Here is a 57,671-nt window from a genome sequence, read left to right on the forward strand (position 1 = left end):
TTAGTCACCTCGTCACGCTGGGTTTTCTTGGTGCCCCAACTCCCCTTCTTCTTCATGTCATACAGCGAATAATCGCTGTCTTCTGCCGACAGCAGCGCCAATTTACCGCCAGCAACCAGGTATGCCTCGTCCCCCGCAGTGATCCGGCTGGCAATCATCGCCAGATCCTTACCCGCACCCAGCGATACATCCTCACCCGCACTCAGCGCGGTCGAAACCTGACTGACATGATCTTCCTGACGTTTCTCCTTTTTGCTTTTGCGGGAGGAATGTTCCTCATCTGCAGCCGAAGCCAGAATCAAATCACCGCCAGCACGCATGTTGATGTCGCGCTTGGCATCGATCTGACTGGCGATCGCTGCGATGTCTCGTCCCGCCTTGACATTCACATCGCGCCCGGCATCCACATCGGAGCCGTGTTGTGTGGCGCTGCTGGATTGCAGGCGCTTGCCCATATCCATCGCATTGCGTTCTTCGGCGGCGACTAAGCTGGCATCGCGCCCAGCGACAATGGTCGTGTCGCGACCGCTTTGCAGAGCACCACCGACACTGGCAAAGTCTCGCCCGGCGCCGATGTCCAGATCATTCGCCGCCTCAACCCGCGCAGCGCTGTCCACATAATCGCGATGCTGCGAATACCCTGCCCCTTTGTCATCCCAACCGGTCACGCTGCGCTCGTTGATCACATCGCCATTGATGGCGGTCAGCGTCACATCGCGCCCTTTGATGATGCCGCCGGCTTTGTTGACGATGTTGTTGCCCGCCAGCAGGTCCAGGCGGTTGCCTGCTTCGATCAGCCCGCTGTTGGTCACATCATTGGCGGCCTTGGCCGACAGGTTGTTGGTGGCGCGCAGGGTGCCGGCGTTGACCAGGTTTTCACCGGCAATCAGGTTCAGGTCGTTACCGGCGATCAAGGCGCCGGTGGGGGCAAGACGGTTATTGGCCTGGGCCAGGTACAGCACCGGCACCAGGACTTTTTCACCGTTCACTTCGTGCTCTTCCAGCCACACGATGTCATGCGTCAGGGCTGCGACCTGTTGTGAGGTGAGGCTGACGCCCATCGACAGGTTCAGCTGCTGCTTGCTGCTGATGGCGTTGTCCATCAAGTACTTGAACAGTTTTTCGTCGGTGGTCTGGCCGTCGATAAAGCGTTGCCCGGTGCGCGCTTGCGCGGCCTGCTGAACCAGACGCTGTTCGTACAGGCCATCGCCCAGGCGCTTCCAGCTTGTGTCTGGGTTGTAGCCCAGGCCTTGCAGCAGGTAGTCCGAGCTCATGAATTGCTTGAGGTCGGTGAGTACCGGGTTGGTTTCGATCAGGTATTTGTGCGGCTGCGAGACGGCACGGCTGTCCGGCAGGCCCTGGACGCGGCTGATGGTTTGGCCGGCCAATGCCGTGGGCTGGCTGACGACGGGTGGTTGTACCTGACCGGCAGGCAGTACGTCCTGGGCAGCCGGGGTAAGGCCCGGCAGTTGGGTATCCGGCGCAGCGATCGCCGCAACGTCGGTACTGCGCGTGATGGTCGACAAGCCCGGCACACTCAGATCAGGGAGAGCCCCGTCTGACGACGTATGCACAACCCTATCGCCTGGCGTGACGGCAGGCAGGTCGATGCCCGGCCGCGAACCATCGACCGCAGGCTGGGAAACACCCGCGGGATTGCGCGCATCAATGCCCTCAACGCGGGTGATGTCGGCACCGTTGGTGCGGCCCGGTAACCGGGTTTGCACATCGGCGCTGCCTACACCGCCGGTATCGATGGCACTGGCGACCGCATTAAGCAAACCCGCTTCACGGGCAGCCACGGCGACCTGACGCGTGCTGGTGGCGACTTGCGCCGCTTCGCCGACTTGAATCACGCGGCCATGGGTGGATGGCAGCGCTTGCTGACGCTGGCTCGGATCGAGGCTGGCGCTGCCCAGCGTCCAATTCTGATTAACAGTGCCCGCCTGCCCCGTCGTGCCGCTTTGGCCACTTAAACGAAACAATCCGTTCTGCCCGCTGGGCAAACCGAAGCCCGGCAGGGTCAGGGGGTTGACCTGCTGTTGGGCAAGGTCGGGTGGCAACTGTGCATTGAGCACAACCACCTGGGTTTTATTGGCGCCTACGCCGGTGTCCAGCGAACGCCCACCCACCGCCTGCGCGGTCTTGATCACGTTGATGTTGTTGATGCTTTTACTGGCGGTGAGCGCAGCGTTGCCACCGGCCTGAATAATCGCCGGGGCCACCACTTGGGTGCCGCCTTGTACGGCGATGGGCTGGTTGATACCGGGAAACAGCGACGGACTGAACCGCGCCATCAAGTCCGCAAACGCCGCCTCATCCACTGGCGAGCCCTGCGGGTGCGCGCGGTTATAGGCCTGCACCGCGGCGACCATCTGGTTGTACTGGCCCTTGGAGATTTTGGTAATACCGCCGTATTCCTGGCTCTGAGAACCGGAACCACCGGTAGCTGCCTGGTTGAGGATGTTTTCGCCAGTAATCGATAGGTCATTGGCGGCCGACACCACGCTGTAGCGGTTGGTGAAGTTCTGCCCGGTAACCACCATGTTGCGCCCGGCGCTAAGGGTGGCCGAAGGCGAGTCGATCTCAAGCACACTCGACACGGTACGGCTCAAGGTCACCGCAGGGCGTCGGTCACTCCAACCGCCGCTGCAATGCTGGGTGCACCGAATGCCCACGCCCACGGACGTCAACTGCTGGTTGAGCTTGAATTTCTCGCGCTCGTTGACCACGTCGTTGGCCGCGATTCGGAGGTCGCCCATGCTCTCGATGCTGGCGGAAACGTTACGCACGCTCTGCGCCTGGGTTCCACCGGCTACCCCCGCTACCGTGAGGTTGCCCAGGCTGTAGATGTCCGAATAGTTGTTGGTCAGGCTGCCCAGGTTGAAGGTCGAGTCCTGGCCGCTGAACAGGAATCCGCGTGCGCCGACACCGCTTGCAGCGTGATCGTTGAGCAGGCTTTGGGCCGTCAGCACCAGGTTCTGTGAAGCCCCCAACGTGCCGGTGTTCACAATGCTGCCAGCGTTGATGCGCAAGTCGCCGCTGGAGGTCAAACGCCCACGGTTGAGCAGTTGGCCCCCGGTGGTCAGTTGGGAAGTGCCACCGCCAGCCACGCTGGCGGTTTCATTCACGGTTATCTGCGCAGCGCTCAGGCCCAGGTTGCCCAGGCTGCTATAGCGCCCGTTACCGCCGTAGCTACCGGCCAGCGTCAGATTGGCCGTGCCGTCACTGGCGATCAGGCCGTCGTTGTTCCAGTTGCCGCCGTTGCCCGTCAGGCTGTCGGAGGCGAGTAACTGGCCGCTGGCGGTCTGGCTCAGGGTATTGACGTTGACCGTCAAGCGTCCGGCCTGGATCACGCTGCTGTTGGTCCAGCTGTCTGCGGCCAGGGTCAGGCCACCACGGGTCACCAGGTTGCCGCCAGCATTGATCAGGTTGGCGGTGGCGATATCAAAAGTGCCGGTGCCGCCGTGCAACAGGCTCCCGCCCTGGTTCAGGAAGCCGCCGGCATTCAGGGTCAGGTCAGCGTTGGAGGTTTCCAGTCGACCATTTCGGTTATCGAATGCACCGCCGAGATGGAAGTTGGTTTTGCCGCTGCGGCCCAGCGCGCGCAGTTGCCCGCCTTGGTTGTCGACGCTGCCGCCCGTCACGCTCAGGGTACTGTCGCTTTCAATCACACCGCTGCGGTTGATCAGTGCGCTACCGGCGTTCAGCTCAACCGCACGACCTGCAATCTGCCCGGCGCTGTTGTCCAGTTGCACACCGCTGACTCGCATCAAGCCGGTGGCATACATCCCACCATTGGCATTGGCAAAGTAGTTGGCGTTGACCACTGCATCGCCGGTCTGCGCAGCGATGAAGCCGCTCTGGTTGTCGAGGCGGTTGGCATTCAGGTTCAGGCTATGGGCCTGGAGCGTGCCGCCTTGGTTATTGAGGTCGCCGCTGATGTTCAGGCCCAGGCCGGTTTGACCCTGCACCTTGCCTCTGGCGTTGTTCAATCCCACCGCGGTCAACTGCACATCGGCGTCCTGGCTGTAGATCAGACCGTCGCTGTTGTTCTGCACGATACCGCTGCTGGTGATCGCTACGCGGTCTTTACCAGCGAGGGTGCCGCTGCCGCTGTTGTTCAGGCCACCGCTGAACAACGTCAACAGACTTTGGCTGATGATTTTACCCTTGGCGTCGTTGTTGACCTGCATCGCCCGTTGCAGCAACAAGGGGCCGGAACTGGCAATGCTGCCGCCGCTGTTGTTGAGGGTGCCGAGCAGGTTGAGGGTCAGGCGGCCGTTGGTGGCCAACGTGCCGCCGTTGTTGTTCAGGTCGGTGCCGACGACAGTCATCGCTTGTTGTGCGTTGATCGTGCCTTGGTTGGTCAGCGTTGCCGCCTGCAGATCCAGCGTGTTGCCGCTTTCGATCAAACCGCCATCGACGTTGGTCAACGCACCGGCCACGGTGAGCGTTTGCCCGTCGCCACTGGACAGCACGCCTTTGCCACTGTTATCCAGACTGGCGGCACTGACGCCCAAACGGCCTTGGCTAACCAGCGCGCCTTCGTTGTTGTTCTGCAGCGCGCCACTCAGGCGCACGTCAATTGCACCGCTGCGGCTGGAGAGCGTGCCGTTGTCACGGTTGTCGAGGTTGTCACCCCTGACGTTCAGACCTTGCCAGCCGGACAGCAGGCCTCTTGCGGTGTTGTTCATCGTGGACGCGTTGACAGTCAGCACTTGGCTGCTGATCAGCTTGCCGGCGCTGTTGTCCAGGCTGCGCGCCGTCAGAGCGAAGCTTTGCTGGCTGGAGATTTCGCCGCCTTGGTTATTCAGGTCACGCAGGTTTTTCAGGGTCAGCGGGCCGTTAGTCAGCAGCAGGCCGTTGCGGTTGTCCAAGTCGCTGTTGTTGAGGTCCAGGGTCATCCCCTGCTCGCCCACCACGCGGCCGCCCGCCAGTGCCAGAGCGTTGAGGTTCGCGGTCAACGCGCCTTTGGCCGAGACTTCACCGCCATTGCCCGTGTTGAGGCTGGCAGCGTTGAGGTTCAAGGATTGCTTGGCACTGATCAAGCCTTGGTCCTGGTTGCTCAACAAGCCATCGCTGGTCAGTTGCAAGTCGCTGCGGCTATTGAGCGTGCCGCCACGGTTGTCGACGGAACCTGCGTGAGCGTCGAGGCTGGCGCCGCCGATCAGGCCTTTCAGGTTAGCCAGGGTTTGATTGACGCGCAGGGTCAGGTCCTGATTACTCAGCAGCTTGCCGTTGCTGTTATCCAGACTTTGCGCGGCCAAGGTGAAGGCTTGGGCGCTGGAGATTTCACCGCCCTGATTATTGACGCTACTGAGGTGGTTGAGCGTCAGTGGGCCAATAGCGTTGATCAATCCGCCTTGGTTGTTCAGTTGAGCGTTGTTCAGGTCGAGACTCAAACCCGCGTTGCTGAACAGCTTGCCGCCCTGCTGATCCAAACCGGTGACGCTGGCGGTCAGCGCCTTGGCGCTGCCGATGCTGCCGCCGTTGTTCAACTGTGCGGTGGTCAAGTCCAGGGTATCGCCGCTGTTGAGGCGGCCGTTTTGGTTGTTCAGCTCTCCGGTGCTAACCGTGACCGGGCCTTTGCCGCTGATGATGCCTTGCTGGTTACCCAGATTGGCGCTTTGCAGGGTCAGGCCGCCGTCGGTAACCAGTTTGCCTTCGCTGTTGTTGAGGCTGTCGGTGACGGAGACGCTCAAGCCCTTGGCGCTGGACAGGCTGCCTTTGCTGTTGTTCAGGCTACGGGCCTTGACGGCCAACGCATCTTCACTGCTAAGCACACCTTGGCTGTTGTCGAAATCACCTGCGAGATCCAGCTTCAGCGATTCCTGGCTGAGCAGCTTGCCGCCGTTGTTATCCAGCGATGTGCCAGTCAGGATCAAGCGTTGGCCGTTGAGTTCGCCGAGGGTGCGGTTGATGAGTTGATCAACGGCAAGGTTCAACGTACCGCCTGCGAACACCACGCCCTTGTCGCTGTTGTTGAGTTGTTGGCCGGTGACGCTGACGTCGGCGTTGCCGGTCAATTCGCCGCTGCGGTTATCGACAGTCGCCACGTCGAGTTTCAGCGCTTTTGTGGCGCCTACCAGACCGTTGCGGTTATCGAGATTTGCGCCGCGCAGGTTGAGGGCGTCGGTGCTGATCAGCTTGCCGTTCTGGTTGTCGAGTTTGCTCGCGTTGATCATCGCAAGCGCCTTGCCCGCGATCTCGCCATTGCGGTTGTCCAGCGCTGCGCTGGTCAGCAACAAGGCACCGTCGGCGATCACGCTGCCACGTTGGTTATCGAACCATTCGCTGGCGCTGAGGGCGACATCGCCACGGCCACTGAGCAGGCCTTCGGTGTTGTCCAGGCGAGTGCTGCGGGCATCAAGGCTGGCGGCGTTGATATGGCCTTTGAGGTTGGCCAGCAGTTGCTCCACACGCAGGGTCAGTGCCTGGTTGCTGATCAGTTTGCCATTGCTGTTATCGAGGTTTTTTGCGACCAAGGTGAAGGCGTTTTGGCTGGAGATTTCGCCGTGCTGGTTGTTGACAGTGGCGAGGTTGTCGAGTGTCAGCAGGGGTGCGTTGATCACCCCTGCGTTGACCAGTTCGCCATTGTGCAGGTCAAGGTTGAGTTGCGTGGTGCTGACCAGTTCGGCGCCGCCCAGCTGCGTCAGGCCGGTAAGGCTGGCATTCATGGCGCCGACGCTGCCGATATGCCCGCTGTTGTTGAGCTGGGTGGCGCTGAGGTCGAGCTTGTCGGCGCTGATCACGCGGCCTTCGACGCCGTTGGTGAACAGTCCGGTGTTGACCGTCGCCAGGCCTTGGCTTTTGAGCAGGCCGTTGGTGTTCTCCAGGCTGGCACTGGTCAGTGTGAGGTTTTGGCCGCTTTCGACGGTGCCACCTTGGTTGATTAGCGCCGCTGCGCTCGCAAGGGTCAGCGGTCCTGCGCTGGATATCTTGCCGCGGGTGTTGTCGATGCGCTGGCCTGCCAGCTCCATGGAGCCTTCGCTGGTGAGCTTGCCGCCGGTGTTGTCCAGGCCTGCCTTCAGTTGAAGTGCCAAAGCACGCTGAGCGCCAACAGTGCCATCGGTGTTATCTAGAGCAGTGCCGGTAAGCCGAGCGTCCTGGGCAAAGATCAAGCCTTTGGCCTGATTGATCACCTCGGCCATGACCAATTCCAGCCCAGTACCGGCCAACAACTTGCCGCCGCTGTTATTCAGACGCGTGCCGCTGAAGTCGATGCTCTGCTGGCTGGAGATTTCCCCGCTGCGGTTGTCGGTACTGCCGACCTTGAGTTTCAGCACTTTTGTCGCGGCGAGCAGGCCGCCATCTCGGTTATCCAAGGTGTCAGCGTTGAGGCTCAGATTGCCCTGGGCGACCCACTGACCGCCCTGCTGATTCAGCACGCCAACCGTGGCGTCCAGATCATCCTGGCTGGCAATGCGTCCCTTGGCGTTTTCGACGGTATCGAGGGTCAGGCGTACCGGGCCAATCGCGCTGGTCAGGCCGTTCTGGTTGTTCAAGGACTGGCCGGCAAGCACCAGCGCCTGCTTGCTGTTTAGCACGCCTTCGCGGTTGTCGACTTGGCCGACATGCAGGTTCAGGCCCTGATTGGCGCGCACCGCTCCGCCACGGTTGTCCAAGCTATTGCTGCGCAGGGTCAGCAGGTTCTGTCCGGACAGGCGACCGGTGCGGTTGTCCACACTCCCAGCCTGGATGTCCATCACGCCTTTGGCGAGCACAGCACCTTTGGCTTGGTTATCAAGCAGGCCATCGACCTTCAGCGTCAGGCTGCCATCGGTCGCCAGGCTGCCGGACTGGCTGTTATCCAGGCTGGCCGCGGTCACGTTCAAACGCTGGCCGGCACCCAAGGTGCCGCCTTGGTTGGACAGCGCGCCGGTGGTTGTCAGGTCGAGGCTGATGTCGCCCATCACATGACCGTCGTTGCGGTTGTTCAGGGTCATCGCGTTGACCACTGTGGCGCCGCTGCTGGAGACTTCGCCGTCATCGTTAAGCAGGTCGGCCCCCAACGTTAACGCCAGGTCTTTGGAACTGCTGAATACGCCGCTGGTGTTATCCAGTCGCTCTGCTTGCACAGTCAGGCCTGCGGCAGCAATGACGCCCTTGAGGTTGATCAGCGCTTGGTCGACTGTGAGGGTCAGCGCCTGGTCACTGAGCACATGGCCGTCGCTGTTATCCAGACTTTTCGCAGCCAGGACAAAGCTACGCTCGCTGGAAATTTCGCCGTGCTGGTTGGCGACGGAGGCGAGGTTTTTCAACAGCAATTGCCCTGGCGCGTGGATCAGGCCACCGGCGTTGTTGAGAACGCCGAGGTTCATGTCCAGGCTTAAATCGCGGGTGCTGTAGAGCTGGCCACCGTTGCGCTGATCCAGGCCGGTGAGGCTGGCGGTCAGTGCCTTGTTACTGGCGATATGGCCGTCAAAACGGTTATCCACCTGCCCTGCCGTCAGGTCCAGGAGATCGGCACTGGTGAGGCGCCCGCCGCTCTGGTTATTCAACGCGCCGGTCGTGATGCGCACCGCGCCGTCACCGATCATTTTGCCGCCGCTGTTGTCGATGCTGGCGCTGCTCACGGTCAACGCCATCGCGCTAAGCAGCTCGCCGCTGCGGTTGCTCAGAACGCCGTTGGCGGTCAGGTTCAACGCCGCGCCGCTGCTGAGGCGGCCGCTGTCGTTGTTCAATGTGGTGGTTTGCAGGGTTAGGCGCTTGTCACTGCGCACGGTGCCTTGCTGGTTGTTCAGTTGGTCGAGTTCCAGACTCAGTGCGCCGTTCGCCAGAAGGCGACCTTTGTGGCTGTTGTCGAACTGCCTGCCGTTAAATGACAGGTCGGAGAGGCTGGAAACTTCGCCGCCTTGGTTGTTCAGGTTATCAACCTTCATCACCAGCGACTGGCGTGCATTGAGCAAGCCACCCTCGCGGTTATCCAGCTGCGTGCCGCTTACCTGCATCGGCCCGGCTGCCGTTACGCTGCCGCCACGGTTATCGAATTGACCCATCGCCAGGTCCGCCTGCTCACCGCTGACAAAACGGCCGCCACGGTTGATCGCGATACCACGGGTGGCGACGTCAAGTAACCGATCCCCTTGCAACAGCCCCTGGCTGTTATCCAGGCTCATACTGCTCAAGGTGGTGGTAGCACCGACGATTTCACCGTGGCGATTGTCAAGGGCCGTGTCGACGGACAGCGTCAGATCATCGCGGACTTTGAGCTGGCCTTCGGCGTTAACCAGGCTGTTTGCGTGCAGGTCCAACCCCGTGGCGGCGACCAAGCCTTTGGTGTTGTCCAGCGCGTTGGCAACGCGCACCACAAGCCCTTGCTCGCTGAGCAACTTGCCGCCCCGGTTGTCGAGGCTGTCTGCGGTAAACACCAGGGCCTGGGCACTGGAAATTTCCCCGCCCTGGTTATCAACACTGCTTAAGTTGCTCAGTAGCAACGCACCCGGCGCATGAATCAAACCGCCTTGGTTGTTCAGATGGCCGTGGTTCAGGTCCAGGGCTACACCCGCCTGGCTGTGGATATTGCCTTTGGCGCTATTGTCCAGGCTTGCCGTGCTCACCCGTAATGGGCCGGTTGCGCTGAACAGACCGGCCTGGTTCAGCAGATACGCACTGATCAACGCGGTAAGGCGACCGTCGCTGGTCAGCTTCCCGCCACTGTTGTCCAAGCGCGTCGCGTTGATGTCCATCGCCTGCCCGGCGAACAGCGTGCCCTGGCGATTGTCGATCAGGCCCACGCTGTTGAGCGAGAGCATCGCGTCGCCTTGCAGCAGGCCCTCGCGGTTATCCAGCGACATACTGTTGACCGACGCCGTGCGCGCCAACAGCTTGCCACCGCGGTTATCCAGTGCGCCGTCGATCTGCGCGATCAAGCCATCGCCGGCGCTGAGCGTGCCACCTTGGTTAGTCAGGCTGGCGGCGCGCACGTCCAGGGTTTTAGCCGAGATCAAGCCTTGCGTGTTATCGAGTGCGTGGGCGATGCGCACGGTCAAACCCTGCTCGCTGAGGAGCTTAGCGTGGTGATTATTCAGGGTGTCCGCGGCCAGGGTGAACGCCTGGGTGCTGGAAATTTCGCCGCTCTGGTTATCGACGCTGGCGAGGTTGCTCAGCAGTAATTGGCCTGGGGCGTTGATCGTGCCACCCTGGTTGTTCAAATGACCGTTATTGAGATCGAGGCGCACATCCCCCTGGCCGAAGAATCGGCCATCGTTGTGCTGATCCAGACCACTGACGCCAGCATTCAGCATTTGGCCCGCACTGATGCGGCCGCCCTCGCTGTTATCCACCTGGCCAGCGCTCAAGTTGAACGCAACATCACCGCGCAAGGTGCCATGCTGGTTATTCAGCGGGCCGCTCGATTGCACAGTGAGGTTATGGGCGACAAGCGTGCCTTGTTGGTTATCAAGGCGACCCAGGTTGAGGCGTGCATCACCTTTGGCGGCAAACAGACCGGTCTGGTTGAGCAATTGCCCGGTGATCGCCGCGACCAACGCGCCGTCGCTGGTGAACGTGCCTGCGCTGTTGTCCAGGCGGGATGCATTGAGGGTAGCGGTTGCACCTGCCGCCAATGTCCCGCGCTGGTTGGACACCGCGCCGCTGTTGAGCACCAGGGCGCGATCACCTTGCAGGCGGCCGCGCTCGTTGTTCAGTTCACCGGTGGTGGACGCAAGGTCGGTTGCCAGAAGCTCGCCGGTGCGGTTATCCAGCAGACCTGTGATGTTCGTCGTTAGATGATTACGTGCGCCGAGCTTGCCGCCCTGGTTGTTCAGGCTCGCGGCGTTGATGTCGAGGTTAGACGCCGAAACCAGGCCCAAAGCAGTGTTCATCGCTCCGGCGATACGCAGGGTCAAGTCTTGGTCGCTGAGCACTTTACCCGCGTCGTTGTCGAGGCTATTGGCGGCCAGGAGGAATGACTGCGTGCTGGAGATTTCGCCTTGACGGTTATCGACGGTCTTGAGGTTGTTAAGGGTCAATTGACCGCTGGCGTTGATCAGACCGTTGCGGTTATCCCAGTGCCCTTGGTTGAGATTCAACGTCAGAGAGTCTTGGCTGTTGAGCGCGCCCTTTTGACTGTTGTCTAGAGCGCCGGTATTGACCTGCACCGACTGACGCGCTGCAATTCGACCGCCCTGGTTATTGACCAGACCCGATGCGTTGAGGCTCAACGATTGACCTGCCGACACCAGCCCCGCCACATTGTCCAGCGCTGCCAATTGCAGCACGACCTGTGCCTGGCTCGACAGCTCGCCATTGCGGTTGGTCAGTTGCCCGATGCCCGCCGTCAAGTTGCCCGTGCTGGTGACCAATCCGCCTTGGCTGTTGAGCAGTTGATTGGCGTCGATTCCCAGGTTGCCCGCGCTGAGGATGCGGCCCTGGTTCTGGTTGTCCAGAGTCGACGCGTTCAGTTGCGCATCGCGTTGAGCGCTCAAGGTGCCACCCTGGTTGGCCAGGTTGCCCGTGTTGATGGTCAAGTCACGGCTGGCGATCACCGTCTTGCCGCTGTTGTCGATGCTATTTGCTTTTAAGCGCACATCGCCTTGGGCATTGCGGCTGTTATCCGCATTGACGCCCGCTTCGATGATCCCGTTGTTGGTCAACCGCCCAGCAGCGTCCAGTGTGATGCTGTCCCTGGCCGCCAGGGTTTGCTGATTGGTCAGTGCGCCTTGGGTGGTCACCGACAAGGCAGTACCGGCATACACGGCGCCCTTGGCCTCTACGCTGGTTGCTTTGACCGCCACTGCCGTACCGGCCGAGGTCTGGCCCATGACCACATTGCCCGCTGCATCAATCTGGATATCACCACCGGCGACCATGTCCCCGGATAGTTTCACCCCTACGCCGGCCTCGGTCCCCACCAACCTGACCGCACCCACATACATGCCGCCCAGCGCCGACGAGTCAATCGCCAGGTCCGGTGCCTTGCTGCCGTCCGCCGCACGCGCCGTGGCGTTCAGCGTGCGCGCATCCACATCATTGCGACCCGCTACGATGGTGAGCTTTTTCGCCTGGAGCTGCGCGTTGAGGGTGGTGGCGCGGGTGATGATTTCGAACTGATCGACGTTGCTGGCGTTCAGGCCGGTGCCTTCGATGGCGACGTTGCCCTGATCCACTTGGTAGCGGCTGATCTGGCCGTTTTCGATGACCGCCTTGCCCGTGGTGAGGGTGGCTTGAGGGGTGTTGATAAAGCCGCAACCGTTGCAACTGATGCCATACGGGTTGGCGACAATCACATGGGCCGACTGCCCCGCCACTTCGGTGTAGCCACGCAATTGGCTGGGGCTGCCGCCATTCACCTCGTTGAGGATGACGCTGGCGGCGCTGCCATTGAAGTTTGGGTTACCCACGATGATGCCACCCAATTGGGTGGATTGGGTCCGGCTGGTCGCGTTATTGAAAATGACCCCGTTGGCGCCGACGTTGTAGTCGTGGAATTGGTTGTGCGATAGCCCGTTAGCGTTGGGCGCAGCGATGTTGACGATCGGAACGCCGTTACCCGCCTGCCCAAGGCTCGTACCCGGTCCGCTCACGGCAATGCCGTCCGCCTGAGCCAGCAGGGGCTGCCAGAACATGGCGTTCGCCAGTACCAACGCCAACCCGCGCTTGGGCAAGCCCAGGAAGGTAGAACGGCTTTTCAAGGCAGCAGAAGGTTGGCGCGCAAGAAAGGCGAACTGGCAAACGTCCATGTCATGTCCCGATGCCCAAAGGGCGGTAAAAAATTAAAGGAAGAAATCCATACGGAAGTAGATCGGCGCTTCACGTTCAGTGATCGGCCCCGGTCGTTCCAAAGAGTGTGCAAAGGTCACCGTGGCCGCGACGTTCTTGCCGCGTGCAAACAGCTCCAGGGAATTGCTGGTCATGCGCCCATGCTGCTCGGCGTTGTAGCGACCGTGGCGGATCACGCCCTGGTCGTAGCCGAGGCTGGTGCCGTATTCGCTGAACACCGGTTGCATCCAGGACCAGGTCACCGGGCGGCTCCAGCGCAGGTCGTTGCGCCAGTAGCCGCCGCTGTCGCCGGACAGGCTTTGATCCTTGTAGCCGCGAATCGAGGACTGCCCACCCAGGCTCATGCGTTGCGGGCTGAACAGCACGTCTTCGCTGCGCTGGCCGGTCATCAGGCTACTGAAACTGAATGACTCGCCCCACAACTTGAACGGGTACAGGTAGCTCACTGTCGCGGTGTATTTGCGGTAGCGCGCATCCGCCTGGCCGGGTCGTGGGTTGTGGTTGGCCTGGGCGTCGAAAGCGCCAATGCCGTCCTGCATGCCCAGGTCGACATTGAGGAACGAGCCGCCGATGCGCCGGCCGTGGTTGATGCCAAACTGGGCTTCGCTGAGGCGGTTGCTGCTCAGGGCGAGCTTGCTGTCCTCGATGAAGTTGTTGGTGCGCAGGTAGGCCACGCCGGTGCTCAGAGAAGTCTTGCTCAAGGCGTCGCGGTGGACGACCCGCTCCAAGCGCAACTGGTGGCTCTGGCTGTCACCGGACTGCTTGAAGTTGAAGCCGCTGGCCTGGGCGAGGGAGCGGTATTCAGTCTCGCTGTAGCTGTAATTGAGGTTCCACCAGCCAAACGGCAGGTTGTAGTTGAGCATCGAGTTGCGCGAGGTCTTCTGGTGGTCGCTGACGGCATCGTGGCCGCCGCGCAGGGAGAGTTGGTCAGCCAGACCGAGAGGGTTATCCCAATCCAGGCTGGCGCCCCACTGCTGCTCGCCAGTGGCGCGCTGGCCGCCGTTGTGACGCGACAGGCCGACGCGCCAGGGTTTCTGCGGGGTGTTTTTGACCAGCACTTCGCTGCCGCCTACTTCTTTGCCAGGAGCCAACTCCATCTGGGCCTGGTTCGAGGGCAGACGATTCAGTTGATCCACCATCTGCTCGATTTCACGCAGGTTGAGCAATTCACCCTTTTTGCCTGGAAAACTCATCGCGAGTTGCCGGTCGGTGATGCCGCTGCCCTGCTCGCCCTTCAATCCTTCGAGCCTGCCTTCGACTACCTGGATCTTGAGCACGCCGCTGGAGAGGTCTTGTTGCGGCAGGTAGGCACGGCTGGTGACCAGGCCTTTGGCCAGGTAGTGGTCGGTGATGACCTTGAGCACCTCATTGAGTTGCGGTACCCCCAGGCATTGCCCGATGTAGGGCTGGATCAGCGCGTTGCGTTCGCGTTCAGACAGCGCGTCGGCACCGGTGAGTTCGATGGTCTTGATGGCGAAACAGCGGGTGTCAGCAGGCGCCGTCGGTTTGGCAGGAGCGACGGCTTTGCCGGGCAAGTCCTTGAGTTCGTCGAGGCGGCGTTGTTGCTCTTGAAGCAGACGATCCTGACGATCACGGATCAGATCAGTGACGCCCGGGGTGCTCTGCGGGGTCGCGCCTTGGACCGTCCCGGCGAAGCCCAGGCAAAAACAAGCGGACAGCAGGCCGAGCCTGGTCCGGCGTACCAAACGCCACATTTCTAGATCCCTCTATATGGCGTAGTGCCATCAATGAGCGGCGATCTTAAGATGGCGATATAGTGGCGTCAATTAAATGTACAACTTTGTACCACTACCGACTCCAAGAGAATGGGTATTGCCGGCCTTGGGTGGGCCGACTGCTGCCTCTCACAACATCGGCCCTAAGCGGTCGCTCGCCGGTTAACGACGGACCATCGATTCGCCCAGACGTGTCAGAGCTGCACGTAGCTCTCGGTCATTACCTCCGAGCGCATTGCTGGCGATGGCTGCGTTTCTCAACAGGATCGACGCCGCATGTTCGATGTGTTCCTTGAGCAGACGGTCGGACGGACCGGACAAGGTCAGCGCCCCTTTCAACTCATGGCCCATGGCAAACACCGGCACTGATACGGCGGTAGTTTCCGGGTCCCGCTCGCCGAAGGAACAGGCCCAGAAGCGTTCGCGGACCTCGGTCAATGCAGGCTCCGCATCGCGGGAAAAGGCCCGAAGGATCTTGCCTGACGCTCCGGCCTGCAACGGAAAGCGCGCGCCCTCCAGCACCGAAACCCGCACCGCACGCTTGGGCTCGACCCGAAACAACACGACGCGGCTGCCGTTTTCCAGCACGTAGAACGAAGAGGTTTCACCGCTTTCCTCAGTGATTGACTCCAGCAAGGGGTGAATCACGTCGCGCAGTCGGAACGAGCTCTGGTACAGCTGCGACAACCGCAGAGGCTCAGGGCCGACCGAGTAACGACCATCGGTGAGGCGACGGACGAACCCGGCTTTTTCCAGCGAGGCGATCAGGCGCAGGATGGTGCTTTTGTACAACCCCGTCCGCCGCGCGATTTCGGCCAGGGCCAGACAGTCCTGCTCGATGCTGAAGGCCGACAAAATAGCAAATGCGCGGTCGACGGCAGCCACGCCGCCTTCAGCATTGGCGGCCTGGTCGGAAAGGTTTTTTTCAGATTCGGTAGTCATAGACACTCATTGTCGATTCGTCGCTCGCAGGCGGCGGATGATTCGCAAACCACCCCGCCAACCCGCAAGACAATATCAGAGCCGCCCGATCCCTTCTGAAAAAAGTGCAGCCGCTGCTCACTACTCGCGCAGGAAGAAGCGAAGCGAGACGACCATTGCTGCGGCAACGAACATGATGCAGCCCATGACCATAAGACCTGCGGTGAACGACCCGGTGTAGTCCTTCAAAAAGCCCATCAGGTAAGGCCCGACAAACCCGCCAAACGCGCCAATGGAATTGATCAGTGCGATTCCACCCGCTGCGGCTTGCCCGCGCAGGAACTTGCCCGGCAAAGTGTAGAAAATCGTCTTGCCAGCGATCGTGCCGATCAGCGCTAAAGTAATCCCTGCCAGTGCCGGAACCAGCGCGTCCATTCGCAGCGCCAGGATTAACGCAAAGCCTGCCAGCAGCATGGCCACGGTCAGGTTGAAAATGCCTTTGCCCGTACGGTCCACATGTTTGGCCCAGATCAGTAGCGCTACAGTGGCAAAGAAGTACGGAATGGCCGCAACCCAGCCGATCATGCTGACTTCGACACCATGGGCCTTGAGCATCTGCGGCAACCAGATACCGATGCCGTAGGAGCCCAGGGTGAAGCTGAAGGTGATCGAGCTGAGAATCCACACGCGTGGGTCTTTGAGTGCGGCCTTGAAGCCATGGCTGTGCTGACCTTTGCTCTGCTCTTCGGCGAGCATGCCGGTCAGCACATGGCGTTCTTCGGCGGTCAGCCATTTGGCCTCGGCCGGGTGGTTGGTCAGCACCTTCAAGGTAATCAGACCGAGGATGCACGCTGGCACCCCTTCGATGAGAAACATCCATTGCCAACCCGCAAGCCCGAGCAAACCGTGCATCTGCAACAGCCAGATCGACAGCGGCCCACCCACCAGAAACGAGATCGGCGTGGCCACGGTAAACCAGGCCAACACCCGCGTGCGGTATTGCGCGGGGAACCACAGGGTAAGGAAGAAAATCACGCCGGGAAAGAAGCCGGCTTCAGCGATGCCAAGGATCAAGCGCACAATATAAAAGCTGTACGGCCCGACGATCATCGCGGTAGCAGCAGCGGCCAGGCCCCAAGTGATCATGATCCGCGCCATCCACAGGCGGGCGCCGAAACGGTACATCGCCAGATTGCTCGGCACTTCGCACAGGCAGTAGCCGAAGAACATGATGCCCGCGCCAAGGCCGAACTGCGTGGCGGTCAGGCCCAACTGCTCGGTCATCTGCAACGCGGCGTAGCCGACGCTGGTGCGGTCCAGGTAATTGAAGAAATACGCCAGCGCGAGCAAGGGGATCAAGCGCCAGGCGGCCTTGTGCAGGACGCGGGTCTGTTCGGCATCCAGGGAGCGCACGCTGCTGATATCGCTGCTGTGCGGGGGTGTCGTGACGATGGCCATGACGGGTTTCCTCAGCATTTATTTTTATAAGGCTGACGGCGGGAATGTCCGTCAGCTACAGGAATCAGGAATCCCTTCCAGCGGTATCAGCGAACGATGCCACGCCCGCGCAACGCTTCGATGTCACCCGACGCGTAGCCCATTTCTTCGAGCAGCTCGGCAGAGTGACTGCCCATTTGCGGCACATTGAGGCGGGTATTGAAGCGACGACCATTCATCTCGAACGGCAGCATTGGCACCTTGACCGCGTCGCCATTCTCCAGCGTCAGATGGGCCAGCCCACCCGACTCGTTCAGGTGCCGGTCGTCGAACAGGTCCTGCGGCCGCTGGATCGGCGAAAACGGCAGGCCCGTCTGCTCGCACAGGTCCATGACCTCCTGCTTGCTCATTTGCGCCAGACGCTCGCGGACCTGCGGCAGAATCCTCGCCCGGGCCTGCACGCGCTGGGTGTTTTTCGCCAGTCCAGGGTCGCGCCCCAGCTCTGTAAAGCCAAAACCCTGGCAGAAATTGACCCACTGGCTGTCGCTCACCACGCCCATGAACACCTGCTCATCGCCCAGGGTATTGAACACGTCGTAGATCGCCCAGGCTGACAAACGACTGGGCATCGGCGCGGCAGGCTTGCCAGTGGTTGCCATCTGCATCATGTGTTGCCCCACCAGAAACGCTGAGTTCTCGAACAGCCCGGTCTGCACGAACTGCCCTTCCCCGGTGTTTTTGCGTTGCCACAGCGCCGCCAGAATCGAGATGGCGCTGAACATACCGCCCATTACGTCATTGACCGAGGCACCGGCGCGTAGCGGGCGGCCTTCGGGACCCGTCATGTAGGCCAGGCCCGTCATCATCTGCACCACCTCGTCCAGCGCAGTGCGATGTTCATACGGCCCCGGCAGAAAGCCTTTCATCGAGCTGTAGATGATGTCCGGCTTGATCGCCTTGACCTGCTCGTAGCCCAGGCCGAGCTTGTCCATGGCGCCGGGACGAAAGTTCTCGGTGACCACATCGGCGCTTTCGATCAGCTTGCGCACCGCGGCCATGCCTTCCTCGGTCTTGATGTCGACCGCGAAGCTTTTCTTGTTGCGGTTGTAGGTCATCCAGTAGCCAGCGCCGGAGCCGGTCAGGCGACGCGTGTTGTCACCCTCGGGCGTCGGCTCGACCTTGATCACTTCAGCGCCGAGGTCCGCCAGCACCAGCCCACAGGTCGGGCCCATGACCATGTGCACGAACTCGACCACGCGCACGCCTGCCAGCGGCAGCGCCTGAAGGTTCCGATTGAGCAGGCTCATCGCGCACCTCCGGCGTAATGGAAATTCTTGCCGACGCCTGCGTCAGGGATGAAGCCATACAGCGGCTCTCCTGGCAGGCCCTGTTTCAGCCAGGCGCGAGCGGCCACCAGCTTGTCGATGTCCACGCCGGTGCGCAGGCCCATGGACTCGAGCAGGTAGACCAGATCCTCGGTCACGATATTGCCCGACGCCCCCGGCGCATACGGGCAACCGCCGATACCGCCCTGAGAGGCATCGATGGTGGTGACGCCAACATCCAGCGCCGCGACCACATTGGCCAGGCCCTGCCCACGGGTATTGTGAAAATGCGCGCTGCCGGCCTTGCTGCCGATCTCGTTGCGCAGACGGGTGAACACGCGACGCACCTGCGTCGGATTGGCGTACCCCACAGTGTCGGCGAGTCCGACTTCATCGACGCCCAGCTCGACCATCGTAAGGGCCATGCGCAGCACATCGTCCTCGGGCACCTCGCCCTGAATCGTGCAACCGAACACCGTCGACAGCCCGGCCTCGACCTCGACGTGCGGGAAGCGCTCGTTGCGCAGGGCCATCACCGTACGCACTTCGTCGTAGACCTGTTGATGGGTCTTGCGGATGTTGGCCAGTGAATGGGGCTCGCTGACGGAAATGGGCAGGGTAATCTTTTGTACGCCGGCGTTGAACGCTGCCTCGGCGCCCTTGAGGTTCGGCACCAGCGCGGTAACGAACACGTCCGAACGCTGACGCATGTGTGCCACCAACTCGGCGGCATCGGCCATTTGCGGCAGCAGTCTGGGGGACACGAACGAGCCGACCTCGATCTCCTTCAAGCCAGCGTCGGCCAGGGCCGTCAGCCATTGAAGCTTGAGCGCAGTGGGCATGGTCGCGCTAATGCTTTGCAGGCCATCACGGGGGCCGACCTCGCTGATCAGGATGTCCAGGTAGTTATTAGAGTTCATCGCCGGGTCTCCGGGTGGTGGAATGCAATAGTTCTATCTGACAGAACACTGTTCTGAAATAATCATGAGCCGACAAAATCCCACTGTCAACGCCTCTCATCCCGAGCGATGCGCCAGGGCGCTCCCGAGAGCGTTGGGAGTGCCTGGTGATGAATGGCGAAATGAAAAACAGACAATCCCGGTGGGTTGACAGCTGAAAAAATAAAGTCGAACCTTGTTCTATCTGCAAACACAACGTTCTGTCAGATAGAACAAAAACAATAAGGCGAAAAGGTCTCGTCACCAGCAAGATCGGTGCTTTCCGTTCGCCCCCGTAGGAGCTGATCCTGTGAGCCTGTATGCCCCGCCTCGCGATTTGTCGACCCGCGTGTTCACCACGCTGCCCGAAGCATTCTGGAAAGACGGCGACTCCGACTGGGTACGCGCCAACAAACCAGGGCAGAAGGTCAAAAGCTTTCTCGAAGGGCCGTCCTTCGACCGGGACGGCAACCTGTACGTCACCGACATTCCCTACGGCCGCATCCTGCGCATCGACCCTCAAGGCCACTGGACGTTGATCGCCGAGTACGATGGCTGGCCCAACGGTTTGAAAATCCACCGCGACGGGCGGATTTTCATCGCCGATTACAAGCAAGGGATCCTGACGCTCGCTCCGCACACCGGCGCGGTGACGCCGTTCCTCACTCACAGTCGCAGCGAAGGCTTCAAGGGTGTCAACGACCTATTCTTCGATGCCGGCGGCAAGCTGTACTTCACCGATCAGGGCCAGACCGGCCAGCAGGACCCGACCGGTCGCGTCTACGCCTATGATCTGGAAAAGCAGACCCTCACGCGTCTGATCGACAACGGCCCGAGCCCCAATGGCCTTGTCATGGACCTCACGCAGAACGCGCTCTTCGTGGCGATGACCCGGGGCAACGCTGTCTGGCGCCTGCCGATCCAACGCGACGGCGGCACCAGCAAGGCGGGCATTTTCACCGCCATGGCCGGGGGCGTCAGTGGCGCCGACGGCATGGCGCTGGACAGCGAAGGCAATCTGTATGTGTGCGATGCCGGTAACGGCTGCGTCTGGGTGTTCGACCCTCACGCCGTGCCGCTGTACCGCATCCGCTCGTGCACCCAAGGCCGCACCCTGACCAACCTGGCGTTCGGTGGCGAGGGCAATCGGCAATTGTTCATCACCGACTCTTCTACCGGTTCCATCCTGGTCGCCGACCTGCCCCATAGCGGCCAGCCGATGTTCTCGCACCACTAAACCCGCAACACGCTGAATCCTGTGCGCCTGCTGCACCGGCTTCGTTCGGCCCGAAGAACGCGAGCCGTCCCGCGCTCGCCCCCTACAAAACCAATAAAAGGGATGCCCATGTTGATCTTTCTGAGCTACGCCATGATCGTCTGCTTCATGTACCTGATCATGAGCAAGCGCCTTTCACCGCTGGTGGCGCTGCTGCTGGTGCCGATCCTCTTCGGTTGCCTCGGCGGTTTCGCCACGCAACTGGGCGGCATGATGTACGACGGCGTGAAGATGCTCGCCCCCACCGGCATCATGTTGACCTTCGCGATCCTGTATTTCTGCATGATGACCGACGCCGGTCTGTTCAACCCGCTGATCAAGGTGCTGTTGCGGCTGGTCAAGGGCGACCCGCGCAAGATCGTTGTCGGCACCTCCGTGCTGGGGTTGTGCGTCGGCCTGGACGGCGACGGCGCAACCACGTACATCATCGCCACAGCAGCTTTTTTGCCGCTGTATCGTCTGACCGGCATTCGTTTGCAGGTCATGGCCACCGTATTACTGCTGGCCATCGGGGTGATGAACATCCTGCCGTGGGCCGGGCCGTTTTCGCGAGCGGCCAGTGCCATGCACGTCGACATCACCGAGCTGTTTTTACAGATGGTTCCCATCATGATTGCTGGCGGTGTATGGGTGATTTTTGCCGCCTGGTGGCTAGGTCGAATGGAATACCGCCGTTTGGGTATTGTCAGCGTCAGCGAAGACAAGGTGCTCGAAGGCTACGCACACGTTCGCCTGAGCGACCCGAAATTTCTGTTCAATGGGGTCCTGACGGTCGCCCTCATCAGCTCGATGATGCTCAGCCTGATGCCGCTGCCGATCCTGTTCATGGTCGCCTTCGGCCTGGGTTGCCTGATCAACTACCCGACGCTCAAACAGCAGAAGAAAGTCATCGGTCGGCACGCCGACAACGTGCTGGCCGTGACCCTGCTGATTTTTGCGGCGGGCATCTTCGTCGGCATCATGGGCGGCACCGGGATGATCAAGGCTATCTCCGATAACCTGATCGCCATCCTGCCAGAGCAGGCTGGCCACGGCATGTCAGTCATCACCGCGCTGCTCAGCATGCCGTTCACCTACGTCCTGACCAACGACGCGTTCTATTTTGGAGTGCTGCCCATCCTCGCCGAAACCGCTGCCCACTACGGCATCGGCCCCCACGAAATGGCCATCGCATCGTTGATCGGCCAGCCAGTGCACCTGCTCAGCCCGCTGGTGGCCTCCACCTACCTACTGTGCGGGCTGCTGGACATTGACTATGGCGATAACCAGCGGGTCTCGCTGAAGTGGACCTTCGGCACCGTGCTGGTGATGTTGATCGCGGCCATCGCAACTGGCGCGATCACGGTCATAAACTGAATGCTCAACAGGTTGATTTGCGGATCTGGATGTCAATGCAGCGAGGCAATTTCAACAACCCTGAACCGGCTCTACCGTACAACCGCTCAGGAATCGCGCTGCGTGCCCTGGCGCAGCGCATCAAGATGTTGTTGGGCCTGGGCGGCTTGGCAATAGGCGTTGAGGATGTCTGCGATCTGGTCGTCATCCAGGGTATGGCCCTCATGCATCAGGCCGGCGGATTGAATCAGGATCTGCGGCTGGGGTTTGTTCAGGGCCAGCGCCTGGTTGCCGAACAGCTGTCGCGTGGCGCGATGCACAGGCAGGGGCGCACCGGGTCGCAAAATCAGTTTCTGCACCGTCAGCCAGCCTTCCTCACTGACGCTGACGTCGGCAATTTCGACGAGATCGACCGGCGCACTCAAGGTGTCCACAAACAACTGGCGGCGGGTCAGGCGCATAAAGGCATGTTGCCCGGCGTTGCGGTGCTGCCAAGTGAGCAGTACGAACACCACTGCCATCACCGCGGCACACACGGCCAAGCCGTTGTAACCTCGGTGCAGCCCGAAGCCCAGCAAGCCCAGGGCAATCAGCAAAAACAGCGGACCGCGCACCTTGTAACGGCGCGAATTGGTGAATGCGGTCTGCTCGGGCACGCGATGGATGACCTGCTCGAGTTCGGCGATCGCACGCTCGCGCTGAGCTTCGCGGGAGTCGGCATATTCCTGACTGAGTGTGCTGGCGAGATCCGACAGCGGATCGGAGGGTTGGGTCATGGGTCATTCTCCTTGAGCGATTGATATAGGCGGTGATACAGGCAGCCCGACATCGGAGGACGATGCATGGGTGAGTTGGCTGAACCAGTGGCGGTCGTGCTCGGTAGGCACGCGAGTGGCCTGGGCCAGCAGGTCGTCATCCAGTCGCACGCCCAGTTGCTGCATGCGCAGTGCTGTCGGCGGGTGCGTATCGAACGGGTGCGCGATGGCATGGTCCAGCGCTGCCTTGTCCAAACGCAGCGGTGTATGAAGCAGGTGGTCGGCAAGGGCCTGGATCAGGTTCGGGTGGCGCTCGGTGAGCAGCCTGTGGATCTCCCCGTCGAGCGCGATAACGCGTAACAGTGCCTGGCAGAATAAGCGCTCACCGCCGATGTTGCCGCCCACCCTATCTGCGACCAATTCCTGGGCGCGGCCCCAGTGGTGCACCGCCAGTTGAAAGTGGTGCAGGAAACGCTGCGTCATCCAGATTGCCGGGCGCTCGACCCACGCTGGGTCGGCATCCCCAGCGCTGATATACGAAAAGTGCAGGCACATCAGGCTGAAATGCGCCCCGATCTCGCTGCCCCGTTCGGTGTCGCGACTGCTGAAATGGCCCAGCTCATGGCCGATGATCGACGCCGCTTCGGCCTGGCTCAGGGTCGAGAGGTAGGTCAGCGGCAAGTAAAGGGTGCGCCCGCTGAGCACGTCACCGGCGGGTTGCAGCGCGACATCGACGCTGGTGACGAAAAATGCCTGGTCGATGCCCACCACGATATGGTCGGGCACCGGCGCGCCGGCCGTATTGGCCAGTTGCTCAACCCACGCCCATAAGGCCGCTGCCTTGGCGCGCCCCAGGGTTTGACCCAGAAACGCCGAGGAAGGCCGGTCCAAGGCGTGCCATTGCCGGCGCAACCGCTCAATCAACCGGCAGCCTGTCCAGAGCACGGTAATCACTGGCACCGCCACCAACAGCATGAACCAGCCGCCGGCCTTGAAGTGGCTCCAGCCCCAGCTCAGTTCATACAGCAGGCACAGCGCCAGCGCGCAGACCAGCAGCCCGGTGTAGGCCACCAACCAGTGGCCCAGAGCACGCCAGCAGAGGAACAGACGGCCGTAAAGAAAATCCTTGGATTGCCGCGCGCGCCATGCGTCCAGCCGCATCTTGAGCCATGTTGAGAGCCCGGCCACCAACGCGGCGATGGCCAGCCAGTACGCCAACCCCGCCAGGGCCTGACGCACACGCAGCCAGGCGTAGTCGCCGTTGACACTTTGCGCCTCCCGCAGCACTTCATCGGCGCGCCAGCTCTGCAGACTGGCCCACCCCATCAGAGCCAGCGGCAGTACCAGTATCGTCAGTGCCCACGACCACCGTGCGAATCGACCCACTGCTCAGTTGGCCTGCAAATAATCGGTCAGGAATGCCTGCGCATTGCCTTGGCTGGACAGGAACTCGTCATAGCCAACGTTCAACGCTTGAGCTTCGCCGGGCAAGTACAGCTCGCCCCAGCCTTGACGCAGCACCAGCACGACGAACTTCTGGCCGTCCACGGTGGTGGAATAGCGGGTGTCCTTGCCGGTCTTTTCCACGGCCATTTTCTGGATCTTCATGTTCCAGTCGTGGTCCACGCCCTCTACCTGCACCAGCGCCTGATTGTCACTGCGCGCGCCGATGCGCAGGGTCCAGACTTTCACGCCGCCTTCGCCGGCATAGGCCAGCACTTTTTCCGCGACTTCCGGGCGGTTGTCAGCCTGGGCGAGCCCCGCGATCACGGCCAGAACCAGGCCCAGCAGCGCTGCCCACTTGCGATATATCAACATTTACGGCTTCCTCGACAGTTCAAAGCCGACCATTGAAATCAACGCGCCGACGCCTGCCAAGCGGTGCGGCCGTGGCGCACAATAATAAGGCCGTGGCTCACAACAACTGATCGGCCTGCCCGATGTCGATATCATGCAACGCTGCCCAACCGCTCTGACGGACGCTTTTGCCAATGGACCGCCGCAACCCCTATCTGGACACCCACTTCTGCTTCGATCACCCAGAGGCCCTGGACCAGGCCGGTGTATTCGATGACAGCGCGCAGCAGGTCATGGGCAGCGCGATCGGCCATTACCGTGCGCAGACGGTGCGGCCGCACCTGCAGTATTTCGACTGCGATCTGCAGTTCCCCGAACCGTTACGCATCCACAAGGTGCTGCCCGACAGCGTGTGCATCGTGCAGGTACTGGGTGGGCAATGGCAGCATCGGGTAGACGGTCGGCTAAATGAATACACCCCCGGTGCGCCCCATGTGCTGGGCTTGAGCGAAAGCATGGAAGCCATGGACCAGATGCCTGCCGGCAGCCGTGCGCGCATGGCCGGGCTGCGCATCGGCGGCGACTACCTGCGCCAATTGGCCGAAGAAGACCCGTCACTGCAATCGCTGGCCAGGCTGCTCGACGATGGCATGCACTTTTCAGAACTGCACGGCTGTCGCGCCGTCGGGCGTTTGTTCGAGCGCCTTTATCACTCGCCCTACCAGGGGGCGTTGGAACGGCTGAACCAGGAAAGCCTGAGCCTGGCCGTGCTGGTCGAGCTGGCCACGCACCTGGCGCCACAACCGGCCAAGCCCACGGCCCCGTTGCGCAGCCATTCGGACCTGGCACATGAAGCACGCTTCAAGCTCGACGCAAACCTGATGAAACCACCCGGCACGCTGGCGCTGGCACGGGAACTGGGCGTGGGTGAGACCACCCTCAGACGTGCCTTCAGCCGGGTGTACGGCCAATCGATGCTCGATTACGTGCGCCAGCAGCGCCTGGAACTGGCGCGCACCCTGCTGCGCCAGCGCAAATGGCACGTGGCGCAGATTGCCCACCGCCTGGGGTACGCCAACCCTGCCAACTTCAACCACGCCTACAAGGCGTATTTCGGTCATCCGCCAGGGGCTGAATCATGACGTTCGCTACGCCAACCCTGCCGTCTTTGGTTGAAACCACTGCAGCGACTTTCATGGGGCTTCCCTCTGAATCGTAGGATCAGAGACGGCTTCATGCGGGTCACGCTGTGCGCTTTGATCACCCTCAGAGAAATCCAAGGCAAAAAAAAGCCTGCATCGCTGCAGGCTTCTCTTTATGTCGCTATCTGGCTCCACGACCTGGACTCGAACCAGGGACCCAATGATTAACAGTCATTTGCTCTACCAACTGAGCTATCGCGGAATGCGCCGTATGTTACTGATTGAAAAGGAGAAGTCAAGCTTTCTCTGGCACTCGGCGTGATTAAACCGGATGGCCGGTTGAAACGGCGTGCTCCCTGGCCAGTTCCAGCCAGGCCAGGGCGGCGGGTGGCAGGTGGGCGCTGGCGCGCCAGGCCAGGGCGATGTGCCAGTCGGTGTGGGGTTCGTCCAGGGGGATCAGGGCGATGCCGGGGTGTTGGTGTTTGTGCGCCAGCATGCGTGGCACGAAGGCTACGCCCAGGCCGGCGGCGACCAGGTCGATGATGAAGTCGATCTGCCCGCTGCGGGCGGTCACCTTGGGGGTGACGCCTTTGCGCTCGCAGGCGGCGAGAATCTTGGCGTTGAGGGCGAAGCCGGCTTCAAACAGGATGAACGGCGAATCGGCCAGGTCGGTGAAGTCGATACGTTCAAGGCGGGCCAGCGGGTGGCTGATGGGCAGCACCGCCATCAACGGTTCGTTGCGCACGGGCTGGAAGTCGAAGTCTTCGTCCACCGGCAGCAGCAGCGCAGCCAGGTCGACCTCCCCTGCTTCCAGGCATTCGCGCAGTTTTTTGCTGCCGTATTCGGTCAGTTCGATGTCGATGTCCGGGTAACGGCTGCGGTAGGTGGCGAACATCGTCGCGAACAGCACGCCGCAACCCACCGGCGGCAGGCCGATGCGCAGTACGCCGCGCTTGAGGCCACACAGGTCGTTGATCTCGGCCACCAGGTCATTGCGCTCGGCGAGCAGCACCAGGGCGCGACGGTAGGCAATTTCGCCGGCCGCCGTGAGTTCGTTGCGATGGCCCAGGCGATTGAGCAGCGGCGTGCCCAGTTCGTCTTCCAGGGTCTTGACCGCCTTGCTCACGCTGGATTGAGTCAAGGACACCACCTCGGCAGCCTGGGAAAATCCGCCCTGGCGCACCACTTCAACAAAGGCACGCAATGTTCTCAGGTTCATCAGTATTCCTTTGGCGACTGGCTGCCAGCGATAAAAGTTGTTTTTATCATGCCAGAGAATTGCCTATCCTGAAGCCACCTTGCCCGTGGAGCCTCTAAAAATGATCATCTCGTCCGCCTCCGACTACCGCGCAGCCGCCAAGCGCAAGCTGCCGCGCTTCCTGTTCGACTACATCGACGGCGGCGCCTACGCCGAGCACACGATGCGTGCGAACAGTTCGGACCTGGCCGAGATCAGCCTGCGCCAGCGCATCCTGCGCAATGTGGACAACCTGAGCCTGAAGACCACGGTGTTCGGCCAGGAACTCGACATGCCGGTGATCCTCAGCCCGGTCGGCCTGACCGGCATGTATGCGCGGCGCGGTGAAGTGCAGGCGGCCAAGGCGGCGGCGAACAAGGGCATCCCGTTCTGCCTGTCGACGGTGTCGGTGTGCCCGATTGAAGAAGTGGCGTCGCAAAGTGCGCAAGCGATCTGGTTCCAGTTGTATGTGCTCAAGGACCGCGGCTTCATGCGCAACGCGCTGGAGCGCGCGCAAGCGGCCGGTGTGACGACGCTGGTATTTACCGTGGACATGCCCACGCCCGGCGCACGGTATCGCGATGCCCATTCGGGTATGTCCGGCCCGTTCGCCGCACAGCGACGCATGCTGCAAGCCGTCGCCAAGCCGCAATGGGCCTTCGATGTGGGGTTGATGGGGCGCCCCCATGACCTGGGTAATATCTCCAAATACCTGGGCAAACCCACCCACCTGGAAGACTACATCGGCTGGCTGGCGAACAATTTCGACGCGTCGATCAGCTGGAAAGACCTGGAGTGGATCCGCGAGTTCTGGAAAGGCCCGATGATCATCAAAGGCATCCTCGACCCCCAGGACGCCAAGGATGCGGTGAGTTTCGGCGCCGATGGCATCGTGGTCTCCAATCACGGCGGCCGCCAATTGGACGGCGTGTTGTCCACCGCCAAAGCCTTGCCGCCGATTGCCGATGCAGTGGGCGATGACCTCACCGTATTGGTGGATTCCGGCATCCGTTCCGGGCTGGATGTGGTGCGCATGCTCGCCCTGGGTGCCAAGGCGTGCCTGCTGGGACGCGCCACCGCCTACGCGCTGGCCGCCGATGACCAGCACGGCGTGGAAAACCTGCTGGACATCTTTGCCAAGGAGATGCGCGTGGCCATGACCCTGACTGGCGTCACGTCCATCGCGCAGATCGACCGCACCACCCTGGTCTAACCCTGCTGTTCAACGATCCCGCGGGCCTTGAGTCGGGCCAGTTGCTCCGGTGACAAGCCCAACCGCTCGCCGAGGATGTCGTCGGTGTGCTGCCCCAGCCTCGGCGCCGGCCGCTGGTACTCCACGGGGGTGCCGGACATTTTGATCGGGCTGCCGACCATGGCGAACTCCGGGTTCTGCGGATGGGGGATCTTCACCATCAGGTTGCGCGCGATCACCTGGGGTTCTTCCAGGGATTGCGCGATGGAGTTGATCGCCCCCACCGGCACCTTCGAGGCATGGATACACGCCACCCACTCATCGGCACTGCGCCCCAGAAAGTGCGCCGAAAGCAGCGCGACTATCTCTTCGCGATGGGCCACGCGGTCGGCGTTGCGGCGAAAGCGTGGGTCGTCCGGCAGATGCGCCAGGCCGATGCTCTGGCACAGCGCGACAAACTGGCTGTCGTTGCCACAGGCGATGATGAAGTCGCGGTCGGCGGCACGGAACACCTGGTAAGGCACGATATTGGCGTGGGCATTGCCATAACGCTGCGGCACCTTGCCCGAGGCCAGGTAGTTCATGCTTTGGTTGGCCAAGGTCGCGACCTGCACATCCAGCAACGCCATATCAATGTATTGGCCCACGCCGGTGCGCTCACGGCTGAGCAGCGCGGCCTGGATCGCCACGGTGGAATACAGGCCGGTCATCAGGTCGGAGAACGCCACGCCGACCTTTTGCGGGCCGCCGCCGGGCAGGTCATCGCGCTCGCCGGTGATGCTCATCAGGCCGCCGATGCCCTGGATGATGAAGTCGTAGCCCGGCTCCTCGGCACGCGGGCCGGTCTGGCCGAAACCGGTGATGGAGCAATACACCAGGCGCGGGTTGAGCTCGGCCAGGGTTGCGTAGTCCAGGCCGTAGCGGGCCAGGGAGCCTGCTTTATAGTTCTCGATCAACACATCGGAACTCGCCGCCAATGCCCGCACCAACTCCTGGCCTTCGGGAGTGGCAATGTCGATGGCCACGGATAACTTGCCGCGATTGGTCGACTGATAGTACGACGCCTCGCCGGACGACTCACCGGTGTCGGTCTTCATCCACGGCGGGCCCCAAGCACGGGTGTCGTCGCCGCTTTTCGGGCGTTCGATCTTGACCACTTCCGCGCCAAGGTCAGCCAACACTTGCCCACACCAGGGGCCGGCCAACACACGGCTCAGATCCAGCACCCGCAAACCTGTCAATGCACCCATTGTTCTTATCCTGTGAGGTTGGGAAATCAGCCGGCTTTCGGCGCTTCATGGCGCAGGGAAATCCCCAGCAGCGCCCGCCGCCGCAACCACGGGCTGGGGCGGTAGCGCGGGTCGTGGGTGAGCTCGCTCATGCGCTGCAAAATCGTGAGCAGGCGTCGTGGCCCGAGGGCATCGCCCCAGGCCAGCGGGCCGCTGGGGTAGCCCAGGCCGAGCTGCACGGCCTGGTCGATATCCTCGACACTGGCGATGCGCTGCTGGGCAATGTCGCAGGCGAGGTTGACCACCATCGCCAAGGTGCGTTGGGCCACAAAACCAACGCTGTCGCCGATCACCGTGACGCCCACACCATCCGCTGCGAGCAAGGCGTGAGCGGCATCGCGCATCGCCGGGGCCGTCAGCGGGTTTTGCATCAGCGTGCGGTGGCGCGACAGGTCCGTCAGCACATCGATGCACAGCGTGCGCGCCGGGTCGGTATCGAAGTGCACGCACGTGCTGGTGGCATCGCGGCCGTAAGGCGCCAATAGGCATAACGCCTGTGGCGACGGTTGCGCAGCGTGTTCCAGATGGGCGCCCAGGTCGATCACCAGGGCACTCAAGCGCTCGTAGTCTTCACTGTTTTCCGTGGCGATCCACACCGGTGGCAGCGGTTGCACCGTGGGCACCGGCTGGGGTTGCGGGCCGTTGATGAGCTGGCCGTGTTCATACTGATAGAAGCCGTGCCCGGTCTTGCGCCCCAGGCGGCCGCCCACCAGCATCTGCCGGGTCAGGGGCGACGGTTTGTAGCGGGGCTCCTGGTAGAACTGGTTGTAGATCGACTCCATCACCGGGTGCGACACGTCCAGGCCGGTGAGGTCCAGCAGCTCCAGCGGCCCCATGCGAAACCCGGCGCCGTCGCGCAGGATACGGTCGATATCGCCGCGCTCGGCGATGCCTTCTTCCAGCATCTTCAGGGCTTCGGTGCCGTAGGCCCGGCCGGCGTGGTTGACGATGAAACCAGGCGTGTCCTTGGCGCGCACGCCGCGATGGCCGGTGCGTGCAACCAGGGCCAGCAATGCCTCACCGACCTTGGGCGCGGTGGCCAGGCCATCGATCACCTCCACCACGCGCATCAACGGCACCGGGTTGAAGAAGTGCAGGCCCGCCACACGCCCGGGGTGCCGGCAACCAGTGGCGATGGCCGTGACGGAGAGTGAAGACGTGTTGGTCGCCAGGATGCACGTGGGGCTGACAATACCTTCAAGCTGGTGCAACAGGTCGCGTTTGGCGTCGAGGTTTTCCACGATGGCTTCGACCACCAGGTCGCAATCGCGCAGGTCCTCAATGCGGTCGACCACTTGCAAGTTGGCCAACGCTGCATCCATCGCCGCCTGGCTGATCTTGCCCTTGCCCACCAACTTCGCAAACGTACCACCGAGGTTGTCACGGGCCGCTTGCGCAGCGCCGTCGCGAGCATCGAACAGGCATACCCGAACACCGGCCTGAGCAGCGATTTGCGCAATGCCCTCGCCCATGACACCGGTGCCCACCAGGCCCAACGTGTTGATAGCGTCGCTCATGCTTATTCCCCCCGGTACTGCGGCGTGCGTTTTTCGAAGAACGCCGCAGCGCCCTCCTTCTGGTCCCTGGAGTCGAACAACAATTGGAACGCCTTGCGCTCCAGCACCAGGGCGCTTTCCAGCGGCAGGTCGGCACCGGCCAGCATCACTTCCTTGATCTGCTCCACCGCCAACGGCGGCAGCGCGGCGATCTGCGCGGCCAGTTCCAGGGCGCGGGGCAGCGTCTGATCGTCGCTGACCATCTCGCTGAGCATGCCCATGGCCAGGGCTTCCTTCGCGCTGACCATGCAGCCGGTGAGCGCAATGCGCATCGCCTGGAATTTACCCACCGCCCGCACCAGCCGCTGGGTGCCGCCCGCCCCCGGCATCAAGCCCAGCTTGACCTCCGGCTGGGCAAACCGCGCCGATTCACCCGCCACGATCAGGTCGCAATGCATCGCCAGCTCACAGCCACCGCCCAGGGCAAAACCATTGACGGCCGCGATCACCGGCTTGGGGCAGCGACTGATGGCTTCCCACAGATATTCGGTGTGGCGGCGGTACATATCGATCGCCCCGGCGGCGGCGAACTCCTTGATATCCGCGCCAGCGACGAAGAACTGTTCGCCCCCGGTCAGCACAATGGCGCGCACATCCTGACGGCGAGCCAAAGCGCGGAAGTGCTCGGCGAGCGCTTCACGTACCTGGGCATTCAGGGCGTTCTTGACTTCGGGGCGATGGATACGGACCACGGCCACGCCATTGTCCTGGACGTCGAGGGTCACCACGGGTGGGTTAGCGTTGGTCACATTGACTCCTGCTGCACTGTTCTTGTTAGTTGGATTGCTCATGTTTCGCTATGCGAAATAACATTCCGTATTTATCGATAATCATAAGTATCGTCCCCACAGGTGTAAACGTAAAAACCCGAACTCATGCACATACAGTCTTTAACCTGCTGTTTTATCGGGGTTTATCGCATCAAATAATCGCCAAGCAAAAAGTTGCTTAGTTTCGCTGTGCGGAATACTATTTTGTTTTGTTGATTTTATAAAAAAATGAGGCTTAACATGCGCCGTCGAAACCCGGACTCGGACAACAACCAAGTCCCAGCAGGCAACAACGCCTTCGAGCATTTGTTGATTGACCCGATGCACAACGATGAGGAGGAAGACAAGGACCGCCAGTTCGTCACCGCCCTGGCCCGTGGCCTGGAACTGCTGCGCTGTTTCACGCCGAGCGAGAGTGTGCTGGGCAACCAGGAACTGGCGCGCAAGACCGGGCTGCCGAAACCGACGATCACCCGCATGACCCACACCCTGACCCGCTTGGGTTACCTCAGGCACCTGCCGCAGTCGGGCCGGTACCAGTTGGAGGTGGGCGTGATGGCCTTCGGTTACGCCATGTTGTCGAACCTGTCGATCCGCGCCGTGGCCCACCCGTTGATGGAGACCATGGCCAAGTACGCCCAGGCGGCCGTCGCGATGGCCACCCGCGACCGCCTCGACGCGGTGTACCTGGATGTGGTCCAGGGCGAAGCCAACATGACCATGCGCCGCCAGGTCGGTACACGGTTACCGTTGCACCTGAGTTCAGCAGGCCGCGCCTGCCTGGCAGCGATGCCGGAAAACGAGCGGGAGTTCATTCTCGACCACATCCGCCAGCGCCATCTGGAGGACTGGCCGAACATCCGCAAGGGGCTGGAACGCGCCTTCCGGGACTACACCGATTTCGGCTATTGCATGTCGATCGGTGAGTGGCACCGCGATGTCAACGCCATCGCCGTACCGCTGCGACACGCACAACACGGCTTGCTGGCGTTCAACTGTGGCGGACCGAGTTTCCACCTCTCCCGGGAGAAACTCGAAGACGACATCGGCCCCCGCCTCAAGCACATGGTGAACAATATCGAGGCCGCCACCCGCTAGCTGGACAGGTGCATGGCCTCGGCAGATTGACGATAACAGGCCCGCCGAACGGGCCGCTGAGGGCTGCACATGATCCGAGACGCACAAACCCTGCATATCCTGGTGGACGCCATTGCGCAGTTCGTCGATGAAGCGCTGATCCCACGGGAAAACGAAGTCGCCGAAACCGATGAAATCCCGGCGGACATCATCAGCCAATTCCAGGACATGGGCCTGTTCGGCCTGACCATTCCCGAAGCCTACGGCGGCCTGGGCCTGACCATGGAGGAAGAGGTGACCATCGCCTTTGAACTGGGGCGCACCTCCCCGGCCTTCCGTTCGTACTTCGGCACCAACAATGGCATCGGCTCCATCGGCATCCTGCTCGACGGCACCGACGCGCAGAAGGAACATTACCTGCCGCTGCTGGCCAGCGGCGCGCTGCTCAGCTCGTTCTGCCTCACCGAACCCGACTCCGGCTCCGACGCCGCCTCGCTGAAAACCACCGCCGTACGCGATGGCGACCACTACGTGATCAACGGCACCAAGCGCTTTATCACCAACGCACCCCACGCCGGGATTTTCACGGTGATGGCGCGAACCGACCCGGCGATCCGCGGCTCGGGCGGTATCAGCGCGTTCATCATCGAACGTGACACGCCAGGCCTGTCCCTGGGCAAGCGCGATCACAAGATGGGCCAGCACGGCGCGCACACCAGCGACGTGATCTTCGACAACGTCCGCGTGCCAGCCAGCCAGTTGATCGGTGGCGTGGAAGGCGTGGGTTTCAAGACCGCCATGAAGGTCCTCGACAAAGGCCGCCTGCACATCGCCGCCGTCAGCGTGGGCGCCGCCGAGCGCATGCTGGGTGACGCGCTGAACTACGCGATCGAACGCAAGCAATTCGGCCAGCCGATTGCCGAGTTCCAGCTGATCCAGGCCATGCTCGCCGACAGCAAGGCCGAAATCTATGCGGCGCGCTGCATGGTGCTCGACGCCGCCCGCAAGCGTGACGAAGGCCGGGACATCGGCACCGAAGCTTCTTGCTCGAAGATGTTCGCCACCGAGATGTGCGGTCGCGTCGCTGACCGCTGTGTGCAGATCCATGGCGGCGCCGGCTATATCAGCGAGTACGCCATTGAACGTTTCTACCGGGATGTTCGCCTGTTCCGCCTCTACGAAGGCACCACGCAGATCCAGCAACTGGTGATTGCCCGCAACATGATTCGCGCGGCGCAACGCTGAGCACCACCCATACCCAATGCCCTAACAACTACAACAAGGTATCGCTATGGAAGTCGCCGCATCGGCGGGCGCGTTGTCGCCTGCAAAAAGCAAACTGTGGATCATTGTCTTTATCTTCTGCTTCCTCGGTCTGTTGATCGATGGCGCAGACCTGATGTTGCTGTCCTACAGCCTCAGCAGCCTCAAGGCCGAGTTCGGCCTGACCAGCGTCGAGGCCGGCAGCCTGGGCAGTTTCACCCTGGCCGGCATGGCCATTGGTGGCATCTACGGGGGCTGGGCCTGTGACCGCTTCGGCCGGGTCAAAACCGTGGTGTGGAGCATCGTGCTGTTCTCCGTGGGCACGGCGATCCTGGGCATGACCCACAGCTATTGGCAGTTCGCGAGCACGCGGTTTTTCGCCTCCCTCGGCCTGGGCGCGCTGTATGTGGCGTGCAACACGTTGATGGCCGAATACGTGCCGACCCGCTACCGCACCACCGTGCTCGGCACCCTGCAGGCTGGCTGGTCGGTGGGGTACATCGTCGCCACGCTGCTGGCAGGCTGGATCCTGCCCGAACACGGCTGGCGCTGGTTGTTCTACGTGGCGATCATCCCGGTGATCCTCGCCGTGCTGATGCAACGCCTGGTGCCAGAGCCTCAAGCCTGGGTGACCGCACGCGCCGAGCGCGTGCAGGAGAAAGCCAATGGCACCCGGCAAGCCCAGCAGAAAAAGCCCGACGGCATGTTCAAGCTGATCTTCAGCGACCCCAAGGCCAGCCGCATGTTCCTGCTCTGGGCCTTGACCGCAGGCTTCCTGCAGTTCGGCTACTACGGTGTGAACAACTGGATGCCGTCCTACCTGGAAAGCGAACTGGGGATGAACTTCAAGTCGATGACCAGCTATATGGTCGGCACCTACGCCGCGATGATCTTCGGCAAGATCCTTGCGGGGTTGGCGGCGGACCGCCTGGGACGTCGCGCCGTGTTTGCGTTTGGCGCCCTGGGCACGGCGGTCTTCCTGCCGGTCATCGTGTTGTTCCAGAGTCCGGAGAACATCTTGTGGATGCTGGTGGTGTTCGGTTTCCTGTACGGGATTCCCTATGGCGTGAATGCCACCTACATGACCGAAAGCTTCGAGGCGAAGTTTCGTGGTTCGGCAGTGGGCGGGGCCTACAACATCGGGCGCATTGGTGCGGCAGTGGCACCGGCAGCCATTGGTTTCCTGGCGTCCCACGGCTCAATCGGCATGGGGTTCCTGGTAATGGGCGGCGCGTACTTCATCTGCGGCGTCATCCCGGCGTTGTTTATTCGCGATAAACAGTTCGATCCGCAAAAACAGTAAGCGCGGTGCCCGCTTGCCAAATAACTGGCGTCATCCTTCGGCGACTGTTTTTAGCGATAAAAACAGTCGCTTGATTTGTAAGGCTTTTTATTTAATTGAACGAATGTGGCATGAAACTCGCTCTAACCCTCTCCAAGCAGGTTAAGCGATGACAAGACGTGCGGCAGTGCCCAGGGGTTATAACCCACAGTAAAGCGGTCTAGACTGTAATTCATGTTTTACGGAACTGAAGGAACAGTAAGACGCCTGGCATTCGCCACTCTCATCGAGCCTGTAAGACAGCTGAGTGCTTAGAGGCCGAACGGTTATGAAAACACCTACCCAGACCCATGCAATTGACTTTGACAGTGCCAAATTGCAACGCCTGGGCTTTGGTCAACCCGCCCTCCTGCCGCGCCGCCCCACCACCGTTATCGAACTTCGCCAGCAACTGGGCCAGCAACTGCAAACCAGCCTGGAACCGGAGCGCATTCTCGCGGTGTTCTTCCGTGAGATCCAACGCCTGGTGCCCCTGGACGCCCTGCACTACCGTCACCAGGCCAGCGACCTGCGCCTGGAGTTCGGCCATCGCGGCCATCACTCGATGAGCTACAGCCTGAGCCATGAAGGCGAGCACTTGGGCGAGCTGATCTTCCGGCGCAACCAGCGCCTGGCGGAAGAAGAACTCGGCCAACTTGAATCGCTGCTGGCGACCCTGCTCTACCCGATGCGCAACGCCCTGCTCTACCGTGCCGCCACCCGCAGCGCGCTGCGTGACCCACTGACCGAGACCGGCAACCGCATCGCCATGGACCAGACCCTGCAACGGGAAATCGACATGGCGCGCCGCCACCTGAACCCGCTGTCCTTGCTGATGCTGGACATCGACCACTTCAAGACCATCAACGACACCCACGGCCATGCCGCCGGCGACAACGTGCTGCGCACTGTGGCGGCATCGATCAAGAGCCAGCTGCGTAACGTGGACATGGTGTTTCGTTATGGCGGGGAAGAGTTTCTGATCCTGCTGTCCAACACCGGCCGCGATGCGGCGAAGATGGTTGGCGAACGCCTGCGCCAGGCGACACAAGCCCAGGATTATTGGGCGGACGGAACGCGGATCGAATTGACGGTGAGCCTGGGTTGCTCGACCCTGCTGCCCGCCGAATCTGCCGAAAGCCTGCTGCGCCGGGCCGATAGTGCGTTGTACGTGGCCAAGCGCGAAGGCCGCAACCGCCTGGCGATGGCGGGGTAAACCCCTTCAGCTGTAGCGAACTGGCTTACTGTGGCAATAAGGCTTGTTGGGGTAATCGGGCATGTTGTGGCGAGCGGGCTTGCCCCGCGTTGGACTGCGCAGCAGTCCCATGCTTTTTGAATAAAAAGCGGGCCGCTTCGCGGCCCAACGCGGGGCAAGCCCGCTCGCCACAATGGTTACATCAAGCCTCGCTGGCAACCCGCGCCTGGCGCTCACGCATCACCGCTGGGGCTTTTTCTTTCTCCAGACGCATGCAGCTTTCCAGGAACAAATACATGTAGTCGTAGCTCTTGCACACGGCTTGGCGCAGTTCCGCCTGCAATGCCTTGGTGGGGTTCATCCCGGCCAGGGTGCAGATGATTTCCAGCGCTTCCCACGGGTGGGCGTCATCGTACTGGGCATGCATCTTCAACCACTTCATCGCACGCTTGCGCTCTTCCTCGGGGAAGGCCGCCGCGTAGACACCGGTGGAACACACCACGGCGGACCACTCGCCGGTTGCGCCTTCAATCGCGTAGTTGGTCGCGGCGATGGCCACGATCAACGAATCGGCCGAGCTGGTGTGCCAGCACCAATGGCTGAGGGCATGCAACTCCGGCGGTACGTCCTGGGCTTGCAATTCGTCCAGGCTCACGCCGTGGGCACGGGCCCAATTGACCCAGTAATCGGCGTGGTTGAGTTCCACGCGAATATTGCGCATCAGCCAACGCCGCGCCATGTCCTCCCCAGGATGGCGGGCGAATTTGGTCTTGGTGAGGTTCTGTGCCATGTACAAGGCAAACTGCTCCACCACCGGCCAGCCACCGATCAGGTAGTGGCGCATGGTCTTGGCGCTGAGCGTGTTGTCGCGCATGCGCTGGTACAGTTCGTGTTCGACAACTCGGCGCTTGCTCTCGCTACAGTCCAGGATCAGTTTCTGAGCCCAGGCGGGGTAACTCGAGGCTTCCATAAGCGGGCCGGTTCTGTTGAATGTGTCGATCACTGTAAGGCTCCTTTTTAAGTGTGATTGTACAGACCAGCAAAGTTTTCAGCGGAATGTGCCGGGCGCCTTGAATAACAGAGGCTGCGGCCGCACAGGTCGACACTGCAAGCTATCAAAGGTAAACAATTGCGGTCGTTCAATCAGGTAGCCCTGAGCGTAATCCACACCAATTTCGAGTAACGCCTGTTCGATGTGCGGTGTCTCGACAAACTCTGCAATTGTGCGCTTACCCATGACATGGCCGATGTGGTTGATCACTTCGACCATCGCGCGGTTAATCGGGTCGTCCAGCATATCCTTTACGAAACTTCCATCGATCTTCAGGAAGTCTACAGGTAAATGTTTGAGATATGCGAACGAGGACATTCCGGCACAAAAGTCATCCAGCGAAAAATGACAACCTAAGGCTTTGAGTTCATTGATAAATCGGATCGCACTGCCCAAATTTGCAATTGCGCTGGTTTCAGTAATTTCAAAACAGATCATGCCCGGCGGAATATTGTATGTATGAAACTTCTCACGCAAAAACCCGAGGAAGTCATCATCGCCAATGGTGATGCCTGATAGGTTGATCGCACACATCGCCATGGGACGCCCCGGGCGCTCCTGCAGGCATCGGCTGATGATCTTGAACACATTTTCTACTACCCAGCGGTCCAGGGACGTCATCAAGCCATAGCGTTCGGCGGCTGGGATAAAGCTGTCCGGAAGGATGATGCGGCCAGCCTCGTCATGCAGGCGCAGCAGGATCTCGATGTGCCCATCGCCACCGTCAGTGTGCCCCAGGGGTGAGATTTCCTGGGCGTAGAGGCAGAACCGGTTTTCTTCCAGGGCCATGTGCAGGCGCTGCACCCAGGCCATTTCGCCGAAGCGCACGGACAATTCCGAGTCGTCGGCGTGGTAGACCTGCACGCGGTTGCGGCCCTTTTCCTTGGCCATGTAGCACGCCATGTCGGCGGCGCGCAGTGAGGTTTCCAGGGTCGTCGGGGTGTGCCCAAGGTGCACCAGGCCGATGCTGACGGTGGTCATGAACGGCCGGCCCTTCCATACGAAGTGCAGGCTTTGCACCGTATGCCGCAGACTCTCGGCGATTTTTTCAGCCGCGGCCGCCGGGCAGTTCTCCAGCAGAATGCCGAATTCATCGCCGCCCAGGCGCGCCAGGGTGTCACCTTCACGCAGGTCCGATTGCAACAGCGCGCAGATATGCCGCAACAACTCGTCGCCTGCCGCATGGCCACAGGTGTCGTTGACCAACTTGAACTGGTCCAGGTCGAGGAACATCAGCGCATGCCGCCCGCCCTGCTGCGTCCCCATGGGGTGGAGCACCTGCTCCAGGCGGTACTCGAACTCACGGCGGTTGGCCAGGCCGGTCAGGGCGTCATGGGTCGCCTGCCAGGACAGGTTGGCGATGTATTGACGCTCCTGGGTCATGTCGTGCAGCACCAGCACTGCCCCGGTCACCTTGCCGGCGCTGCGGATCGGCGCGCCCACCAGGGTCACCGAGACCGTGCTGCCATCCAGGCGCTGGATGGTTTTCGAATGCTCGCTGCCGCCGCCGAGCTGGCCCTTGACGATATGTTCGATCAGGGTAAAGCCATCGGGCTGGGCATTGTCATCCAGCAGATTGAACAGCGCCGCCAGGGGCAGCCCCTGGGCCTGGGCAGAATTCCAGTGGGTCAGCGCCTCGGCCGCCGGGTTCATGTAGGTGATGGCGCCATCGACATCAGTGGTAATCACCCCGTCGCCAATCGACTCCAGGGTGATCTGCGCCCGCTCCTTCTCTTGCTGCAGAGCGTCGGCAAAGGCATGGCGCTGGGCCAGCAGTTTATGCGTGCGCAACAGCGCCAGCACAATCAGGCCCAGTGCCGTGGCCAGGTTGGTGATCACCAGCAGCCGCAGGATCATCCGCGAACCTTCGCCCAGGGCATCGCTGAACGCCTTGGCAGCGGGCGTCACACCTTCGTTGATGGCGGTGATATGCGCCTTCCATTGGCGCACATCGTTGGCGCTGACCTGGTCACGGGTGATTGCACCGTGCATCTCGCGCGCCAGGTCATCCAGTTGCACCAGGTAGCCATCGCCCACGGTCCAAAGTTCGATGGCTTTTTCCAGGTAGCTGAAATGGCGGAAGTTGAGGTACAGCCAGATCAGACTGGCGACGTCATCCGGGTGGTTGCCGCCCTTGAGGATACCCGACCGAGCGGCCGCAAGATCAGGGGTGGAGCGGTCCAGGGCGACACGCAGTTCATGCCCGCCCTGGGGCACGGCGATCGCCTGCTGGTATTTGAGGTAGGTGGTTTCGTCGCGGTTGTCGGCATACAGCGTCAGGTAGTAGATCGCGTCTTTCTGGCCCTTGGACCACAGGCTTTCGCCAGCCACATAACCGCGCACCGCCGACAGCACGTAGAGGCTGACACAACCCAACAATGCCTGGAACAGCACCACGGCGATAAAGGGCCAGACAATGCCCAACAACCGTGGCGTTCCGAGAGTCCGCTTTTGCTTCATGAAGCCCCTTGCACATGCACTGCTGGATACGCACGCGAAACACCGCTTCCGATAGCTCAGCCTAGGCTAAATCAACGTACTTGTTGCAAGTGCCCATAGAGTTTGGCGTACAAACCACCGTCAGCAATCAATTGCTGATGGTCGCCATCCTCTGCAATGTGACCGCCGTCGAACACTAACACTCGATCTGCCTGCTTAACCGCCGACAGGCGGTGGGCGATGATCAGTGTAGTACGGCCGCTGAGGAAGCGCGCCAGTGCCTGGTGCAGGTTGTACTCGGTGGCGGCGTCCAGGGCGGAAGTCGCTTCGTCGAGGATCACCACTTTCGGTTCGGCCAACACCATGCGCGCAATCGCCAGGCGCTGACGCTGGCCGCCGGAAAACCGCACCCCGGAACGCCCCACCACACTGTCCAGGCCCATGGGCAACGCCTTGACGGTCGCATCCAGCTGGGCGATTTCCAGTGCCTGCCAGCAGGCCTGGTCACTGCGCTCGCGGCCCATGGTCAGGTTGGCGCGCACGGTGTCGTTGAACAGCGCCGGATGTTGCAGCACCACGGCGACGTGCTCGCGGATGGTCTCCAGGCCGATTTCCTGCTGGGTGGCACCGCCAAAGCGGATCGTCCCGGCCTGGGGCGTGTACAGGCCCAGCAGCAGTTGCACCAGGGTGCTTTTGCCACCGCCGCTGGCGCCGACGATTGCGACCTTCTCGCCGGGCGCGATGGCCAGGTTCAACTGGTCGAGGACCAGGTCTTCGCCATAACCGAAATTCAGGCCACGTACTTCGATGCCGACGGTTTCGCGCCCGGTAAACGGGTCTTCGCCGCCCGCGTATTGCGGTTCATCGGCCCGCGCCAGCAGTTCGTTGATCCGCGTCAGCGCCCCGCCCGCCGCGTAATAGGCGTACTGCAGGTTCAGCAACTGCTCCACCGGGCCGATCATGAACCACAGGTAGCTGAACACCGCGAGCATCTGGCCGATGGACAGGTCGGAGAACAGCACCGTGAGCATGGCCGCCGCACGGAAGATGTCGATGCCGAACTGGAACAACAACCCGCTGGCGCGGCTCGATGCGTCGGTTTTCCACTGGGAATGGATCGCGAAGTCGCGCACTTCCTGGGCCCGCTGGCCGAGGCGCCCGAGGAAGAAGCCCTGGCGGTTGCCGGCGCGCACTTCCTGGATGGCATCCAGGGTTTCGGTCAGGGCCTGGGTAAACCGCGAGGTGCTGTCGTTCTCCAGTTTCTTCAGGTGTTTGACGCGTTTGCCCAACTGCACCGTGGCGTAGATCACCAACGGGTTGAACAGCAGGATCAGCAGCGCCAGTTGCCAATGCATCCACACCAGGATTGCCGACGTGCCCACCAACGTAAGCATCGCCACCAGGAACCGGCTGAGGGTTTCGCCGACGAATTTGTCCAGGGTGTCCAGGTCGGTGACCAGGTGGGTGGTGACCGTGCCACTGCCCAGGCTTTCGTATTCGCCGAGGGAAATACGCTTGAGCCGCTCGATCAGGCGCACGCGGATGCGGTACACGATGTCCTTGGCCAACCGCGCAAACAGCCGCGCCTGTACCACGTTGAACACCAACGCGCCGCAGCGCAGGAACAGCGTCACCAGCAACATCAGGCCGATATAGCCGGCGGCTTTCTGCCAGCCCAGGGGCAAGGCGTGGTTCATCACCTTGAGCGCGGCATCGCCACGACCCAGCAACACTTCATCGACCAGCAACGGCAACAACAGAGGGATGGGCACGCTGCACAGGGTCGCCAGCACGGCGACGCCATTGGCGATCCACAGGGACTTCTTGTGGCGCAGGGCCAGGCGGCGGATTTCCGCCCAGGTCAGGCGGTCGGTGCGTTGAGGTTGCTCATGCACAGGTGGCTCGCTCCAGCCATCGGCCCAGCAAAGGCGAAAGCTCGGACAGCGGCTGGTAACCGTTGGTCAGCAACGCCAACTGGCCATTGCGCTCGGCCAGCAGCGTCGGGAAACCGGCGATGCCCAGGTCCTGTACCCAGGTAAAATCGGCAGCGGTGGCGGCGTGCTGCTCGGCGCGGTCGAATTCGCCGGCAAACTCGATGCGCGGGATGCCCGCCTGTTCGGCCAGTTCCACCAGCACACTGGCGAGAGTCACGTCGCGGCCCTCGACATAAAACGCGCGCTGGATCAGCCCCAGCAGCTTCCATGCACAATCCGGCGCCAGGCTGCGCGCCGTGACGATGGCGCGGCACGCCGGCTCCGTGTCATACACAAAACCGTCGGGCAGTGCGCCGTCACGCTTGAACGGCTGGCCGGTGGCGTCGGTCACCGCCTGCCAGTGCTCCAGGATATAGCGCCGCGTGGTCGGCTCCAGCGCCGCGCCACTGCCGGTACGCAAGCCGCCTACCACCAGGTGCAGCTCCACGCCGGCCGCCTGGGCCTGCTCTACCAACGCCTCGGCCACCGGGGCAAAGCCCCAGCACCAGGAACACATCGGGTCCATCACATAGAGCAGGCGCGCGGACATGGCTCAGGCCTCGGAAGGAGTTTGCTTGTAGTTGAAACCAATCGGGTGCGGCATGTTACGGGCCTTGGCCAGCTCGATCTGCTTCTGCCGGTCGATCGCACTGCGGCGGGTCTTCTCCGGCAGCTTATCCCAGCAATGCGGGCAGCTGATGCCCGCCACATAGTGCTCGGAGGCGCGGTCCTCAACACTCACGGGTGTGCGGCAGGCATGACATTGATCGTAGTCGCCTTCGCTCAAGTCGTGGCGCACGGTGACGCGATTATCGAAAACAAAGCAGTCGCCCTGCCATTTGGTTTCTGCCTGCGGCACCTCTTCGAGGTACTTCAGGATGCCGCCCTTGAGGTGGTAGACCTCATCGAAACCCTCACTGAGCATGTAGCTCGAGGCCTTCTCGCAACGAATGCCGCCGGTGCAGAACATGGCGACTTTCTTGTGCTTGGCCGGGTCGAAGTTGGCTTTGATATAGTCGGGAAATTCGCGAAAACTGGTGGTTTTCGGGTCGATCGCGCCTTCAAAGGTGCCGATGGACACTTCGTAGTCGTTACGGGTGTCGATCAACAGCACTTCCGGGTCGCTGATCAGCGCGTTCCAGTCCTGCGGGTCGACGTAGGTGCCGACCTTCTTGTTCGGGTCGACGCCTTCGACGCCCAGGGTCACGATCTCTTTCTTGAGCTTGACCTTGGTGCGGTAGAACGGCTGGTCGTCGCAGTAGGATTCTTTGTGGTCGATGTCGACCATGCGCGGGTCGTTCTTCAGCCAGGCCATCAAGCCATCAATGCCTTCGCGGCTGCCGGAAACGGTGCCGTTGATGCCTTCCTCGGCGATCAGCAGGGTGCCTTTGATTCCGTTGTCGAGCATCGCCTGCAACAGTGGCTCGCGCAGGGCGACGTAATCTTCGAGGGTGACGAACTTATACAGTGCCGCCACGACAATCGGTTGAGTCATGGGTGTTCTCTCCAGGTGGCTACCCTCGTAAGGGGTGAACCGGATGCAAAAAAAACGCGCCGTCTAGGCGGCGCGTCGCGGATTCTAACAAATGCCCGGTGTCAGAGACACCCGATCATCAATCATGCCCGCCGGCGCAGGTCGGCGAGGCCGGGGCTGCGTCGATTTTCGCCCACTCTTCAGGCGTGTAGGTATGCAGCGCCAGCGCATGAAACTCGCTCATCAGGTCACCCAGGGTGGCGTAGACCTTCTGGTGGCGCTTGACGCGGTTGAGCCCCTCGAACTGCGGGCTGACCAGCACGGCCTTGAAGTGGGTCTGCAACCCACGGCTGTGCATGTGGCTTTCGTCCAGCACACTCAGGTGGTCGGTGCCCAGGGCGGCAAGCGCCGTTTCGATACGCTGTTGCATGGTCATTCCTGCTTACTTCTTCTTGGCCGGGGCGGCGGCTTTAGGCGTCAGCTCGTTGGTCATGTCTTCCAACAGCTTGTTCACCACCGGCACGGCGCTTTCCAGCTTCGCCTGGGTCATCTGGGCCGATTGCTGGGTCAGTTGCGGCATTTTTTCCAGGACTTTCTTGCCCAGTGGCGACTGGTAGAAGGCAACCAGGTCCTTGAGCTCGGATTCGCTGAAGTTGGTGGTGTAGAGCTTGACCATGTCTGGTTTGAGCTTCGGCCAGCCGATGGCCTGGTCGAGGGCGGCGTTGGCCTTGGCCTGGTAGCTGTCCAGTACGGACTGCTTGGCGGCAGGCGCCTTGGTCTGTTCGAAACGCTGGGCGAACATTTGTTGCACTTGCATGTACACCGGGGTACCCAGCTTGTCGGCGTGGGCCAGGGTAAGGAAGGCTTCGGCACTGGCGTTGTGGCTGGCGGTATCGGCAAGAACCTGGCCGCTGGCGCAAACCAGAGCAACCGCGGTACAGATGGCACGAAGACGAGTCATCGAGTTTCCTTTTCTAGCAGGCGAGGTAAGACCCCAAGGGCGCCCATTCTGCGCCTAAAAAACCTCAGGGCTCAACCCCGGGCCTTGTCGGACAGGGATTGCCCGATGAAAAGTCTTTCAGGGGAACCCCCGAGGCTCTTCACAGCCTAAACTGCGCAAACGAACCTGAAGGAGTGTGCCCGATGAGCCGTATCGAAACCGACAGCCTGGGAGAAGTCGAAGTCCCGGATGACGCTTACTGGGGCGCCCAGACCCAACGTTCGCTGGTGAACTTCGCCATCGGCGAGCAGCGCATGCCCCTGGCGGTGTTGCATGCCCTGGCCCTGGTCAAGAAGGCGGCGGCACGGGTCAACGACCGCAACGGCGATCTGCCCGCCGACATCGCCCGCCTGATCGAACAGGCCGCCGACGAAGTGCTGGCCGGCCAACATGACGACCAGTTCCCTCTGGTGGTGTGGCAGACCGGCAGCGGCACCCAGAGCAACATGAACGCCAACGAAGTGATCGCCGGTCGCGCCAACGAACTGGCGGGCAATAAGCGCGGCGGCAAGAGCCCGGTGCACCCCAACGATCACGTCAACCGTTCCCAGAGTTCCAATGACTGCTTCCCTACCGCCATGAGCATCGCTGCCGTGCAGGCGGTGCATCAACGCTTGCTGCCGGCGATTGCCACCCTGTCCGGCGGCCTGGCAGAGCAAGCCGCCAAACATATGAAGCTGGTGAAGACCGGGCGCACCCACATGATGGATGCCACCCCGATTACCTTCGGCCAGGAGCTGTCGGCATTCATCGCTCAACTCGACTACGCCGAACGTGCGATCCGTGCCGCCCTGCCCGCCGTGTGCGAGCTGGCCCAGGGCGGCACCGCCGTGGGCACCGGGCTCAATGCGCCCCATGGCTTCGGCGAGGCGATCGCCTCGGAGCTGGCGGCGCTATCGGGCTTGCCGTTCGTCACCGCGCCGAACAAATTCGCCGCCCTCTCCGGCCATGAGCCTCTCGTGACGCTGCACGGCGCGCTGAAAACCCTGGCCGTGGCCCTGATGAAAATCGCCAATGACCTGCGCCTGCTGGGCTCCGGGCCGCGCACCGGGCTGGCCGAAGTGAAATTGCCGGCCAATGAACCGGGCAGCTCGATCATGCCGGGCAAGGTCAACCCGACCCAGTGTGAAGCGCTGTCGATGCTGGCCTGCCAGGTGTTGGGCAATGACGTGACCATCGGCATTGCCGCCAGCCAGGGTCACTTGCAGTTGAATGTGTACAAGCCGGTGATCATCCACAACCTGCTGGAGTCGATCCGCCTGCTGGCCGACGGCTGCAACAACTTCCAGGAACACTGCGTGGCCGGGCTGGAGCCTGACCCTGTGCAAATGGCGGAACACTTGGAGCGTGGCTTGATGCTGGTCACCGCGCTCAACCCGCACATTGGCTACGACAAGTCCGCCGAGATCGCCAAGAAGGCCTATGCCGAAGGGCTTACGCTGCGGGAAGCAGCGCTGGAACTGGGCTACCTCACCGATGCGGAGTTCGACCAGTGGGTTCGCCCCGAAGACATGCTGGGCACCTAGCCTAGGACGCCAGGCGCAACCGTCGGGCCCTGAGCCCGGCGAGCAACGACGGCGCCAGCGCCACGGTTGCCGAACCCAGCACCACCACCAACGCCCCGGCATAGCCCAGGGCGTTGATCTCTTCGGCTTGCACATAGTCGGGCCACAGCCAGGCCGCCACGGCCACCGCCACAAAGGTCACCAAAGGCGTGAGCGCCAGGGTCGCACTGACCCGCGAGGCTTCCCAGTGGGCCAGCGCTTCGGCAAAGGCGCCGTAGGCCACCAGGGTATTCATGCAGCACGCCAGCAATAGCCAGCCTTGCAGCGGGCTCAGGTCCAACGCCTCCAGGGGATGTGCCCAAGGCGTGAGCAACACGGCGCAGGACAGGTAGATCACCATCATCACCTGCAGCGAGTTCCACACCGTCAGCAGTTGTTTCTGGCCGAGGGCGTAGAACACCCAGATCGTGGTGGCAAGCAGGACGGTCAGCACGCCGGCGGTGTAGGCGCCGAGCGAGGTCAGCAGTTCTTCCAGGCGCTGGTTGAAAAACAGGCCGAAACCAATGATCAACACCACCAGCCCCACCCCCTGTCCCAGGCTGAAGCGCTCCTTGAAGACGAACACACTGGCGACCATCAAAAAGATCGGCCCCATCTGCACCACCAACTGCGCGGTGCCGGGGCTGAGCAATTTCAGGCCCACCAGGTACAGCACGTAGTTGCCCACCAGTCCGCACACCGCCATCGCCACCAGCCAACCACCCCGGGGGCCAAGCACCTTGCGGCTGGGCAAGCGTTTGGTCAGCGCCAGGTAGACGAACAGGCAACTGCCGGCCACGATCAGGCGAAACCAGGTGACGGTGATCGGGTCCATCACCTGCAGCACCTGCTTGAGTTTGATCGGCAGAATGCCCCACAGAAACGCGGTCAGCAGGGTCAGGAGCAAACCATAGACCCAGCGGCCGGAAGAGATGTGCATGAGTACCCCAGAAGCTGGAGGAAGTGGAGCCGCATTCTAGGGGCACCCGATGCACTTTGTGTAGCGAACACTTAATTTGCCGATCAGCGCACTGCTTCGAACAACCCGGTGGCCCCCATGCCGCCGCCCACGCACATGGTGACGATGCCGTAACGCAGGTTGCGTCGCTGCAACTCACGCACCAGGTGCCCCACCTGCCGCGAGCCGGTCATGCCGAATGGATGCCCGATGGAGATCGAACCGCCATTGACGTTGTACCTGGCATTGTCGATTTCCAGGCGATTGCGCGCATACAGGCATTGCGAGGCAAACGCTTCATTAAGCTCCCACAGGTCGATGTCCGCCACCTGCAAGCCCTTGGCCTTGAGCAACTTGGGCACCGAGAACACCGGGCCGATGCCCATCTCGTCCGGCTCGCAACCGGCCACGGTGAAGCCACGGAAAAACGCCTTGGGCTGGAGCCCCAGTGCAAGGGCTTTCTCCAGGCTCATCACCAGCGTCATCGAGGCACCGTCGGAGAGCTGCGACGAGTTGCCCGCCGTCACCGAACCATCCTCGGCGAACACCGGCTTCAAACCTTGCAGACTGGCCAGGGTAGTGTCCGGGCGGTTGCAGTCGTCACGGTCGACCACACCTTCCAGGATCTGCACCTCACCGGTGTTCTTGTCTTCGACTTTGTACTTGACCGCCATCGGCACGATTTCATCGCTGAAAAGCCCATCGGCCTGGGCCTGGGCGGTGCGCTGCTGGCTTTGCAGGGCGTACAGGTCCTGTTCTTCGCGGCTGATGTGGTAGCGACGCGCGACGATCTCGGCGGTCTGGCCCATGGGGAAATAGATACCCGGCACCTGCTCTTTGAGCAGCGGGTTGATCAGGTTGTCGGTATTGACGCTTTTCATCGTCAGGCTGATGGACTCGACACCGCCGGCGACGATGATATCGCTGCAACCCGACGCAATCTGGTTGGCCGCAATGGCAATCGCCTGCAAGCCCGAGGAGCAGAACCGGTTGAGGGTCATGCCGGCCACGCCGGTGCCCAGTTGCGAGAGCACCGCCACATTGCGCCCGATGTTGTAGCCCTGGGCGCCCTCGTTGGAGCCGGCGCCGACGATGCAATCCTCCACCGTCGCCGGGTCGATGCCGTTGCGGGCGAGCAGCGCGTTGACGCAATGGGCCGCCATGTCATCGGGGCGGGTCTGGTTGAACTTGCCGCGAAAGGACTTGGCCAGGCCGGTTCGCACACTGTCGACGATCACTACTTCACGCATGGGCTACCTCGATCTTGTGGTTGTCGGATCGAGCATAGATCGCGCCCCGCGCCACCGCGACGATCATTCACCCCATAGATACAAAACCATGGCGACGCGGCTCACTGCGTCATTTTTTCTTTTTCTTTTTGTCGTGCTTATCGGATTTGGCGAACGCCTCTTCCAGCGCCAGGTTGATGGTGCGCAACACCTTGACCCGGGCCCAGCGCTTGTCGTTGGCCTCCACCAATGTCCAGGGCGACACCTCGGTGCTGGTACGGTCGACCATATCGCCCACGGCCGCGCGGTAGTCATCCCATTTGTCACGGTTGCGCCAGTCGTCTTCGGTGATCTTGAAGCGCTTGAAGGGGATTTCCTCGCGGGCCTGGAAGCGCTCCAGTTGCGTGTCCTTGTCGATGGCCAGCCAGAACTTGACCACGATCACACCCGCATCGCGCAGTTGCTCTTCGAAGTCATTGATCTCGCCATAGGCGCGCATCCAGTCCGCCGGGGTGCAGAAGCCTTCAATGCGCTCCACCAGCACGCGGCCATACCAGGAACGGTCGAACACGGTGAACATGCCGCGCGCCGGGATCTTCTGCCAGAACCGCCACAAGTAAGGCTGGGCGCGTTCGTCTTCACTGGGCGCGGCAATCGGCACGATGTGGTACTGACGCGGGTCCAGCGCCGCCGCCACCCGACGGATCGCCCCGCCCTTGCCCGCCGCATCGTTGCCCTCGAACACCGTGACCAGGGCGTGCTTGCGCATGCGCTTGTCGCGCATCAATCCGGAGAAACGCGCCTGTTCGGTGATCAGTTGTTCTTCGTAATCGTCCTTGTCCAGGCGCTGGGACAGGTCGAGGCTGTCGAGCAGGCTCTTCTTGTCCACCGACGCGATCAACGGCGCCGGGTTCATGCCGCTGGCCTTGCCCTTGGACAGCTTGAGCGCATTCTGCAGGCCTTCGAGCAGCAGTTTGCCCACGGTGAGGCTGCGGTAGTTGCTGTCCACGCCTTCGATCACATGCCACGGCGCATAGTCGCGACTGGTGCGGCGCAACACGCGCTCACCGAAGTGCACGAATTTGTCGTAGGTCTCGGATTGCTGCCAGTCCAGCGGGCTGATGCGCCAACTGTGCAGGGGGTCATCGGCCAGGGCCTTGAGCCGCGCCTTCATCTGTTTCTTGGAGAGGTGGAACCAGAACTTGAAGATCAGCGCGCCTTCATCGCAGAGCATTTTCTCCAGGCGTTCGGCGCCGGCGATGGCCTGGTCGAGGCGGGCGTCCTTGATCTGCCCATGTACGCGGCTTTGCAGCATCTGGCTGTACCAGTTGCCAAAGAAGATGCCCATGCGACCCTTGGCAGGAAGTTGGCGCCAATAGCGCCAGGCCGGCGGGCGCGCCAGTTCTTCGTCGGTCTGCTGGTCGAAGGTGCGCACTTCGATCAGGCGCGGGTCCATCCATTCATTGAGCAGCTTGACCGTCTCGCCCTTGCCGGCGCCTTCGATACCGTTGATCAGGATAATCACCGGGAAGCGCTTCTGCTGCTGCAGCTCGTACTGCACTTCCAGCAGGGCCTCGCGCAGGGCCGGCACCTCGGCCTCAAAGGTGTCTTTGTCGATGGCGTGACCGATTTCGGCGGATTCGAACATGGGCAGCTCCGTTTCAAGATGGCTCAAGACTAGCGGATTAGGCAGCAATACGCGGGAGGAAATTCCACCGGCGCTTGCCATGGGTCAATTCAATGCCGGTTGATCGGCTAGAATGGCGGCCTTGCCTTTACCGAGCCGCCCATGAACCCCATCACCCACGCCCAACTCGACTGGGATGACCAAGGTCGCCCGCACTCGCGGATCTTCGACGATGTGTACTTTTCCGATAAGTCAGGCCTTGAAGAAACCCGCTACGTGTTCCTCGAACAGAACCGTTTGCAGGAGCGCTTTGCCGCGCTGCCCGCCGGTGGGCGGCTGGTGATTGGCGAGACCGGGTTCGGCACGGGGTTGAATTTCCTCTGCGCCTGGCAACTGTTCGAACAACACGCCGTGGCCGGTGCGCGCCTGCATTTCGTCAGCGTGGAAAAGTACCCGCTCAGCCATGCCGACCTGCAACGCGCCCTGCTGCTCTGGCCGGAACTGCAACCCTTCGCCGAACAACTGCTGGCGCAATACATTGCCATCCATCAGGGCTTCCAGCGCCTGGTGCTGGATAACGGTCGCGTGACCCTGACCCTGCTGATCGGCGACGCCCTGGAGCAACTGCCCCAACTGGACGCGCAGATAGACGCCTGGTTCCTGGACGGCTTCGCCCCGGCGAAAAACCCGGATATGTGGACCGCCGAGCTGTTTGCCGAACTGGCACGCCTGGCGGCGCCAGGCTCGACTATCAGCACGTTTACCAGCACCGGCTGGGTGCGTCGGTTGATCAACGCCGCCGGGTTCAAGATGAAACGTACGCCGGGCATTGGCCACAAGTGGGAGATCCTGCGCGGGGAGTTTCTCGGTTGGCCGACCGACACGCCGGTACCGGTCGCGGCCAAGCCGTGGTTCGCCAGGCCACCCGCCATTACGGGTGACCGCCACGCACTGGTGATCGGCGCCGGCCTGGCGGGCTGTGCGACGGCGGCCAGCCTGGCGGCCAGGGGTTGGCAAGTCAGCCTGCTGGAGCGCCATGACGGCGTGGCGCGGGAAGCCTCCGGCAATCCCCAGGGCGTGCTGTACCTGAAACTGTCGGCCCACGGCACTGCCTTGTCGCAGTTGATCATGGCCGGGTTCGGCTATACCCGTCGAGTGCTGGAGCACTTGCATCGCGGCGTCGACTGGGACGGTTGCGGCGTGCTGCAACTGGCCTTCGATGCCAAGGAGGCCCAGCGCCAGGCGCAACTGGCCGCTGCCTTCGCGCCGGACTTGCTGCACCTGCTCGACCGCGACCAGGCCCAGGCCCGCGCCGGTATCGCACTGGCACACGGTGGGCTGTTTTTCCCCGAAGGCGGCTGGGTGCACCCACCGGCATTGTGCGAGTGGCAAGCCCATCAACCGGGCGTGACCGTGCTAACCCACCACGATGTGCTCGACCTGCGTCATGTCGACGGTCAGTGGCAAGCCTGGGACGGTGAACACCTGCTGGCCAGCGCCAGCGTGGCGGTGCTGGCCGGCGCCGCCGAAGTCCAGCGGTTCGCCGACCTGCCCCTCAAGCGCATTCGCGGGCAGATCACCCGTTTGCCGCAGACCGCCGACAGCCAGGCCCTGGCCACGGTGGTGTGCGCCGAAGGCTACGTCGCCCCGCCACGCCTGGGCGAACACACCCTGGGCGCCAGTTTCGACTTCAAAAGCGATGACCTTACGCCCACCGCCGCTGAACATGCCGAAAACCTGGAGCTGCTCATGGGCATCTCCGAGGACCTGGCCCAGCGCCTGGGCGCCGACACCCTGGAGCCGGCGACCCTGGAAGGTCGCGCCGCGTTCCGCTGCACCAGCCCGGATTACTTGCCGATTGTGGGACCACTGGCTGACCGCCAGGCGTTCGACCAGGCTTACGCCGCCCTGCGCAAGGACGCCCGGCAAGTGCCAGGCACCGCTTGCCCCTGGCTGGACGGGCTTTACGTCAACAGCGGTCATGGCTCAAGGGGGCTGATCACCGCCCCGCTGAGTGCGGAGTTGCTCGCCGCCTGGCTGGACAGCGAGCCGTTGCCGGTGCCGCGCGCCGTGGCTGACGCCTGCCACCCCAACCGGTTTGCCGTGCGGGCGCTGATCCGTACCACCACCGGCAAGGTCGAGTGATCAACCGGCTGGGGCCTCACACACGGAGCCCAGCCCTTCGGCCCTGATGGCATCCTCGGTCAAGCGCTCGATCAGCGCGCTTTCAGCCTGCTCCCGTTCACTGAGGACGGTGTGCATGCGACTACGGTAATCGGCATCGCTCAGTACCAGGCTTTGCTCGAAGATGTCATTGAGGCGCTCGTCATAGGGCGAACTCAAGGCCTCGAAGCGAGCCGCATGGGCACGCTTGAGGTAGTCGGTCCAGAACGGCAGCTTCTTGAGATACGTCATCAGCTCGGGGGACAGCTCGGCCAGCGTGACTTCAGCCTTGGCTTCATCCAGCGCCAACTGAGTGACCTCACCCAGCCGCGAATAACGCATGTGCCGAGGCTGGCCGGGCAAATAGAATTCGCCGACCAGGCCTGTGCGGAAAGCCAGGCTGACCTCCAATGGATCGGCGGCAGGATGCAGGCCACTGTGACGGCGCGCAATCGCCTCCAACTGCTCCAGGCGAAACAGGCCACGACCCAGTTTCAACAGCGGCCTGGGCGTCAGCGCACGCCCCTGGATGAGGGCCTTGGCATCGCTGATTTCCACCAGGACTTCCAGGCTGCTGAAGTTGACGGCGGCGGCATCGTCACAATTGATCGGCGTGGCGGCCCGTTCGAATACTTCCTCACGCAGTTCGCTGTTCATTGCGGCAGCCTCCAGCACCCGCCATACGCGGCGCTGCAGGTCCTCACGCACGAACTCGGCGTCTTTGGTGCCGCCCAGTTCCGCGAGCAACTTGAACAGGGCGTCCGACCGGTAATCGTCCTTGAGGCCCGTCCACGTGAGTTTCTTCGCCGCATAGCCCGCCATCCGTTCGTCCGCCAGCCACAGTTCGCGTGCGCTCTGCTCGTTCAAACGCGCAATATCATCTTCCAGGAACCCCATGCCCGGACCGTACGCCTGCCGGTAATGTTTCAGGGCCAGTTGGCTTTGAGCCGATAACGGGTTGTGCCGCAAGTTGACACCCAGGGCAAAGTTTCGCGGCACGCGCAACAGCCACTCCGGCAGCACGCTGATGTCATTGGCGCGCAAATCGATCTGTTCAAGATAAGGCAGGCGCCACAGGTCCTTGGGCAGTTCCTTGAGCCGGCAGTTGCGTAACACCAGGTTGCGCAGCGCGAACATACGGCTGATATCCGGCGGGTCCAGCAGCGGGTTATCCGCCAGGCTCAACACCTTCAGGCGCGTCAGATCGGCCAGCTTGGCACGGGTGTATTCGGTGAGCTGGAGTTTGTTGTTGCTCAGGTACAACCGCTCCAGGCCCGGCATGTGCGACAGGGCTTCAGGCAGCCGGGTAATCTGGTTTTCGCCCAGTTCAAGGGTGCGCAGCCCCTTGAAGTGGCTGAGGAAATACGCCACATCGTCGGTCAGGTTCAAACGGCGCAATGACAAATGCTCGACGTGATCGAAGCGCACCTGTGCGGGTAATGTCGGCAGAGGGCCGATGACCATATCATCGAGCAACAGCCCTGGAACCTGGCTGGCGCGCTCGTCGGGCAGGGTCGACATCCGTCGCCAGCACTTTTCGATGTTTTTCGCCGCCTGGTGGCGACTCAATCGATAGTCCCACAGGGGGTCGGCCTGCACGATATTGACTGACCTCTCGGCACGCCAGCGTTTGAGTGCCGTGTGCAGCGCTTCAAACTCCTGCTCACGTGCCTGGACCGCCTTGGCACGAGACAGGTGATCATGGCCCGCATCGCGCAAGAAATCGTTGACCTGCGACGGACTGAACAAGGGATAAAGCTTGTTGACCTTACGCACCAACGCCGCCGGGAAATGCCCTGCCTCGCCCCGCGCCGACTGGGTACAGATCAGCGGTTCTTCGTCCAGCAGCCCGCGTTCCGGCCACAGGTGACGGGCGACTCTGTCACGCTCATGCACCGTGGTGGCACGCAGGCGGCCCCGCAGGTCGGCCGCCTCATTCTCAGCCTGGAGCTTCAATGCAATGCGCTGGCGTGGCAGCAGGCTATCGAAAAGCGCCGTATACAAGCCGTCCGCGCCTGTCGCGACCGGCCCCAGGGCCTTGCCTTTTTGATCGAAGGCCTGATACCCCTGGGGCGTACTGACCAGGGTCCTCTGCGTCGCAGCTGTTGAAGCGCCCGCCTCGGCCAGCACCTCCCCGCTCAGGGTGTGCCTGCGTACCTGCAATGCCAGGTCTCGGGGCCAGCCGGGCATTCGCTCCAGCATACCGACGGCCACGCGTCGGGTGCCGTCCCCCGCCAACTCCGGCCAGTACAGGCCCATCAGCGCGCGGTCCTGCTCCAACTGGTCCACCGCCTCGCGTGCCCGCTGGGCAAGCACCAGTGGTACTCGGCCAGTGGTGCGCAAATACCGGCGCTCCCACAATGTGGCCTGTGAGTACAGCTCCCACGCCACACGGGGTGGCAGTTGTTTGAAGCGGTCGCACAACGGCACCAATTCGTTCAGGGCAACACCGGCGTAATAGGTGTACAAACGGTCGAGTACGGTTTGATGCCGGCTACGCAGCGTGTCCAGCAGACGCCGCTCCAGTGTGCTGCGCATGTCGTCTTCCGCCACGCCCTTGCCCAACAGGTCGACACGCTCCTCGTCGCTCAGATGCTCCAGCAAGGTGTCCATGACCCGCCCGTCCCTCAACTCCTTGCGGGTAATATGGATGCTCAGGTCCTCATAATCGAAAGGTGCTGTTTCCGGATGCCTTTCCAGCAGTTCGCCCTCCTCGTCCAGCACCTCGAAAAAACGCCCCTGGGGCCAGCCTGGCACCAGCGGCAATGCGAACAATTGGGCGCGTGCGGTACTCGCATCCGGACGTTCACCACGCGCCAGGTACTCCATCAGTTCACGGACCCTGTCGTTTTGCTTGTAGCGCAGCACGCTGTCATGAAAACGCTCGGGTAACGGCTCGTAGGCACTGCCCAATGCCCGCAAGTGTGGCAGGGTCATTCCGGTGAGGGTTGCCAGGTTCGACAACGGCTCAGCGGGCAACTCCTCAAGGCTTGGATCCAGTCGCCTGAGGCTGTAGACGAGGTCTTCCCATTGCAAGGGGCGCTCGTAGACGTGCTGCCAGCCACCACGGAAGTTGTGCTCCAGCGGCGGGCGGTAAGCCTGCGGGCGCTGTGGATGAATAACCCGCCACTTCTGCAGTTTGGTATCGAAGGCAACCGAATAGTGGTTTCCCCCCATCCGGATGTAAGAGCGGCCGTTGACTTGGTAGACGCCTCGAGAATTGACCACGGCCTGGTGTGCGACCGGCTCAGGCTGTCGATAGGTATTGAGCCTTGGCCGCCAGAGTTTCTGGCCCTGGTCGGCAGTGGTGACGGTTTCGAACTTCTCGAAGAACTCCGTAGAGGTTGTCAGGGTGCGCTTCAACGTCCCCACTACCCGCCCCCCCGCCACAAACAAAGCCATGGCCGCAACGTTTTCGGCCACATTCACCAGATGCCTGAGGGCCTCGGTATGTTCATCGTGCTGCCAGTCCTCGACGGCCTCGAACACTTCCCCCAACAGCTGTCCGATGGCTACCCCGAGCATCAACTGACCCAACACCGGCACCACCAACGCCGCCACATTCAGCAGGTCCAGCCCCAGGTCCAGATAGCGCTGCATGCGCTCTTCACTGGCTTGCTGGTCGACCTGGGCCTTGGGCACCGCCAGCACTAACGCATCCAATTGAATCTTGCCGACGAATGCCTGGAAGAAGAACCCTGTCAGGCTGGTCGTGACGGGTAAGGCGCGCAGCTGGCCAACCTTGCGCGTCATGTCGAACGATTCGAAAAAATCCAGGCGGTTGGACTCATCCAGGTACCCTTCGAAAAACGTCCGGTAGCTCTTGATTTGCAGCTTCAAGGACAAGTACACCTTGAAGTCTTCCAGCGTCGGGTACTCGTACCAGGGCCTGGAGGGTTCGTTAGGCATGTAGACAATAAAGGGGCCGGTATCCAGGCTGCCCGGTACGCTGCCGGAAAACACCAATACACTCCACACACAGGTGTCATCGATGTTCACGCCTTGCCACGTAGTCAGACCGTTGCCCGGCACCTTGCTCTTGAGCTCACTGGCCGGACGGTCGAAACCGATCAGCTTGAGCAACCGCGCGTAGGTCCCGGCTTCGATATGCCCCTTGCACAAGGCAATATGCAGATCCATGCGCATGTCCATGAGTTTGCCCAGGCCAATACTGACAGCAGCCTGGTTGTAGGAACTGACTTCCTCTTTGCTTTTCGGGTCGGGCAGGTCGAAGACCTCTTCGATGTGTTTTTGATAGAGCGCCCCCAGGTCCAGCTCCCGGCAATAACCGACAAATTCGGGCACCGTCATCCCGACGATCGGCTGCTTGGTGGCCGCAGAGCGCACCACAGCGGCGACGGACATGCCCCCGGGCTCGGCGCGCGCGTCAGAGAAGTTCTGCATCGCTGCATGCAGCAGGCTTTGCTTTGTATAGGTAACGGTCTGGAGCAAGCCGCCCCCCAGGTCAGGGTTGACGCCGGTGAGCTTACGTTTGGGCAACTCCAGCAGGTCTTGCCTGACATCCGGCGAATCAACCCCTTTGGCCCGCAGAAAATTGGTCAAGCGCTCTGCGCAGTATTGATCCAGCGGTTCCAGGCGCTGTAACAGGTAACGGACGTTCTCACGGATCGCCTTGCTGTCGATATGCGCCTGTTCAAGGGCCGTGAGGGTCGAAGCGTCGGCCCCAATCAACCAGCGCGGGACGGTTTTGCGCAAAACCTGCGCCTTGTCCAGATCGCCGGTCATGTCGAGCAATGCCCTGTCCATTTCATCCTGGGTCGCCCCTGCGGCGACCTCACTCAAATCGCGGTTTTGCGTCATCGGCATGCTTCCTCAGCCAGCTGAACATGACGCCAAACGATAAGCCTGGCCTGAGTCACAACCGGGTATTTGTATACCGCCTTACGACAGACCCATTCCGCTTATAACCGATTGATCTAAAACTCCACGAATAGCCCCGTGTCAGTTTCTGGGTACGCGCCCTTTTGGGCGTATTGAGTTTTATGCTCCCCAACGGAAAAACCGGTAAGGAATTTATGTGCGGATTAGCTGGAGAATTACGTTTCGATGCCCAACCTGCCGACCTGGCGGCGATTGAACGCATCACCCATCACCTGGCCCCGCGAGGCCCCGACGCCTGGGGCTTTCATGCCCAGGGGCCGATTGCCCTGGGCCATCGGCGCCTGAAAATCATGGACCTGTCGGACGGCTCGGCCCAACCGATGGTCGATTCGCACCTGGGCCTGAGCCTGGCCTTCAACGGTGCGATCTATAACTTCCCGGAATTGCGCGAAGAGCTGGAAGCCCTGGGTTACGCCTTCTATTCCGGCGGCGACACCGAAGTGTTGCTCAAGGGTTACCACGCCTGGGGTGAGGCACTGTTGCCCAAGCTCAACGGCATGTTTGCCTTCGCCATCTGGGAACGTGATGCCCAGCGCCTGTTCATCGCCCGCGACCGCCTCGGCGTGAAGCCGTTGTACCTGTCGCGCACCGGCCAGCGCCTGCGCTTTGCCTCGGCCCTTCCGGCGCTGCTCAAGGGCGGCGATATCAACCCGATCCTCGATCCGGTAGCCCTGAATCACTACCTGAATTTCCATGCGGTGGTGCCGGCACCACGCACCTTGCTGGCGGGCATCGAAAAACTGCCGCCGGCCGGCTGGATGCGTATCGATGCCAGCGGCAAGACTGAACAGCAAACTTGGTGGACCCTGCCCTACGGCCCGCGCGAAGATGAAAAAAACCTGAGCCTGGAAGACTGGACCGACCGCGTGCTCGACAGCACTCGCGAAGCCGTGGCCATCCGTCAACGTGCCGCGGTGGATGTGGGTGTGCTGCTCTCCGGCGGGGTCGATTCGAGCATGCTCGTCGGCCTGCTGCGTGAAGTCGGCGTACAGGATTTGTCGACCTTTTCCATCGGCTTTGAAG

At 61.9% G+C, this 57,671-nt stretch carries 35 protein-coding genes and 1 tRNA gene (1 of these 36 running past the window's edge); 11 read left to right on the plus strand and 25 right to left on the minus strand.

Annotation, left to right across the window (positions count from 1 at the left end; genetic code table 11):
- The 6 genes from BM110_RS18535 to BM110_RS18560 form a co-directional block, all read right to left on the minus strand.
- Window positions 1-12,686 (minus strand): two-partner secretion domain-containing protein (locus BM110_RS18535; RefSeq protein ID WP_093513957.1); only part of this gene is annotated, 12,686 nt, incomplete at its 3' end.
- A gap of 33 nt (window positions 12,687-12,719) precedes the next feature.
- The gene (locus BM110_RS18540; RefSeq protein WP_093513958.1) at window positions 12,720-14,441 is read right to left on the minus strand and encodes a ShlB/FhaC/HecB family hemolysin secretion/activation protein; all 1,722 of its coding nucleotides are present in this window, start codon (window positions 14,439-14,441) and stop codon (window positions 12,720-12,722) included.
- Between the two features lie 183 nt (window positions 14,442-14,624).
- Window positions 14,625-15,404, minus strand: coding sequence for an IclR family transcriptional regulator (locus BM110_RS18545; RefSeq protein WP_058424969.1), 780 nt, complete (start codon window positions 15,402-15,404; stop codon window positions 14,625-14,627).
- A gap of 120 nt (window positions 15,405-15,524) precedes the next feature.
- Window positions 15,525-16,841 (minus strand): MFS transporter, encoded by a 1,317-nt coding sequence (locus BM110_RS18550; RefSeq protein WP_058424970.1) that lies wholly within the window; start codon window positions 16,839-16,841, stop codon window positions 15,525-15,527.
- A gap of 86 nt (window positions 16,842-16,927) precedes the next feature.
- Complete coding sequence (locus tag BM110_RS18555; RefSeq protein ID WP_071492793.1) at window positions 16,928-18,127, minus strand: CaiB/BaiF CoA transferase family protein; 1,200 nt, start codon at window positions 18,125-18,127, stop codon at window positions 16,928-16,930.
- Window positions 18,124-19,065: a hydroxymethylglutaryl-CoA lyase gene (locus BM110_RS18560; RefSeq protein ID WP_093513959.1), complete on the minus strand. Its 942-nt coding sequence runs from the start codon at window positions 19,063-19,065 to the stop codon at window positions 18,124-18,126. The genes BM110_RS18555 and BM110_RS18560 overlap by 4 nt, the downstream gene beginning before the upstream one ends.
- 328 nt (window positions 19,066-19,393) lie before the next feature.
- Between BM110_RS18560 and BM110_RS18565 the strand changes: the two genes are divergently transcribed.
- The gene (locus BM110_RS18565; protein WP_093513960.1) at window positions 19,394-20,320 is read left to right on the plus strand and encodes an SMP-30/gluconolactonase/LRE family protein; all 927 of its coding nucleotides are present in this window, start codon (window positions 19,394-19,396) and stop codon (window positions 20,318-20,320) included.
- 108 nt (window positions 20,321-20,428) lie between these two features.
- Window positions 20,429-21,715: a CitMHS family transporter gene (locus tag BM110_RS18570; RefSeq protein ID WP_093513961.1), complete on the plus strand. Its 1,287-nt coding sequence runs from the start codon at window positions 20,429-20,431 to the stop codon at window positions 21,713-21,715.
- An 86-nt stretch (window positions 21,716-21,801) separates the two neighbouring features.
- Here the strand turns inward: BM110_RS18570 and BM110_RS18575 are convergent, their stop codons facing one another.
- From BM110_RS18575 to BM110_RS18585, 3 genes are all read right to left on the minus strand, one after another.
- A complete protein-coding gene (locus tag BM110_RS18575) occupies window positions 21,802-22,470 on the minus strand; it encodes a hypothetical protein (RefSeq protein WP_256575441.1) in 669 nt (222 codons plus the stop codon).
- A gap of 3 nt (window positions 22,471-22,473) precedes the next feature.
- Window positions 22,474-23,775 carry a M48 family metallopeptidase gene (locus tag BM110_RS18580; protein WP_256575442.1) on the minus strand — a complete coding sequence of 434 codons (1,302 nt, stop codon included), beginning with the start codon at window positions 23,773-23,775 and terminating at the stop codon, window positions 22,474-22,476.
- A 63-nt stretch (window positions 23,776-23,838) separates the two neighbouring features.
- Complete coding sequence (locus BM110_RS18585; protein WP_093513962.1) at window positions 23,839-24,267, minus strand: hypothetical protein; 429 nt, start codon at window positions 24,265-24,267, stop codon at window positions 23,839-23,841.
- A gap of 173 nt (window positions 24,268-24,440) precedes the next feature.
- Between BM110_RS18585 and BM110_RS18590 the strand changes: the two genes are divergently transcribed.
- Window positions 24,441-25,388, plus strand: coding sequence for a helix-turn-helix transcriptional regulator (locus BM110_RS18590; RefSeq protein ID WP_092243278.1), 948 nt, complete (start codon window positions 24,441-24,443; stop codon window positions 25,386-25,388).
- 186 nt (window positions 25,389-25,574) lie between these two features.
- Here BM110_RS18590 and BM110_RS18595 read toward each other — a convergent pair.
- Both BM110_RS18595 and BM110_RS18600 read right to left on the minus strand, forming a co-directional pair.
- Window positions 25,575-25,650, minus strand: a tRNA-Asn gene (locus BM110_RS18595).
- A gap of 60 nt (window positions 25,651-25,710) precedes the next feature.
- Window positions 25,711-26,607, minus strand: coding sequence for a LysR family transcriptional regulator (locus BM110_RS18600; RefSeq protein ID WP_071490736.1), 897 nt, complete (start codon window positions 26,605-26,607; stop codon window positions 25,711-25,713).
- A 100-nt stretch (window positions 26,608-26,707) separates the two neighbouring features.
- Here BM110_RS18600 and lldD point away from each other — a divergent pair, with 100 nt between their 5' ends.
- The gene (gene lldD / locus BM110_RS18605; protein ID WP_093513963.1) at window positions 26,708-27,838 is read left to right on the plus strand and encodes an FMN-dependent L-lactate dehydrogenase LldD; all 1,131 of its coding nucleotides are present in this window, start codon (window positions 26,708-26,710) and stop codon (window positions 27,836-27,838) included.
- On the opposite strand, the gene BM110_RS18610 is transcribed toward lldD, so the two are convergent.
- From BM110_RS18610 to BM110_RS18620, 3 genes are read right to left on the minus strand one after another with little or no spacing between them, the layout of a single operon-like run.
- Window positions 27,835-29,067 carry a CaiB/BaiF CoA transferase family protein gene (locus BM110_RS18610; RefSeq protein ID WP_092243269.1) on the minus strand — a complete coding sequence of 411 codons (1,233 nt, stop codon included), beginning with the start codon at window positions 29,065-29,067 and terminating at the stop codon, window positions 27,835-27,837. The two genes, lldD and BM110_RS18610, sit on opposite strands and share 4 nt — an antisense overlap.
- Before the next feature lie 26 nt (window positions 29,068-29,093).
- Complete coding sequence (locus BM110_RS18615; RefSeq protein ID WP_093513964.1) at window positions 29,094-30,623, minus strand: 3-hydroxyacyl-CoA dehydrogenase; 1,530 nt, start codon at window positions 30,621-30,623, stop codon at window positions 29,094-29,096.
- A gap of 2 nt (window positions 30,624-30,625) precedes the next feature.
- Window positions 30,626-31,411, minus strand: a complete 786-nt coding sequence (locus BM110_RS18620) for an enoyl-CoA hydratase (protein ID WP_093513965.1) — start codon at window positions 31,409-31,411, stop codon at window positions 30,626-30,628.
- 249 nt (window positions 31,412-31,660) lie between these two features.
- On the opposite strand from BM110_RS18620, the gene BM110_RS18625 reads away from it, so the two are divergent.
- The 4 genes from BM110_RS18625 (at window position 31,661) to BM110_RS18640 (ending at window position 36,309) form a co-directional block, all read left to right on the plus strand.
- The gene (locus BM110_RS18625; RefSeq protein ID WP_092243260.1) at window positions 31,661-32,530 is read left to right on the plus strand and encodes an IclR family transcriptional regulator; all 870 of its coding nucleotides are present in this window, start codon (window positions 31,661-31,663) and stop codon (window positions 32,528-32,530) included.
- A 69-nt stretch (window positions 32,531-32,599) separates the two neighbouring features.
- Window positions 32,600-33,754: an acyl-CoA dehydrogenase family protein gene (locus BM110_RS18630; RefSeq protein ID WP_071490741.1), complete on the plus strand. Its 1,155-nt coding sequence runs from the start codon at window positions 32,600-32,602 to the stop codon at window positions 33,752-33,754.
- A 46-nt stretch (window positions 33,755-33,800) separates the two neighbouring features.
- Window positions 33,801-35,075, plus strand: coding sequence for an MFS transporter (locus BM110_RS18635; RefSeq protein WP_093513966.1), 1,275 nt, complete (start codon window positions 33,801-33,803; stop codon window positions 35,073-35,075).
- Between the two features lie 307 nt (window positions 35,076-35,382).
- Entirely contained in the window at window positions 35,383-36,309 is a 927-nt protein-coding gene (locus BM110_RS18640) for a GGDEF domain-containing protein (protein WP_093122483.1), read from the plus strand.
- A 181-nt stretch (window positions 36,310-36,490) separates the two neighbouring features.
- On the opposite strand, the gene BM110_RS18645 is transcribed toward BM110_RS18640, so the two are convergent.
- From BM110_RS18645 to BM110_RS18675, 7 genes are all read right to left on the minus strand, one after another.
- On the minus strand, window positions 36,491-37,258 hold the full coding sequence (locus BM110_RS18645; RefSeq protein ID WP_371914374.1) for an iron-containing redox enzyme family protein: 768 nt from the start codon (window positions 37,256-37,258) through the stop codon (window positions 36,491-36,493).
- A 78-nt stretch (window positions 37,259-37,336) separates the two neighbouring features.
- A complete protein-coding gene (locus BM110_RS18650; protein ID WP_092243250.1) occupies window positions 37,337-39,799 on the minus strand; it encodes an EAL domain-containing protein in 2,463 nt (820 codons plus the stop codon).
- A 71-nt stretch (window positions 39,800-39,870) separates the two neighbouring features.
- Window positions 39,871-41,673 carry an ABC transporter ATP-binding protein gene (locus tag BM110_RS18655; protein ID WP_092243245.1) on the minus strand — a complete coding sequence of 601 codons (1,803 nt, stop codon included), beginning with the start codon at window positions 41,671-41,673 and terminating at the stop codon, window positions 39,871-39,873.
- Window positions 41,666-42,268, minus strand: coding sequence for a DsbA family protein (locus BM110_RS18660; protein ID WP_172832155.1), 603 nt, complete (start codon window positions 42,266-42,268; stop codon window positions 41,666-41,668). Before BM110_RS18660 ends, BM110_RS18655 begins: the two co-directional genes overlap by 8 nt.
- Before the next feature lie 36 nt (window positions 42,269-42,304).
- Entirely contained in the window at window positions 42,305-43,246 is a 942-nt protein-coding gene (locus BM110_RS18665; RefSeq protein ID WP_071490747.1) for an oxygen-dependent tRNA uridine(34) hydroxylase TrhO, read from the minus strand.
- A 118-nt stretch (window positions 43,247-43,364) separates the two neighbouring features.
- Window positions 43,365-43,661, minus strand: a complete 297-nt coding sequence (locus BM110_RS18670) for a BolA family protein (RefSeq protein WP_038847405.1) — start codon at window positions 43,659-43,661, stop codon at window positions 43,365-43,367.
- Window positions 43,662-43,667: 6 nt separating this feature from the next.
- The gene (locus BM110_RS18675) at window positions 43,668-44,186 is read right to left on the minus strand and encodes a DUF2059 domain-containing protein (RefSeq protein WP_058424992.1); all 519 of its coding nucleotides are present in this window, start codon (window positions 44,184-44,186) and stop codon (window positions 43,668-43,670) included.
- A 182-nt stretch (window positions 44,187-44,368) separates the two neighbouring features.
- On the opposite strand from BM110_RS18675, the gene BM110_RS18680 reads away from it, so the two are divergent.
- Entirely contained in the window at window positions 44,369-45,751 is a 1,383-nt protein-coding gene (locus BM110_RS18680; RefSeq protein ID WP_092243240.1) for a class II fumarate hydratase, read from the plus strand.
- Window position 45,752: 1 nt separating this feature from the next.
- Here BM110_RS18680 and BM110_RS18685 read toward each other — a convergent pair whose 3' ends face one another.
- The 3 genes from BM110_RS18685 to pap form a co-directional block, all read right to left on the minus strand.
- A complete protein-coding gene (locus tag BM110_RS18685) occupies window positions 45,753-46,709 on the minus strand; it encodes a DMT family transporter (protein ID WP_092243234.1) in 957 nt (318 codons plus the stop codon).
- An 83-nt stretch (window positions 46,710-46,792) separates the two neighbouring features.
- Window positions 46,793-47,977, minus strand: a complete 1,185-nt coding sequence (locus BM110_RS18690; RefSeq protein WP_093513967.1) for a thiolase family protein — start codon at window positions 47,975-47,977, stop codon at window positions 46,793-46,795.
- Between the two features lie 109 nt (window positions 47,978-48,086).
- Window positions 48,087-49,604, minus strand: a complete 1,518-nt coding sequence (pap, locus tag BM110_RS18695) for a polyphosphate:AMP phosphotransferase (protein ID WP_092243228.1) — start codon at window positions 49,602-49,604, stop codon at window positions 48,087-48,089.
- A 141-nt stretch (window positions 49,605-49,745) separates the two neighbouring features.
- On the opposite strand from pap, the gene mnmC reads away from it, so the two are divergent.
- Window positions 49,746-51,728: a bifunctional tRNA (5-methylaminomethyl-2-thiouridine)(34)-methyltransferase MnmC2/FAD-dependent 5-carboxymethylaminomethyl-2-thiouridine(34) oxidoreductase MnmC1 gene (mnmC, locus tag BM110_RS18700; protein WP_093513968.1), complete on the plus strand. Its 1,983-nt coding sequence runs from the start codon at window positions 49,746-49,748 to the stop codon at window positions 51,726-51,728.
- Here mnmC and BM110_RS18705 read toward each other — a convergent pair whose 3' ends face one another.
- Entirely contained in the window at window positions 51,729-56,567 is a 4,839-nt protein-coding gene (locus BM110_RS18705; protein WP_093513969.1) for an NEL-type E3 ubiquitin ligase domain-containing protein, read from the minus strand.
- Window positions 56,568-56,782: 215 nt separating this feature from the next.
- Between BM110_RS18705 and BM110_RS18710 the strand changes: the two genes are divergently transcribed.
- Window positions 56,783-57,671: the 5' portion of an N-acetylglutaminylglutamine amidotransferase gene (locus BM110_RS18710; protein WP_093513970.1), read on the plus strand. It continues 884 nt past the right edge of the window; the window shows 889 of its 1,773 coding nt (coding positions 1-889); its start codon is at window positions 56,783-56,785; the stop codon falls past the right edge of the window.

The sequence above is a fragment of the Pseudomonas sp. NFPP28 genome, assembly GCF_900115535.1.
Taxonomy (GTDB): Bacteria; Pseudomonadota; Gammaproteobacteria; order Pseudomonadales; family Pseudomonadaceae; genus Aquipseudomonas; species Aquipseudomonas extremorientalis.

Bases quoted from the DNA above. Each gene is read 5' to 3' on its own strand.
- BM110_RS18540 (WP_093513958.1), bottom strand. From the start codon at position 14,441: ATGTGGCGTTTGGTACGCCGGACCAGGCTCGGCCTGCTGTCCGCTTGT.
- BM110_RS18545 (WP_058424969.1), bottom strand. From the start codon at position 15,404: ATGACTACCGAATCTGAAAAAAACCTTTCCGACCAGGCCGCCAATGCT.
- BM110_RS18550 (WP_058424970.1), bottom strand. From the start codon at position 16,841: ATGGCCATCGTCACGACACCCCCGCACAGCAGCGATATCAGCAGCGTG.
- BM110_RS18555 (WP_071492793.1), bottom strand. From the start codon at position 18,127: ATGAGCCTGCTCAATCGGAACCTTCAGGCGCTGCCGCTGGCAGGCGTG.
- BM110_RS18560 (WP_093513959.1), bottom strand. From the start codon at position 19,065: ATGAACTCTAATAACTACCTGGACATCCTGATCAGCGAGGTCGGCCCC.
- BM110_RS18570 (WP_093513961.1), top strand. From the start codon at position 20,429: ATGTTGATCTTTCTGAGCTACGCCATGATCGTCTGCTTCATGTACCTG.
- BM110_RS18575 (WP_256575441.1), bottom strand. From the start codon at position 22,470: ATGACCCAACCCTCCGATCCGCTGTCGGATCTCGCCAGCACACTCAGT.
- BM110_RS18580 (WP_256575442.1), bottom strand. From the start codon at position 23,775: ATGGGGTGGGCCAGTCTGCAGAGCTGGCGCGCCGATGAAGTGCTGCGG.
- BM110_RS18585 (WP_093513962.1), bottom strand. From the start codon at position 24,267: ATGTTGATATATCGCAAGTGGGCAGCGCTGCTGGGCCTGGTTCTGGCC.
- BM110_RS18590 (WP_092243278.1), top strand. From the start codon at position 24,441: ATGGACCGCCGCAACCCCTATCTGGACACCCACTTCTGCTTCGATCAC.
- BM110_RS18600 (WP_071490736.1), bottom strand. From the start codon at position 26,607: ATGAACCTGAGAACATTGCGTGCCTTTGTTGAAGTGGTGCGCCAGGGC.
- lldD (WP_093513963.1), top strand. From the start codon at position 26,708: ATGATCATCTCGTCCGCCTCCGACTACCGCGCAGCCGCCAAGCGCAAG.
- BM110_RS18610 (WP_092243269.1), bottom strand. From the start codon at position 29,067: ATGGGTGCATTGACAGGTTTGCGGGTGCTGGATCTGAGCCGTGTGTTG.
- BM110_RS18615 (WP_093513964.1), bottom strand. From the start codon at position 30,623: ATGAGCGACGCTATCAACACGTTGGGCCTGGTGGGCACCGGTGTCATG.
- BM110_RS18625 (WP_092243260.1), top strand. From the start codon at position 31,661: ATGAGGCTTAACATGCGCCGTCGAAACCCGGACTCGGACAACAACCAA.
- BM110_RS18630 (WP_071490741.1), top strand. From the start codon at position 32,600: ATGATCCGAGACGCACAAACCCTGCATATCCTGGTGGACGCCATTGCG.
- BM110_RS18635 (WP_093513966.1), top strand. From the start codon at position 33,801: ATGGAAGTCGCCGCATCGGCGGGCGCGTTGTCGCCTGCAAAAAGCAAA.
- BM110_RS18640 (WP_093122483.1), top strand. From the start codon at position 35,383: ATGAAAACACCTACCCAGACCCATGCAATTGACTTTGACAGTGCCAAA.
- BM110_RS18645 (WP_371914374.1), bottom strand. From the start codon at position 37,258: ATGGAAGCCTCGAGTTACCCCGCCTGGGCTCAGAAACTGATCCTGGAC.
- BM110_RS18650 (WP_092243250.1), bottom strand. From the start codon at position 39,799: ATGAAGCAAAAGCGGACTCTCGGAACGCCACGGTTGTTGGGCATTGTC.
- BM110_RS18660 (WP_172832155.1), bottom strand. From the start codon at position 42,268: ATGTGTTCCTGGTGCTGGGGCTTTGCCCCGGTGGCCGAGGCGTTGGTA.
- BM110_RS18665 (WP_071490747.1), bottom strand. From the start codon at position 43,246: ATGACTCAACCGATTGTCGTGGCGGCACTGTATAAGTTCGTCACCCTC.
- BM110_RS18670 (WP_038847405.1), bottom strand. From the start codon at position 43,661: ATGACCATGCAACAGCGTATCGAAACGGCGCTTGCCGCCCTGGGCACC.
- BM110_RS18675 (WP_058424992.1), bottom strand. From the start codon at position 44,186: ATGACTCGTCTTCGTGCCATCTGTACCGCGGTTGCTCTGGTTTGCGCC.
- BM110_RS18680 (WP_092243240.1), top strand. From the start codon at position 44,369: ATGAGCCGTATCGAAACCGACAGCCTGGGAGAAGTCGAAGTCCCGGAT.
- BM110_RS18685 (WP_092243234.1), bottom strand. From the start codon at position 46,709: ATGCACATCTCTTCCGGCCGCTGGGTCTATGGTTTGCTCCTGACCCTG.
- BM110_RS18690 (WP_093513967.1), bottom strand. From the start codon at position 47,977: ATGCGTGAAGTAGTGATCGTCGACAGTGTGCGAACCGGCCTGGCCAAG.
- pap (WP_092243228.1), bottom strand. From the start codon at position 49,604: ATGTTCGAATCCGCCGAAATCGGTCACGCCATCGACAAAGACACCTTT.
- mnmC (WP_093513968.1), top strand. From the start codon at position 49,746: ATGAACCCCATCACCCACGCCCAACTCGACTGGGATGACCAAGGTCGC.
- BM110_RS18705 (WP_093513969.1), bottom strand. From the start codon at position 56,567: ATGACGCAAAACCGCGATTTGAGTGAGGTCGCCGCAGGGGCGACCCAG.